At 39.7% G+C, this 57,671-nt stretch carries 62 protein-coding genes and 4 pseudogenes (1 of these 66 cut by a window edge); 48 read left to right on the forward strand and 18 right to left on the reverse strand.

Going from position 1 to position 57,671, the window contains the following annotated elements:
* The 10 genes from GXP75_RS14460 to GXP75_RS14505 all read left to right on the forward strand — a co-directional run.
* Window positions 1-598: the 3' portion of an HD domain-containing protein gene (locus GXP75_RS14460; protein WP_214918844.1), read on the forward strand. The gene continues 26 nt to the left of window position 1, outside the view; only the last 598 of its 624 coding nucleotides appear in the window; its start codon lies beyond the left edge, outside the window; the stop codon is at window positions 596-598.
* Window positions 599-657: 59 nt separating this feature from the next.
* Window positions 658-1,788 carry a conserved virulence factor C family protein gene (locus tag GXP75_RS14465; protein WP_214918846.1) on the forward strand — a complete coding sequence of 377 codons (1,131 nt, stop codon included), beginning with the start codon at window positions 658-660 and terminating at the stop codon, window positions 1,786-1,788.
* 301 nt (window positions 1,789-2,089) lie between these two features.
* Window positions 2,090-3,766 (forward strand): dihydroxy-acid dehydratase, encoded by a 1,677-nt coding sequence (gene ilvD, locus GXP75_RS14470; RefSeq protein ID WP_242557072.1) that lies wholly within the window; start codon window positions 2,090-2,092, stop codon window positions 3,764-3,766.
* 85 nt (window positions 3,767-3,851) lie between these two features.
* Window positions 3,852-4,286, forward strand: a complete 435-nt coding sequence (locus GXP75_RS14475; protein WP_061573034.1) for a BrxA/BrxB family bacilliredoxin — start codon at window positions 3,852-3,854, stop codon at window positions 4,284-4,286.
* Between the two features lie 41 nt (window positions 4,287-4,327).
* The gene (locus tag GXP75_RS14480) at window positions 4,328-5,101 is read left to right on the forward strand and encodes a class I SAM-dependent methyltransferase (RefSeq protein WP_242557073.1); all 774 of its coding nucleotides are present in this window, start codon (window positions 4,328-4,330) and stop codon (window positions 5,099-5,101) included.
* 255 nt (window positions 5,102-5,356) lie between these two features.
* Window positions 5,357-5,971, forward strand: a complete 615-nt coding sequence (locus GXP75_RS14485) for a YpjP family protein (protein ID WP_106044289.1) — start codon at window positions 5,357-5,359, stop codon at window positions 5,969-5,971.
* A gap of 18 nt (window positions 5,972-5,989) precedes the next feature.
* On the forward strand, window positions 5,990-6,526 hold the full coding sequence (locus GXP75_RS14490; RefSeq protein WP_061573037.1) for a phosphatidylglycerophosphatase A family protein: 537 nt from the start codon (window positions 5,990-5,992) through the stop codon (window positions 6,524-6,526).
* A gap of 87 nt (window positions 6,527-6,613) precedes the next feature.
* Window positions 6,614-7,408 carry a thymidylate synthase gene (locus GXP75_RS14495; protein ID WP_010788988.1) on the forward strand — a complete coding sequence of 265 codons (795 nt, stop codon included), beginning with the start codon at window positions 6,614-6,616 and terminating at the stop codon, window positions 7,406-7,408.
* Window positions 7,405-7,911, forward strand: a complete 507-nt coding sequence (locus GXP75_RS14500; protein WP_214918857.1) for a dihydrofolate reductase — start codon at window positions 7,405-7,407, stop codon at window positions 7,909-7,911. The genes GXP75_RS14495 and GXP75_RS14500 overlap by 4 nt, the downstream gene beginning before the upstream one ends.
* The gene (locus GXP75_RS14505) at window positions 7,912-8,535 is read left to right on the forward strand and encodes a lysophospholipid acyltransferase family protein (protein WP_242557074.1); all 624 of its coding nucleotides are present in this window, start codon (window positions 7,912-7,914) and stop codon (window positions 8,533-8,535) included.
* A gap of 43 nt (window positions 8,536-8,578) precedes the next feature.
* Here GXP75_RS14505 and trhA read toward each other — a convergent pair whose 3' ends face one another.
* Window positions 8,579-9,217 carry a PAQR family membrane homeostasis protein TrhA gene (gene trhA, locus GXP75_RS14510; protein WP_061573040.1) on the reverse strand — a complete coding sequence of 213 codons (639 nt, stop codon included), beginning with the start codon at window positions 9,215-9,217 and terminating at the stop codon, window positions 8,579-8,581.
* A gap of 16 nt (window positions 9,218-9,233) precedes the next feature.
* On the reverse strand, window positions 9,234-10,244 hold the full coding sequence (locus GXP75_RS14515; protein ID WP_150223363.1) for a sigma 54-interacting transcriptional regulator: 1,011 nt from the start codon (window positions 10,242-10,244) through the stop codon (window positions 9,234-9,236).
* Between the two features lie 180 nt (window positions 10,245-10,424).
* Between GXP75_RS14515 and ilvA the strand changes: the two genes are divergently transcribed.
* The 7 genes from ilvA (at window position 10,425) to GXP75_RS14550 (ending at window position 15,876) form a co-directional block, all read left to right on the forward strand.
* Window positions 10,425-11,693: a threonine ammonia-lyase IlvA gene (gene ilvA, locus GXP75_RS14520; RefSeq protein ID WP_214918865.1), complete on the forward strand. Its 1,269-nt coding sequence runs from the start codon at window positions 10,425-10,427 to the stop codon at window positions 11,691-11,693.
* Window positions 11,694-11,783: 90 nt separating this feature from the next.
* Complete coding sequence (locus GXP75_RS14525; protein ID WP_003325710.1) at window positions 11,784-12,035, forward strand: DUF2535 family protein; 252 nt, start codon at window positions 11,784-11,786, stop codon at window positions 12,033-12,035.
* Between the two features lie 189 nt (window positions 12,036-12,224).
* Window positions 12,225-12,806, forward strand: coding sequence for an SCO family protein (locus tag GXP75_RS14530; protein ID WP_242557075.1), 582 nt, complete (start codon window positions 12,225-12,227; stop codon window positions 12,804-12,806).
* Window positions 12,807-12,884: 78 nt separating this feature from the next.
* Window positions 12,885-13,655, forward strand: coding sequence for an SGNH/GDSL hydrolase family protein (locus tag GXP75_RS14535; RefSeq protein WP_214918871.1), 771 nt, complete (start codon window positions 12,885-12,887; stop codon window positions 13,653-13,655).
* A gap of 9 nt (window positions 13,656-13,664) precedes the next feature.
* Entirely contained in the window at window positions 13,665-14,228 is a 564-nt protein-coding gene (locus GXP75_RS14540; RefSeq protein ID WP_003325715.1) for a YpmS family protein, read from the forward strand.
* A 21-nt stretch (window positions 14,229-14,249) separates the two neighbouring features.
* Entirely contained in the window at window positions 14,250-14,444 is a 195-nt protein-coding gene (gene ypmT / locus GXP75_RS14545; RefSeq protein ID WP_214918875.1) for a protein YpmT, read from the forward strand.
* 79 nt (window positions 14,445-14,523) lie between these two features.
* On the forward strand, window positions 14,524-15,876 hold the full coding sequence (locus tag GXP75_RS14550) for an MATE family efflux transporter (RefSeq protein WP_242557076.1): 1,353 nt from the start codon (window positions 14,524-14,526) through the stop codon (window positions 15,874-15,876).
* A gap of 23 nt (window positions 15,877-15,899) precedes the next feature.
* On the opposite strand, the gene GXP75_RS14555 is transcribed toward GXP75_RS14550, so the two are convergent.
* Complete coding sequence (locus tag GXP75_RS14555; RefSeq protein WP_061573047.1) at window positions 15,900-16,325, reverse strand: MarR family transcriptional regulator; 426 nt, start codon at window positions 16,323-16,325, stop codon at window positions 15,900-15,902.
* Between the two features lie 133 nt (window positions 16,326-16,458).
* Here GXP75_RS14555 and msrA point away from each other — a divergent pair, with 133 nt between their 5' ends.
* The 3 genes from msrA to GXP75_RS14570 all read left to right on the forward strand — a co-directional run bounded on the left by msrA (window position 16,459) and on the right by GXP75_RS14570 (window position 17,803).
* Window positions 16,459-16,992, forward strand: coding sequence for a peptide-methionine (S)-S-oxide reductase MsrA (gene msrA, locus GXP75_RS14560; protein WP_061670145.1), 534 nt, complete (start codon window positions 16,459-16,461; stop codon window positions 16,990-16,992).
* Entirely contained in the window at window positions 16,993-17,427 is a 435-nt protein-coding gene (msrB, locus tag GXP75_RS14565; RefSeq protein ID WP_003325720.1) for a peptide-methionine (R)-S-oxide reductase MsrB, read from the forward strand.
* 112 nt (window positions 17,428-17,539) lie between these two features.
* On the forward strand, window positions 17,540-17,803 hold the full coding sequence (locus GXP75_RS14570; RefSeq protein WP_061573049.1) for a SunI/YnzG family protein: 264 nt from the start codon (window positions 17,540-17,542) through the stop codon (window positions 17,801-17,803).
* Window positions 17,804-18,067: 264 nt separating this feature from the next.
* On the opposite strand, the gene GXP75_RS14575 is transcribed toward GXP75_RS14570, so the two are convergent.
* From GXP75_RS14575 to GXP75_RS14595, 5 genes are all read right to left on the reverse strand, one after another.
* On the reverse strand, window positions 18,068-18,184 hold the full coding sequence (locus tag GXP75_RS14575; RefSeq protein ID WP_003240909.1) for a YjcZ family sporulation protein: 117 nt from the start codon (window positions 18,182-18,184) through the stop codon (window positions 18,068-18,070).
* A 743-nt stretch (window positions 18,185-18,927) separates the two neighbouring features.
* Window positions 18,928-19,800 (reverse strand): AraC family transcriptional regulator, encoded by an 873-nt coding sequence (locus GXP75_RS14580; RefSeq protein ID WP_242557077.1) that lies wholly within the window; start codon window positions 19,798-19,800, stop codon window positions 18,928-18,930.
* Between the two features lie 318 nt (window positions 19,801-20,118).
* On the reverse strand, window positions 20,119-20,931 hold the full coding sequence (locus GXP75_RS14585; RefSeq protein WP_214918883.1) for a DUF817 domain-containing protein: 813 nt from the start codon (window positions 20,929-20,931) through the stop codon (window positions 20,119-20,121).
* Window positions 20,932-21,060: 129 nt separating this feature from the next.
* Window positions 21,061-21,282: a helix-turn-helix domain-containing protein gene (locus tag GXP75_RS14590; protein ID WP_106044301.1), complete on the reverse strand. Its 222-nt coding sequence runs from the start codon at window positions 21,280-21,282 to the stop codon at window positions 21,061-21,063.
* Between the two features lie 10 nt (window positions 21,283-21,292).
* Window positions 21,293-21,775 (reverse strand): DUF2975 domain-containing protein, encoded by a 483-nt coding sequence (locus GXP75_RS14595; RefSeq protein ID WP_242557078.1) that lies wholly within the window; start codon window positions 21,773-21,775, stop codon window positions 21,293-21,295.
* Window positions 21,776-22,596: 821 nt separating this feature from the next.
* Here GXP75_RS14595 and GXP75_RS14600 point away from each other — a divergent pair.
* Window positions 22,597-23,214, forward strand: a complete 618-nt coding sequence (locus GXP75_RS14600; RefSeq protein ID WP_242557079.1) for a lytic polysaccharide monooxygenase auxiliary activity family 9 protein — start codon at window positions 22,597-22,599, stop codon at window positions 23,212-23,214.
* Between the two features lie 769 nt (window positions 23,215-23,983).
* Here GXP75_RS14600 and amyE read toward each other — a convergent pair.
* Complete coding sequence (gene amyE, locus GXP75_RS14605; RefSeq protein WP_242557080.1) at window positions 23,984-25,984, reverse strand: alpha-amylase; 2,001 nt, start codon at window positions 25,982-25,984, stop codon at window positions 23,984-23,986.
* A 721-nt stretch (window positions 25,985-26,705) separates the two neighbouring features.
* Between amyE and GXP75_RS14610 the strand changes: the two are divergent.
* A pseudogene (locus GXP75_RS14610) lies at window positions 26,706-26,794 on the forward strand (hypothetical protein); the annotation flags it as partial.
* A gap of 160 nt (window positions 26,795-26,954) precedes the next feature.
* On the opposite strand, the gene alr reads toward GXP75_RS14610, so the two are convergent.
* Window positions 26,955-28,136 carry an alanine racemase gene (alr, locus tag GXP75_RS14615; protein WP_214918893.1) on the reverse strand — a complete coding sequence of 394 codons (1,182 nt, stop codon included), beginning with the start codon at window positions 28,134-28,136 and terminating at the stop codon, window positions 26,955-26,957.
* Between the two features lie 218 nt (window positions 28,137-28,354).
* Window positions 28,355-28,627, reverse strand: a pseudogene (locus GXP75_RS14620) (tyrosine-type recombinase/integrase); the annotation flags it as partial.
* A gap of 111 nt (window positions 28,628-28,738) precedes the next feature.
* Here GXP75_RS14620 and GXP75_RS14625 point away from each other — a divergent pair.
* Complete coding sequence (locus GXP75_RS14625; protein WP_242557081.1) at window positions 28,739-29,896, forward strand: phytase; 1,158 nt, start codon at window positions 28,739-28,741, stop codon at window positions 29,894-29,896.
* Between the two features lie 85 nt (window positions 29,897-29,981).
* Here the strand turns inward: GXP75_RS14625 and GXP75_RS14630 are convergent, their stop codons facing one another.
* On the reverse strand, window positions 29,982-30,932 hold the full coding sequence (locus GXP75_RS14630) for a CgeB family protein (protein WP_242557082.1): 951 nt from the start codon (window positions 30,930-30,932) through the stop codon (window positions 29,982-29,984).
* Between the two features lie 8 nt (window positions 30,933-30,940).
* A complete protein-coding gene (locus GXP75_RS14635; RefSeq protein WP_239814740.1) occupies window positions 30,941-31,360 on the reverse strand; it encodes a hypothetical protein in 420 nt (139 codons plus the stop codon).
* Between the two features lie 209 nt (window positions 31,361-31,569).
* Between GXP75_RS14635 and cgeC the strand changes: the two genes are divergently transcribed.
* The 15 genes and pseudogenes from cgeC (at window position 31,570) to GXP75_RS14710 (ending at window position 45,880) form a co-directional block, all read left to right on the forward strand.
* The gene (gene cgeC, locus GXP75_RS14640) at window positions 31,570-31,875 is read left to right on the forward strand and encodes a spore maturation protein CgeC (protein ID WP_010788966.1); all 306 of its coding nucleotides are present in this window, start codon (window positions 31,570-31,572) and stop codon (window positions 31,873-31,875) included.
* 54 nt (window positions 31,876-31,929) lie between these two features.
* Complete coding sequence (locus GXP75_RS14645) at window positions 31,930-33,210, forward strand: glycosyltransferase family 2 protein (RefSeq protein WP_242557083.1); 1,281 nt, start codon at window positions 31,930-31,932, stop codon at window positions 33,208-33,210.
* Between the two features lie 37 nt (window positions 33,211-33,247).
* Window positions 33,248-34,027 (forward strand): GNAT family N-acetyltransferase, encoded by a 780-nt coding sequence (locus tag GXP75_RS21625; protein WP_396022470.1) that lies wholly within the window; start codon window positions 33,248-33,250, stop codon window positions 34,025-34,027.
* A gap of 78 nt (window positions 34,028-34,105) precedes the next feature.
* On the forward strand, window positions 34,106-34,234 hold the full coding sequence (locus GXP75_RS21630; protein ID WP_061573062.1) for a YjcZ family sporulation protein: 129 nt from the start codon (window positions 34,106-34,108) through the stop codon (window positions 34,232-34,234).
* 145 nt (window positions 34,235-34,379) lie between these two features.
* Entirely contained in the window at window positions 34,380-35,741 is a 1,362-nt protein-coding gene (locus tag GXP75_RS14660) for an aspartate aminotransferase family protein (RefSeq protein WP_242557084.1), read from the forward strand.
* Window positions 35,725-36,414, forward strand: a complete 690-nt coding sequence (locus GXP75_RS14665; protein WP_010788963.1) for a CoA transferase subunit A — start codon at window positions 35,725-35,727, stop codon at window positions 36,412-36,414. Before GXP75_RS14660 ends, GXP75_RS14665 begins: the two co-directional genes overlap by 17 nt.
* The gene (locus GXP75_RS14670; RefSeq protein WP_242557085.1) at window positions 36,399-37,052 is read left to right on the forward strand and encodes a 3-oxoacid CoA-transferase subunit B; all 654 of its coding nucleotides are present in this window, start codon (window positions 36,399-36,401) and stop codon (window positions 37,050-37,052) included. Before GXP75_RS14665 ends, GXP75_RS14670 begins: the two co-directional genes overlap by 16 nt.
* Before the next feature lie 7 nt (window positions 37,053-37,059).
* Complete coding sequence (locus tag GXP75_RS14675) at window positions 37,060-38,370, forward strand: peptidase (protein WP_242557165.1); 1,311 nt, start codon at window positions 37,060-37,062, stop codon at window positions 38,368-38,370.
* Complete coding sequence (gene ablB, locus GXP75_RS14680) at window positions 38,348-39,175, forward strand: putative beta-lysine N-acetyltransferase (RefSeq protein WP_242557086.1); 828 nt, start codon at window positions 38,348-38,350, stop codon at window positions 39,173-39,175. Before GXP75_RS14675 ends, ablB begins: the two co-directional genes overlap by 23 nt.
* 58 nt (window positions 39,176-39,233) lie before the next feature.
* Window positions 39,234-40,238 (forward strand): annotated as a pseudogene (gene kamA / locus GXP75_RS14685) (lysine 2,3-aminomutase); the annotation flags it as partial.
* Window positions 40,239-40,333: 95 nt separating this feature from the next.
* Window positions 40,334-41,908, forward strand: a complete 1,575-nt coding sequence (locus tag GXP75_RS14690; protein WP_242557087.1) for a recombinase family protein — start codon at window positions 40,334-40,336, stop codon at window positions 41,906-41,908.
* 509 nt (window positions 41,909-42,417) lie between these two features.
* Window positions 42,418-42,777, forward strand: a complete 360-nt coding sequence (locus tag GXP75_RS14695) for a lactococcin 972 family bacteriocin (protein WP_242557088.1) — start codon at window positions 42,418-42,420, stop codon at window positions 42,775-42,777.
* Between the two features lie 97 nt (window positions 42,778-42,874).
* Complete coding sequence (locus GXP75_RS14700; protein ID WP_242557089.1) at window positions 42,875-45,040, forward strand: DUF1430 domain-containing protein; 2,166 nt, start codon at window positions 42,875-42,877, stop codon at window positions 45,038-45,040.
* Window positions 45,037-45,657, forward strand: coding sequence for an ATP-binding cassette domain-containing protein (locus GXP75_RS14705; RefSeq protein WP_242557090.1), 621 nt, complete (start codon window positions 45,037-45,039; stop codon window positions 45,655-45,657). The genes GXP75_RS14700 and GXP75_RS14705 overlap by 4 nt, the downstream gene beginning before the upstream one ends.
* A 13-nt stretch (window positions 45,658-45,670) precedes the next feature.
* Window positions 45,671-45,880 (forward strand): bacteriocin-like WGxF protein, encoded by a 210-nt coding sequence (locus GXP75_RS14710; protein WP_242557091.1) that lies wholly within the window; start codon window positions 45,671-45,673, stop codon window positions 45,878-45,880.
* 305 nt (window positions 45,881-46,185) lie between these two features.
* Here the strand turns inward: GXP75_RS14710 and GXP75_RS21635 are convergent, their stop codons facing one another.
* Complete coding sequence (locus tag GXP75_RS21635; RefSeq protein ID WP_396022473.1) at window positions 46,186-46,479, reverse strand: excalibur calcium-binding domain-containing protein; 294 nt, start codon at window positions 46,477-46,479, stop codon at window positions 46,186-46,188.
* Window positions 46,474-46,923 (reverse strand): annotated as a pseudogene (locus tag GXP75_RS21640) (thermonuclease family protein); the annotation flags it as partial. The gene GXP75_RS21635 and the pseudogene GXP75_RS21640, both read right to left, overlap by 6 nt.
* 516 nt (window positions 46,924-47,439) lie before the next feature.
* On the opposite strand from GXP75_RS21640, the gene GXP75_RS14720 reads away from it, so the two are divergent.
* The 4 genes from GXP75_RS14720 (at window position 47,440) to GXP75_RS14730 (ending at window position 50,554) form a co-directional block, all read left to right on the forward strand.
* Entirely contained in the window at window positions 47,440-47,874 is a 435-nt protein-coding gene (locus GXP75_RS14720) for an SMI1/KNR4 family protein (protein WP_242557166.1), read from the forward strand.
* 158 nt (window positions 47,875-48,032) lie between these two features.
* Entirely contained in the window at window positions 48,033-48,164 is a 132-nt protein-coding gene (locus GXP75_RS21435; RefSeq protein ID WP_003325848.1) for a hypothetical protein, read from the forward strand.
* Window positions 48,165-48,283: 119 nt separating this feature from the next.
* The gene (locus tag GXP75_RS14725; RefSeq protein WP_242557093.1) at window positions 48,284-50,077 is read left to right on the forward strand and encodes a T7SS effector LXG polymorphic toxin; all 1,794 of its coding nucleotides are present in this window, start codon (window positions 48,284-48,286) and stop codon (window positions 50,075-50,077) included.
* A gap of 15 nt (window positions 50,078-50,092) precedes the next feature.
* Window positions 50,093-50,554: an SMI1/KNR4 family protein gene (locus GXP75_RS14730; protein ID WP_242557094.1), complete on the forward strand. Its 462-nt coding sequence runs from the start codon at window positions 50,093-50,095 to the stop codon at window positions 50,552-50,554.
* Between the two features lie 359 nt (window positions 50,555-50,913).
* Here the strand turns inward: GXP75_RS14730 and GXP75_RS14735 are convergent, their stop codons facing one another.
* Window positions 50,914-50,997 (reverse strand): putative holin-like toxin, encoded by an 84-nt coding sequence (locus tag GXP75_RS14735; RefSeq protein ID WP_082786706.1) that lies wholly within the window; start codon window positions 50,995-50,997, stop codon window positions 50,914-50,916.
* A 423-nt stretch (window positions 50,998-51,420) separates the two neighbouring features.
* Here GXP75_RS14735 and GXP75_RS14740 point away from each other — a divergent pair, with 423 nt between their 5' ends.
* From GXP75_RS14740 to GXP75_RS14760, 6 genes are all read left to right on the forward strand, one after another.
* On the forward strand, window positions 51,421-52,533 hold the full coding sequence (locus GXP75_RS14740; RefSeq protein ID WP_242557095.1) for a response regulator aspartate phosphatase: 1,113 nt from the start codon (window positions 51,421-51,423) through the stop codon (window positions 52,531-52,533).
* Window positions 52,533-52,667 carry a hypothetical protein gene (locus GXP75_RS21440; RefSeq protein WP_277814516.1) on the forward strand — a complete coding sequence of 45 codons (135 nt, stop codon included), beginning with the start codon at window positions 52,533-52,535 and terminating at the stop codon, window positions 52,665-52,667. Before GXP75_RS14740 ends, GXP75_RS21440 begins: the two co-directional genes overlap by 1 nt.
* Window positions 52,668-53,390: 723 nt before the next feature.
* On the forward strand, window positions 53,391-54,122 hold the full coding sequence (locus tag GXP75_RS14745) for a hypothetical protein (RefSeq protein ID WP_242557096.1): 732 nt from the start codon (window positions 53,391-53,393) through the stop codon (window positions 54,120-54,122).
* 76 nt (window positions 54,123-54,198) lie between these two features.
* Window positions 54,199-54,375 carry a hypothetical protein gene (locus tag GXP75_RS14750; protein WP_242557097.1) on the forward strand — a complete coding sequence of 59 codons (177 nt, stop codon included), beginning with the start codon at window positions 54,199-54,201 and terminating at the stop codon, window positions 54,373-54,375.
* Between the two features lie 250 nt (window positions 54,376-54,625).
* Window positions 54,626-54,958 (forward strand): YolD-like family protein, encoded by a 333-nt coding sequence (locus tag GXP75_RS14755; protein ID WP_242557098.1) that lies wholly within the window; start codon window positions 54,626-54,628, stop codon window positions 54,956-54,958.
* Window positions 54,951-56,201, forward strand: coding sequence for a Y-family DNA polymerase (locus tag GXP75_RS14760; RefSeq protein WP_242557099.1), 1,251 nt, complete (start codon window positions 54,951-54,953; stop codon window positions 56,199-56,201). Before GXP75_RS14755 ends, GXP75_RS14760 begins: the two co-directional genes overlap by 8 nt.
* Before the next feature lie 48 nt (window positions 56,202-56,249).
* Here the strand turns inward: GXP75_RS14760 and GXP75_RS14765 are convergent, their stop codons facing one another.
* Both GXP75_RS14765 and GXP75_RS14770 read right to left on the reverse strand, forming a co-directional pair.
* Window positions 56,250-56,432 (reverse strand): hypothetical protein, encoded by a 183-nt coding sequence (locus tag GXP75_RS14765; protein WP_242557100.1) that lies wholly within the window; start codon window positions 56,430-56,432, stop codon window positions 56,250-56,252.
* Complete coding sequence (locus GXP75_RS14770; RefSeq protein ID WP_242557101.1) at window positions 56,422-57,552, reverse strand: response regulator aspartate phosphatase; 1,131 nt, start codon at window positions 57,550-57,552, stop codon at window positions 56,422-56,424. The genes GXP75_RS14765 and GXP75_RS14770 overlap by 11 nt, the downstream gene beginning before the upstream one ends.
* Window positions 57,553-57,671: the final 119 nt, after the last annotated feature.

The raw sequence follows: 57,671 nt of genomic DNA on the forward strand, positions 1-57,671 counted from the left end.
TGAGCACATCAGACAATGGGTGAAAGAAGCGTTAACGAATGAGAGAACAGGCCATGATTGGCAGCACGTAACAAGGGTTGCCGAGCTTGCTCTGTATATAGGGAAGACAGAAAACGCCGATCTTTTTATTATAGAAGCAGCAGCGTTGGTCCATGATTTAATTGATCCGAAAATCGCTCTGGAACACAGATTGGAGATTCAAGAGGTAAAGGAACAGTTGGCGTCCTTCGGGATCTCACACGAACAGATCAGGAAAATCGCCGACATCATTACAACAATGTCTTTTCGGGACAGAGAAAGGCTTGCCGAAAAGCCCCTTTTAATAGAAGGGAAAGCAGTCCAGGATGCTGACAGACTGGATGCGATCGGCGCTGTCGGAATTGCCAGAACTTTTATGTTTGCTGGTGCAAAAGGGAACAGTCTATATGGGACTGATAACAGCGCTTATGCACATTTCTCCGATAAATTGCTGCTGCTCAAAGACATGATGAATACAGAAACAGGCATAAAACTCGCAGATGAACGGCACGAATTTTTGCTTCGATTTATCAGACAATTCCAAAGAGAGACTTCAGGGCTTGACTGTGAAACATCGTAATAGAAGGCTTGGAATGACTGTGATAGAATAGGTCACAGATATTTCATAGGAGGACAAACATGAAGATAAAATCAATTGAACCGACGCCAAGTCCGAATACAATGAAAGTGATTTTAACAGAAGAGCTTCCAGCCGGTAAAAGCAATAATTATAAACCGGATCAAACAGAGGGCGCACCGCCTGTTGTGGCGAAAATTTTAAAAATTGAAGGTGTAAAAGGCGTGTACCACGTTGCTGACTTTCTTGCCGTGGAACGGAATGCGAGATATGACTGGAAGGACATTCTGCCGCAAGTTCGTTCTGCATTCGGTATGGAGAATACAGAAAGCACAGAGAGCCGCTCTGACCAAGAATCCTTCGGAGAAGTAAAGGTATTCGTCCAAATGTTCAGCGGAATCCCGATGCAAGTGAAATTATCGGATGGAGAACGGGAAGAACGCTTCGGCTTGCCCGAGCGGTTTCAGCAGGCGATATTAAAACTCCGATCCGAAGCTTCAAATGTCGTGTTTGAGCGGACCTGGAAAGAACAAGGCGTCAGATTTGGCGACTTTACAGAAATCGGGCATGATGTGACAGAAGAGCTGCAGGCGGCATACAGTGATGAGCGGCTGCAGCGATTAACAGAAGCAGCGGGCGAAGGAAAGGGCGAAGAAAAGCAGGCCGTTCAGCGTAAGTCATACCGAGTTACACTTGAGATGCTTGATGATGAAGACTGGAAGCAGCGCTATGCCCATCTTGAACAGATGGACCCGAAAGAAGAGGACATACCGGTTTTAGCGAAGGCGCTTGATGATCCGAAAACGTCTATTAGAAGACAGGCCGTTGTTTACTTAGGCATGATTGAGTCATCTGATGTACTTCCGCTTCTATATAAAGGGCTTGAGGATAAGACGGTTACGGTCAGAAGAACAGCCGGTGATTGTCTCTCAGATATTGGCGATCCGCAGGCGATTCCGGCAATGATTAAATCGTTAAGCGATTCAAGCAAGATTGTCCGCTGGCGCGCTGCGATGTTTCTTTATGAAGTCGGTGACGAAAGTGCTGTTGAAGCATTAAAAGCGGCTGAAGATGATCCGGAATTCGAGGTGAGCCTGCAAGTAAAAATGGCGCTTGAACGTATTGAACACGGAGAAGAGGCAAAGGGCTCTGTTTGGAAGCAAATGACAGAGAGCAGAAAAAAAGATCAATAGATATAAATGAAAAAGGTGCCGAATTGGCACCTTTTTTATTGAATTGACTTTTTATAAAAATTATTGCGAATATTGTTGAAAAATGTTTCAAAAATATATATAGTAAGTAACAATATAAACAGTTGGAGGGTTCGCATCGAGAAAAAAGCTATATAAATATAAAAAAATACGTCTAACGAACCAGGCGGGGTGCGGCCTGGAAGTGTTTCTTCGACAAATTTGCAAAAACAGCCCACGAATAAACTGAAAATTGTTAAAATAAAATCCAATCAAATAATTGAAAGTATTTAGGGGGATCACCATGGCAGAATTACGCAGTAACATGATCACACAAGGAATCGACAGAGCACCACACCGCAGTTTGCTTAGAGCGGCGGGAGTAAAGGAAGAGGATTTCGGCAAACCGTTTATCGCGGTTTGTAATTCATATATTGATATCGTTCCTGGTCATGTTCACTTGCAGGAATTTGGAAAAATCGTAAAAGAAGCAATCAGAGAGGCGGGGGGCGTTCCTTTCGAATTTAATACGATCGGTGTAGATGACGGTATTGCCATGGGGCATATCGGCATGAGATATTCGCTTCCGAGCCGTGAAATCATTGCGGACTCTGTGGAGACGGTAGTCTCGGCTCACTGGTTTGACGGAATGGTCTGTATCCCGAACTGTGACAAAATCACACCGGGAATGCTAATGGGTGCTATGCGGGTCAACATTCCGACTATTTTTGTCAGCGGAGGACCAATGGCGGCGGGAAGAACAAGCGACGGCCGCAAAATTTCTCTCTCTTCTGTATTTGAAGGTGTCGGGGCATATCAGTCCGGAAAAATCGGTGAAAGCGAACTTCAGGAATTAGAACAGTTCGGCTGTCCGACGTGCGGATCTTGCTCCGGAATGTTTACAGCAAATTCAATGAACTGCTTATCAGAGGCGCTTGGCTTGGCTTTGCCGGGGAACGGAACCATTTTGGCGACATCACCTGCGCGTAAAGAGTTTGTCAAGAAATCAGCCGCGCAATTAATGGAAACCATTCGCAAGGATATCAAACCGCGTGACATTGTGACTGAAAAAGCCATTGACAATGCGTTTGCATTGGACATGGCGCTTGGCGGTTCAACCAATACAGTGCTTCATACGCTTGCCCTCGCAAACGAAGCGGGAGTTGAGTATTCTTTGGAACGCATTAATGAAGTGGCTGAGAGAGTGCCTCACCTAAGTAAACTTGCACCGGCTTCTGATGTGTATATTGAAGATTTGCATGAAGCGGGCGGTGTATCAGCTGCATTGAACGAGCTTTCTAAAAAAGAAGGGGCGCTTCATTTGGACGCGCTGACTGTTACGGGAAAAACACTGGGTGAAACCATTGCTGGACATGAAATAAAAGATTACGATGTCATTCATCCTCTTGATCAGCCTTTCACTGAAAAGGGCGGACTTGCCGTTTTATTTGGAAACCTGGCACCAGACGGCGCCATTATTAAAACGGGCGGCGTGCAGGACGGAATCACAAGACATGAGGGCCCTGCTGTTGTATTCGACTCACAGGATGCTGCGCTTGAGGGAATCATCAACCGTAAAGTCAAAGCGGGCGATGTTGTCATCATTCGTTATGAAGGACCTAAAGGCGGGCCGGGAATGCCGGAAATGCTTGCGCCGACTTCACAAATCGTCGGAATGGGGCTGGGGCCTAAAGTGGCTTTAATTACGGACGGGCGTTTTTCAGGGGCTTCACGCGGACTTTCAATCGGCCACGTTTCCCCGGAAGCTGCTGAAGGCGGACCGCTTGCGTTTGTTGAAAATGGCGATCATGTCATTGTTGACATTGAAAAGCGGGTCTTAGATGTGCAGGTCCCTGAAGAAGAATGGGAAAAACGGAAAACGAATTGGAAGGGGTTTGAACCGAAAGTAAAAACAGGTTATTTGGCCCGTTACTCGAAACTTGTGACAAGCGCCAACACCGGAGGTATCATGAAAATCTAGCCGATAGAAATTTGCATATTTGAAATCCGCTCCTCTCTATAGTATCCTTTACATCAGATAAAGGAATATAGAGGGGGCTTTTTTTATGTCAATGGCTTATGAAGAATATATGCGCCAGCTGGTTGTGCCAATGCGCCGCGAGCTGACTGGAGCCGGTTTTAAAGAATTAACGACGGCCGAAGAAGTAGAAGGTTTCATGGAAGAAGCGGAGGGCACATCACTAGTGGTCGTCAATTCTGTTTGCGGCTGTGCAGCGGGCCTTGCTCGTCCGGCAGCAACACAGGCCGTGTTACAGCATGATAAGGCGCCGGATCAGACTGTTACCGTATTTGCAGGCCAAGATAAAGAAGCAACTGCAAAAATGCGTGAGTATTTTACCGGCCAGGAACCATCCTCGCCCTCCATGGCTCTATTGAAAGGGAAAGAAGTCGTTCATTTCATCCCGCGTCATGAAATTGAGGGGCATGACATGGAAGAGATTATGAAGAACTTGACGGATGCCTTTGACAAACACTGCTAAAATGCCCGTATTTCGGGCATTTTCTTTTTAGGAGAAAGATGATGATCACAACCAGTTATAGACCTTCTGATCAAACCGTACAATTAGCCAAAGCGCTTTCCAAAGAGCTGCACACCGTTTATTGTGACCGAAATAAACAGCCAGTTGAAAAAATACTGGAAACATCGGAAAATGATTTGCTGGTTATCGGTAAAGAACGATTCGAACTTTATACAAAGAATGGCGGAAAATTCTTCTTTCATCCGAATACAGCGATGTTCAGAGCGAAAAGGTTTTTGCGCGGCGAACAAGAGCCCATGCTGAGAGCGGCGGAATTGTCGGCTGGCGATTCCTTTTTAGACTGCACACTCGGTCTTGCATCTGATTCCATTATGGCAAGCTTGGCCGTAGGTGAAACAGGCACAGTTATCGGACTTGAGAAACATAAACTCATATCGGTTCTTGTAAAAAAAGGCCTCCATACATGGGAAACAGGCGTGGAGCCGCTTCAAGCTGCAATGAAGAGAATTGAAGTCAAGCATGCTGATTGTTTCGACTACCTGAAGCAGCTTCCCGACGATTCCGTTGATGTCATTTATTTCGATCCGATGTTTCACGAGCCTGTTGAGGCATCAGACGGCATTGCCCCTTTGCGCAACTTAGCAGACGAGCTGTTTCCGGCGGAAGACTGTATAAAGCATGCAGTCCGCGCCGCCAGAAAAAGCGTCGTGCTTAAGGATCATTGGAAAAGCCCTCGGTTTGAAAAATACGGTTTCAATGTGTTTAAAAGAAAAACGGCGCTTTTCCACTTTGGCGTCATTAAAACAAGCTCATGAAGAATCGTCATGAGCTTGTTTTAATCAGTTACTTCCATGATGATAAAGTAAAGCAGTGTAATCAGTGAAGCAGCGGCGAACAAAGCGTTAATCATATGTTTTCCCCCTCCCTTTCCCCACTATTGTAAGCGTTTTATTGAAGAAAGCAAAGTAACAATTCTCCTATATTATATTTACGTATCATACATGACTGAGCCTTCATTATATGCTAGAATAAGAGAAACATTACAATAAAATAGAGAGGAATAAGCAGTCATGAAATTGTGGATGAGAAAGACCCTTGTGGTTTTATTTACCATTGTGACGTTCGGGCTCGTGTCTCCTCCGGCTGCTCTGATGACAGACAAGCCTTCCGGACAGCCGAGCAGCCTTGAGCAGAATGATTACACCGCTTTTTATGATGAGCATGATCTGTACGAAGAAAACGGGCGGGAAGGCAGGCTGGAACCTGAATTGCTTTTCCAGTCATACAAGGACCAGCTTCTTGACCGCGCGGAGGGTCAATCATTCTTGAAATTTGGAAGTAAGATTGCGCCGGTGATTGAAGATGACTACCGGAAAGAGGTCTTGCCGAAAATCGAAAGCGTCATAACTTCTTATTTAGCGACATTGCAAGACAATGAAGCTTATCAGGACGTTGTGATTTCCGATAAGCCTTCTGCGGGAAAAACGGAAAAAATCTTCCATGTTTACAATCGGACCACCGGAGAAGATCTTCTCAGATTCCATGTGCGCCGGGACCATCCGCCGCATGAAGGGTATTGGTTTAATTTTCACTATCATACAGCAGAAGACGGATTTCAATCGCATCATGAGCTTGGGAGCATCTATTGGGATCGCAATACGCCTCCCAACTGGATGAGCGCTTAAAAGGAGATGCCATTCCAAATGAAAAAATATACAATGAACGAAATGGTAGACATTACAAAAGATATGCTGAATAAAAGGGGCGTGATGATTGAGGATATTGCGAGCATTGTACAGAGGCTGCAAGAGAAGTACAATCCGAATCTGCCGCTCAGCGTATGTGTGGAAAATGTAGAAAAAGTTCTGAACAAACGGGAAATTATCCATGCGGTGCTGACAGGGCTGGCGCTTGATCAGCTTGCGGAGCAGAAGCTTTTGCCTGAACCGCTTCAGCATCTCGTTGAAACGGATGAACCTTTATATGGAATAGATGAAATCATCCCTCTTTCCATTGTTAATGTATACGGTTCGATCGGATTAACGAATTTTGGCTATTTAGATAAAGAGAAGATCGGCATTATTAAGGAACTTGATGAAAGTCCGGACGGCATTCATACGTTCCTTGATGACATTGTGGCAGCCCTGGCGGCCGCCGCGGCCAGCCGCATCGCTCATACTCATCAAGATCTTCAAGATGAAGAAAAAGAAGAACAGGGAGAAAAACCCGTAGTTCATTAATAAAAAAATCATTTCTGAGAAATTGTGCAGAAATGATTTTTTATTGTGTTACACTACTACAAGACTACTTTTTAAAGGATGAAAAAAATGAAACAATATAAAGACTTATGTCGTCATGTGTTAGAGAATGGTGAAATAAAGGGAGACCGTACCGGAACTGGAACAATCAGCACATTCGGCTATCAAATGCGCTTTAATCTCCAAGAAGGCTTCCCGATGCTTACGACAAAAAAACTTCACTTTAAATCCATCGCTCATGAATTGCTTTGGTTTTTAAAGGGCGAAACGAACGTAAAATATCTTCAGGATAACGGGGTGCGCATCTGGAATGAGTGGGCGGACGAGAATGGAGAGCTCGGACCGGTGTACGGCTCGCAATGGCGCTCATGGCGCGGGGCTGACGGGGAAACGATTGACCAGATCACACGTCTGGTTCATGATATTAAAACAAACCCGAACTCAAGGCGTTTGATTGTCAGTGCTTGGAACGTCGGAGAAATTGACAAAATGGCTCTGCCGCCGTGCCATTGTCTGTTTCAATTTTACGTGGCAGACGGCAAACTGTCCTGCCAGCTGTACCAGCGTTCGGCCGATGTATTTCTAGGCGTGCCGTTTAATATCGCGTCCTATGCACTGCTTACCATGATGATTGCTCATGTAACAGGGCTGGAACCTGGTGAATTTATTCATACTTTTGGTGATGTCCATATCTATCAAAATCATACAGAGCAGGTGAACATGCAGCTGACACGAGATGTGCGTCCATTGCCGAAGCTTCGTTTCGCAAGAGAAGTTGATTCTATTTTCGACTTTACTTTTGATGATTTTATTGTAGAGGACTATGACCCTCATCCGCATATTAAAGGAGCTGTAAGTGTATGATTTCTTTTATATTCGCGATGGACGAAAACAGGCTGATTGGAAAAAACAATGATTTGCCGTGGCGGCTTCCGAACGACCTCGCTTATTTTAAAAAGGTGACGACAGGCCATGCCATTGTGATGGGCCGGAAAACTTTTGAGTCCATTGGCCGCCCGCTCCCGAATCGGAAAAACATCGTGGTGACATCAGCAGATAAAGCTGAATTTCCGGGCTGTACAGTTGTCAGAACAATTGAAGATGTTCTGGCAACCGCCTCTGATGCAGAAGAGTGCTTTGTTATTGGGGGCGCACAGCTCTATCAGGCTTTGTTCCCTTATGCTGACAGGCTGTATATGACAAAAATTCACCATACATTTGACGGGGACCGTTTTTTCCCTGAGTTTAATGAAGACGAATGGAAGCTCATTTCTGAAGAATCGGGAATCAAAGATGAAAAAAACCCGTACAATTATGAGTTCCTAGTATACGAAAAAAAGAATTCTTCTGAAGCGGGAGGACTTTAATTGATTCGCTTTTGCTGTCTTGTGATTTACATTGTGTATATGCTCGTGAAGAATATTAAACAATTGTTTAATCTAACGACGATAGACCCTCGCCTTTCGTACGAAAAGCAAATGAAGCTGGTCTATGAACAGCCAAAAGCGTTTATGAGAGGCTGTATTGATGTATCGGGTTCTGTCATTACAATCAATCAAACTGAATCCATTCCGAACGGTCCTGTTTTATATGTCCATTCTCACTTGAGAACGGCTGACCTTGTTTTACTCGCAGGACATGTGCCGGGCCCCGTGTGTTTTATCGCAAGCCCAAAGGCTTTTCGGATTCCGTTTATGGGGAAATGGCTGGAGCGAATGAATGTGATAAGGGAAGAAGGCGATCCTGAAGTCATGCATAAATACATCACGGATCATTTGCAAAAAGGACAGAGCATGCTTCTGTCGAGAAAGGGAAGTGCTGATCCCGAGGAGATCGCCGCCCGGCTGAACTTGCCGATTGTTATGGTGGAGACAGAAGGCACTGATCATTTGCTTCGAGGGACGCTGTTTAAGCGATTAAAAACATCGGAAATTGAAATGTCATTTGGCCGGGTCTATTATCCCGCGGAACAAAAGCAGCTTCGCGCATGAAAAAGCACAGTCTCTTGAAAAAGAGACTGTGCTTTTTTGGCAATCAGAGAAACGGAACCTTTACACAGTAGAACAATACGCAGAAAAACATGGCCGCGCTGCCGCCTAATACAAAGCTGTGCCAAATCGCATGGTGGAAAGGTATCTTTCTCCAAATATAAAATATCGTTCCAAGGGAATATAATATGCCGCCAAGTAAGAGAAGGCCGAAACCGGCGCCTGTTAATGAAGCGTACAACGGTTTAACGGCGATAATCATCAGCCAGCCCATCAACAGATAAACAAGTGTTGATACAATAATAAATCGTTTAACAAAGAAAATTTTAAATACAATCCCGCCGAGTGCCAAAGACCACACAATAATCAGCATCGTGAATCCGAGTGTGCCTTTTAACGGACCAAGCAGAAACGGCGTGTAAGTTCCGGCAATCAGTACATAAATGGCGGAATGGTCAATAATCTCCAAAATATCTTTTGTTTTTTTGTGCTGAATGCTGTGGAGCAGAGTGGAGCTCAAATACAACAGCAGCATAGAGACTCCAAAGACGGAAAAACTGACAATATCCCATACCGTGCCGTAATTCGCCGCAAAGATCACTAAATACACAATGGCTGGGATTGATAAGAGAACACCTAAACCGTGTGTGACGGCATTTGCAATTTCTTCTTTTATTGTGAACATCAAATACTCCTCTCTTCTATTGAATCATTTGCTTTTGCAATGAATGTAAAAAATCTAATCCTTCCATTGTAATCTTCGTACCCGCCCGGCCGCGGCTTTTTGATACATAATCCTTTTTTTCCAGATAATCGAGGCGATTTCTTACCTGTTGGGGCGTCAAGTCTGTGTTTGTGTCTTTGCTCAATTCGGATAATATCCTTCTGCTAGCAGGTTCGCCTTTTTCATTTAATGCTTTGACCGATTCTAAAATAAAGATAAATTCTTCTTTTTCCATCAGCGTCAGCAATTTTGATTTTTTCTTTGAGGATTTTGCTAAAAGTCCGTTTTGTATATCCGGCGGAACATCATGCGGATGGATGGTGCTTCCGCTCGAGACGGCAGCCATATAATCCGCCGTATTTTTTAATTCTCTGACATTTCCTTCGAATGGGTGCTGCTCAAGTAATGGATAGACAGATGGATCGATATGCAAATGATGCCCAGTATGACTAAGAAAATACTGGATAAGCAGAGGAATATCGCTTTTTCGTTCAGAAAGCGCGGGCAGAGATAAACTCAGTATATTCAGCCTGTAGAACAAATCTTGCCTGAACTGTTTTTTCTCAATAATGTCTGTCAGCGGAATACTGGTTGCACAGATGAAGCGTGCATGTCCGTCTGCTGCAGGCTGTGAATCGACAGTTCTCAGCAGCTGGTCCTGTATCCCGCGGGGCAGGCTCCATATCTCATCGAGAAATAAAGTCCCGCGCGCTGCTTTTTGAATAGCGCCGTCTGAACCGAACAGCTCGTGTTCAAGCCGTTCTTCTGATTGTGTACTGCAATTAATGCTGATAAATAGTTCGTTCTTTCTGGCTGATTTATGGTGAATTGCCGCAGCGAAATGTTCTTTTCCCGTTCCGACTTTTCCTGTGATCAGTACAGGAAGATCAGACGAGGCGAACTGCATGGCGATCCGTTTAGCTTCGAGAAAAGCCTTATGTTCTCCTATCAAATTTTGAAAAGAGAGGTTGTGAGCGGCAGTATTCATTTATTGGCTCCTTTTGGTTCTAATTGGTTAAAGTATAACACCCCAATTCATGAGAAAACAAGTTTCCTGTTTAATCTTTCATTTTTTATTTAGTAAATATAAAAAATTCTCTTATTATTCGAATATTCATGCTATAATGGCATATTAAATAAGGATTTAAAATAAGAAAGGAATCTGTGCATGAAACCGTTGCTTAAAGAAAACTCTCTCATCCAAGTTAAAGATATTTTAAAGGCCCACCAAAATGTAAAGGATATTGTCATTCATACTCCTTTACAAAGGAATGACAGACTTTCTGAGAGATACGAGTGCAATATTTACGTAAAAAGAGAAGACCTTCAGGTGGTCAGATCATTCAAGCTACGTGGAGCTTATAATAAGATGAAGCAGCTCCCTAAAGAGCAGACTGAAAACGGAGTCGTGTGCGCAAGCGCCGGAAACCACGCCCAAGGTGTTGCGTTTTCGTGCAAACATCTGGGGATTCACGGTAAGATTTTTATGCCGTCAACCACGCCGAGGCAAAAAGTGTCTCAGGTTGAGCTGTTCGGAAAGGGATTTATTGATATTATCCTGACTGGAGATACATTTGATGACGCTTATCACAGCGCCGTCGAATGCTGTGATAAAGAAAACCGCGCATTTATTCATCCTTTCGATGATCCGGATGTCATGGCCGGACAAGGAACAGCAGCTGTCGAAATCTTAAATGATATTGAAGTGGAGCCGCATTTTCTGTTTGCGAGTGTCGGAGGCGGCGGCCTGCTTTCCGGCGTCGGAACATACATGAAAAACATCTCTCCTGAAACAAAAGTGATTGCAGTCGAGCCGAAGGGCGCCGCATCTTATTTTGAATCAAATAAAGCAGGGCATGTCGTAACGCTTGATAAAATTGACAAATTCGTTGATGGGGCCGCTGTGAAAAAAATTGGCGATCAAACGTTTAAAACGCTTGAATCGGTAGTGGATGATATTCTGCTCGTTCCTGAAGGAAAAGTGTGTACATCAATCTTGGAATTGTACAATCAATGCGCAATTGTTGCAGAACCGGCGGGGGCACTTTCTATTGCCGCTTTGGATTTATACAAAGAAGAAATAAAAGGAAAAAATGTGGTGTGCCTCATCAGCGGAGGAAACAACGATATTGGCAGAATGCAGGAAATGAAGGAGCGGTCTATGATTTATGAAGGGCTTCAGCATTATTTTATCGTCAATTTTCCGCAGAGAGCGGGCGCGCTTCGTGAATTCCTAGATGAAGTGCTGGGACCTAATGACGACATTACTCGTTTTGAGTATACGAAAAAGAACAATAAAAGCAACGGACCGGCTCTTGTCGGCATCGAGCTTCAGTACAAAGAGGACTATGAACCGCTTATTGCGCGAATGGATAAAAAATCATTCCATTACTTAGAAGTGAACAAGGACCAGGACTTGTTCCATTTACTGATCTAATTTTTTCTGAAAAAACCGCATAAAATGACAGACAACTATTCCTCCGTTTTTATATAATAAAAGAAAACAATCAAAAAGAGGATTGATAGCTTGTTACTCAAAAGCCTAGAGTTCAAACGCCGGGACGGGATTCAGGTAAAAGTGACAGAAATACCCGTATTGAAGGAAGATGAGAACCATTTTTTTATGATGAATCAAAACCTTCAGCTCTATTTGAAGGAAGTGTTTTCATCAGACAGCAGGGCACAAGTGTATTCTTTCCGACAGTATATGAAACGCCGTATGAAATGGAAGGATTATCAGGCTATTTTTCACCAAGAGTCATTAAAACATAATGCGTAAAAACGGATCTATTCCTAAGCACACACCCTTATGATGACCGCGGTAACCACTGGCGGCACATAGGGGATGCTGTGTAGGGATTTTTTTATGCCGCATCTTATTCAACACCCATGGCCCCTTAAGATAAATCAGGCGTATGATGGCGGTTATTTATGAAAGCGTTTTTAGCTGATAGGGAGGATGAAGCAAATGCGATATGTGAAATATGTGGCAGCGGCTGTTTTTTTGCTGATGCTCTGCGCTTGCGGTGGGCAGCAAATAAAAGATCCGCTTAATTATGAAATAGAGCCATTTTCTTTTGAAAATCAAGATGGGAAAACTGTATCATTGGATCGTTTAAAAGGAGAGGTTTGGCTGGCTGACTTTATTTTCACAAATTGTGAAACAGTTTGTCCGCCTATGACGGCTCATATGACCGATCTTCAAAAAAAATTGAAGGCAGAAGATGCGGATGTCCGGATCGTTTCCTTCAGCGTGGACCCGGAGAACGATACGCCGAAAGAGCTGAAGAAATTTGCCGCTAATTATCCGATGTCATTTGATAATTGGGACTTTCTTACGGGATACAGTCAAAGTGAAATCGAAGCATTTGCACTTAATAGTTTTAAATCGATTGTGAAAAAGCCGGAGGGAGAAGATCAGGTGATTCACCAAACCTCCTTTTATTTAGTCGGTCCGGACGGCAAGGTGCTTAAAGACTATAATGGTGTTGAAAATACCCCCTATGAAGATATTATTGCTGATGTGAAAGCTGCCGAAAAGCTCAAGTAAACTCGTAGAACAGCCATTTTCAAAATCTGAAAAACATGATACACTTTCCTCTAGTAGATTGGGGAAGGAGCAACAAGATTGAAGCTGCGCATTTTGGTACTCATTGCCAGTATGATTTTGCTTCTTACAGCCTGTACAAGTGTTCGGCAAACTGCAATAGAGAGAGAGCAAAAAGCCGAGGAACAGAAAACCAAAGAGCATATTGTGATCGCCGCTATAGGGGATTCGCTGACAAAAGGAGTCGGAGATCCTGAAGGCAAGGGTTATGTCGGCAAGGTGGCGGAAGCATTAAAATCAGACGGGCAAGTAAAAACAGTAGATGTGAAAAATTATGCTGTCCAAGGGCATCGCTCGGATGACCTTTTGAAAAAGCTTGACGATAAAAGCGTTCAAAATGGTTTAAAAGATGCTGATTATATCTTTTTTACAATTGGCGGCAATGACCTTATGAAAATTCTGCGCCAAAATTTCTTGCAATTAACGCTCGAACCCTTTCAAAATGAAGAAAAGCCTTTTGAAAAGCGGTTCAAACAAATCATCAGTAAAATAAGAGAGCAGAATGATGAGGCAGAGCTCATATATGTCGGCATGTATAATCCGTTTGCGTTTACTTTGTCTGAATTAAACGAAATAGACGGGGTTGTAACGGATTGGAATAAAATCGCGAAAAAAGAGCTGAAAGCGGACAAGAACGCAGCGATGACGAATGTCGAAGATTTATTTGCCAAAAAAAGTGACAGTAAACGTATTTCTGAAGAAGATGATTTCCATCCTAATGGGACAGGATATTCATTAATAGCAAAACGGGTCTATCAAACCATTGTAAAAGAAGGGTTACCAGCAGAATAGGGTGAATGTATGAAGAAGTGGAAACGTTTGTTTTTTATCCTTTTGGCTTTAAATATCATTGTTGCCGGCGGAATCGCGGTATTGATGATTTTACCGGGGGAAAAAACAGACATGCAGCAAACGAAAACGAATGAATATGGTTTTAATGTGACAAGCACAAAAGAATCACTTGCCGCATTTGTCAATTCGTACTTAAAAGAAAAGGCATCAAACCAGCTTGATTATAAAGTCGAAATTGATGACGATGTACAAGTGGTAGGGAAGATCAAGGCTTTTTCATCAACGATTGATGCATTTGTCGCCTTTCAGCCGATCGTTCAAGAAAACGGTGATGTTGAGCTGGAAGTCACGAAATTTTCATTAGGGAAATTGAGTATTCCGATTAGTTTTGTTTTAAATTATATGGACAGCTTTTATGAACTTCCTTCTTTTGTCCATGTGCATCCAAGCGACAAAAGCATTGAAGTGCGTCTGTCAGAGATGCCATTATCCAATGGAATGTATGTAAAAGCGGATAAGATTAATTTAGAAGAAGATGAAATTGAATTCTCTTATTATCATCCTAAACAATAGCGTGTAACAGGAGTGACCGAATTGAAGCGAATTTATCAGTATTGCAGTTTATTGGCTTGCGTGTTTTCCTTCTATTTCGGCTGGCTTGCGTATCTTCATCTGGCCAGAGAAGATATAGACCAAATGTATTTAAACATCGCATATTGCGCTTTGTTTCTGAGTGTGACGGTGTTTACATTTGAAGTAAAAGATCGACAAAAAACCGATAAATCATAGAGGTACAACAAGAGACATGCCAGATCGTCTCTTTTTTTATGCGATTGAACCGCAATAAATTAGAAGATGAGGAGAAAATATGAAGTCTTATGATTTTACAAAAGGCCATGTACTGAAACAGTTAGTCTTGTTCTCAACACCTATTTTGCTTGGAAACATGCTGCAGGTGTCTTTTCAGTTTATAGACAGCTTATGGGTCGGCAACTTATTGGGGGCAAAGGCGCTTGGCGCTTCCGCGGTTTCCGGCACAATTGTATTTACGGTGCTGTCATTTATTTTGGGGCTGAATAATGCCACTTTGACGATTTTATCTCAGCAAAAAGGAAAAGATGACGAAAAGGGAATGGCATCTTATATTAATGCATTCGTCATTTTGATGACATTGTTAAGCGTCGTATGCGGTGCGGCGGGATTTTTCTTATCTGATTTCTTGTTGCGCCTGCTGCATACACCGGAAAATATGATTCCGCTTGCTGACATCTATTTAAAAATTCATTTTATCGGGATTCTTTTTTTATTCGGTTATAACTTTATCAGCACAGTGCTCAGGGCGATCGGGGACAGTAAAACGCCATTGCGGTTTATCGCTTTTGCGGTGATTTTAAACACCGTATTGGCCCCGGTGTTTATTTCTGTTTTTCATTGGGGAATTGCAGGAGCCGCCTATGCGACGCTTTTGTCACAGGGTATTGCGTTTCTTTACGGTCTTTTTTATGTCATAAAAAATAAGCTTGTTCCGTTTTCTGTGCCAAGAAAGCCGAAGTGGAAGGAATTTGGATTGATTCTGAGGCTTGGCATTCCTGCGGGATTACAAATGATGGTCATTTCAGGAGGAATGATGGCGATCATGAGCGTCGTTAATTCGTATGGTGAGCATGTCGTTTCAGGATTCGGCGCTGCCCAGCGGCTTGATAGTATTATTACTCTTCCGGCGATGGCGGCGGGTACGGCAGTCAATAGCATGGCTGGCCAAAATATCGGAATTGGAAATTATAAGAGGACGGGAGAAATTGCTAAGCATGGTGTAATGTATGTGTTTGCCTGTATGCTGCTGATTGCGGTCTGTATCAGCCTATTCGGTAAATACGCGATTGGTTTATTTATTAAGGAACCAGAGGCGGTTCGTTTCGGAGAGGAATATTTGCGGTGGATCGCATTCTTTTATCCTTTTATCGGAATTAATTTTGTGCTGAATGGAATCGTCAGGGCAGCAGGCGCCATGATGCAGGTGCTGCTTCTCAATATTATATCGTTTTGGGTGCTGAGATACCCGTTTACTGCCATCTTTTCAGCTTGGCTTGGAGAAAAAGGAATAGGGCTCGGTATAGGTATGAGCTTATTGTTTAGCAGCTGTGCCGCTTTTTTATATTACCGATACGGCCGCTGGAAAATGATGAAGCTGTTTGAAAAGGAAAAAGCACAATCCGGCTGAGAGCGGAATGTGCTTTTTGTTTTTTACCGTTTTTTATCGAGCTTGCTGAACAGCTCGATTAAGGTTGCGAGCTCTGCATCATTATAGCAATCGAAACGTTTAAAGAAATATTCTGTTTTTTTCTGATTGAAATGTTCAACGATTTTCTCACCGGCTTCGGTGATGTGAATTCTGATAATGCGTCTGTCTTCTTTTGAACGGATTCTCGTAATCCATTCCTTTTCCACCAAGGCGTCAGTAACAGCGGTGATATGGCTTGCCGACACTTCTAATATCGGGGCGAATTCTGTAACCTTTTTAGGTCCTTGCTCACTGAGCAGACGCAGAATCGTAAATTCATTTCGCGATAGCTCTTTATCTAAGATTTCATTAACTTCATTGCGTATTTGTTTAAATACTTTACGGAGTAAAGCTTCCATATCGTACATCATTTGAGTTCTTACTTTCAAATTGTGAACCTCCATTACATAATCAGCGTGGTTTCAACTTATAAGCTTTTTTACCGAAAAGCAGAATCATTTTCATTCTATTTTTACATGCTATAATATAATAATACCACGTATTAACAAAGGAGGCACCAGTATGTCTGAAAAAAAAGAAATCGCCACATTTGCAGGGGGCTGTTTTTGGTGTATGGTCAAGCCATTCGATGAACAGCCGGGAATCGAAAAAGTGGTATCCGGGTATACAGGGGGCCATACTGAAAACCCTACGTACGAAGAAGTGTGCAGTGAGACAACGGGCCACCGGGAAGCGGTTCAAATTACTTTTCAACCTGATGTGTTTCCCTATGAAAAGCTGCTTGAACTGTTTTGGCAGCAAATAGATCCGACAGATGCCGGCGGGCAGTTTGCTGATCGGGGCAGCTCTTATCGCGCGGCCATCTTCTATCATAATGAAAAACAAAAAGAGCTGGCGGAGGAGTCGAAAAAAAGGCTTGAGGAAAGCGGAATTTTCAAAGCTCCAATTGTCACTGATATTTTGAAAGCAGAGCCTTTCTACGAAGCAGAGGATTATCATCAAGGTTTTTACAAGAAAAATACGGCCCATTATCAGCGTTACAGGATAGGTTCAGGGCGAGAAGGTTTTATTAATCAGCACTGGGGGGCCAAATAAATGGCAGGTAATAAAGAAGAAAAAATAAAATCATTAAACCGAATGCAGTATGAGGTCACGCAAAATAACGGGACAGAGCCGCCGTTTCAAAATGAATATTGGGATCATAAAGAGGAAGGCCTCTATGTAGATATTGTCTCGGGGAAGCCCCTTTTCACTTCAATGGATAAATTCGATTCCCATTGCGGCTGGCCAAGCTTTACAAAGCCGATTGAAGATAAAGAAGTGGAAGAAAAAGTAGACACGACCCACGGAATGATTCGTACGGAAGTGAGAAGCCGGACGGCGGACTCACATCTCGGTCATGTATTTAACGACGGTCCGGGACCAAGCGGACTGCGCTATTGCATTAATTCTGCCGCTTTGCGGTTTATACCAAAAGATAAGCTGAAGGAAGAAGGATATGAAGCCTACCAGCATCTATTTGACAAGTAAAACAAAAACAGGCCTGCCCAGTAAATGATCAGGCCTGTTTTTTTTGCTTTTTTCTGTCAGACTAGTTATGCTAAAATTTTACTGAAGTCATTGTCAAAAGGGGAATATGATCATGCTTGGCATAAAAGTTGATAAATTCAATGAAAGTCTTAAAATCAGTTGGCAACTATCCCAAATTGAAATTCCAATCAAAGAAATAAAAGATGTCTCTCTTGATCTGACTTATGGGGGAGAGGAGAAAAATGCAATAAGAATAGGAACTCCTTATGGCACTACAGATAGGGTAGTGATTAAAACAACAAATAACACTTACATCTTGTTCACAACTAATGTGAATTCCACTATGAACAAGATTCATTCCCTCTTAAGTAATTGAAGTCCTTTGCTCTTGTAATCATGAAGCATAGTAAAATCTAGATAATTGTTAGGGGATAGGGACATGGAAGAAGGCAAACTTATTCACTTGACGTTTGCTGGTATTAACGAAGCTATTTCAAAGTATGGTCCTTTTCCATTGATTTAACCAGGTGGCTATGTTTTAAATGAAAATTAAACATTTATACAATCACAATTGCGTAAAAACGCCATAAGAAATCTTATGGCGCCTTACAGAGTAATGGAGATACTCCTAACATATCGGTTAAATGGGAACGCCTTCTGGATAGCCTCCGAAGAAAGATGCTCCAACAATGATTAATAAGATGAATAGCACCACGATTAATGCGAAGGAGCTACCATAACCATTTGAGTATCCCATATGGTCACCTCCTTTAAAAGAGGATAGTACATGATATGCCGAGTAAACTAGTTCGATAGGGGTGCTAGTTTAATTGATATTAAAATGATTGCTTAGTCTAAGTAAAATATTCCTTACCATTCTACTTAAAGAGTTAGAGGGAAATTATAATCAACGGAAATATTCATGATTTCCCGGGCAAGCGCAGTATATGACAAATTAGAACAAAAGGAGATGGATTAAGTTAAAAGAACTGTAGCGGAAAACATGCCCACAAGCTAGTCAAGAAATACATCGATCTAAGCGACATTAATAAGCCGGACTGTGGCTGGAAAAATGAATGAAACATCTGTCAACAGCTTAAAATACCTGGTTGAAAACTGATTACAACGAAGAAGAGTTCCTAAGTAAGTACATTTTTAATCAGATGAAATCAATTTTTAAAAGCATACAGTTACAAATTTAGATCCCCATCTTTCATGAGTGCATTTAATATTGACAACAATAATTCACAAAAATTTTATGACGCAGCAAACTGGTCAAAGCATGAAGATGATTTTACTCGAATTTTACAACCGAAACGCGCATGTACCAAGAAGTACAAGGCGTTCCAGAAGGCGATACTTTCGTCTTTTGCTTCGCTCATTAATATATACGAGCAAATCATGTAGCTTTGAAATAAAGTTTGGTTTTATAAAAAAGTTTGATCATTTTCTAATTATGTTGTTCCACAATCACCAGTTTGTTGAATCTCACGGTTACTATTATTTTTTCAAAATCGGCACCCATATTTCACTTTTGAAAGTTGGCGAGGTTACATCTTTATCCTCATTCCACAGGATTTCGGGACCTTCTATTTGTTCATAGTTTGAGGATGGAAACCATTCGGAATAAATGCGTCCCCACACATCTTGCAATGTATCAGGGAATGGTCCGATTGCTTCAAAAACCGCCCATGTAGAGGCAGGAACTTCAAGCTGTGTTAAGTTATCTGGACACTCCTTAGTTGTTGCTGCTCCAATATAGTGATCAAGCTCCCCTTCTTCCTCCATCCTGCTTTCAGAAAAGTTTGTGGATGCACTAAGCAGCCCCATAGGTTCGACATTAGAAAGTTTTTTAAGTTTATTGATCGTTTCACCATCTAAACTTTCCCACATAGAGGAGATCTCTGGATTAACCCCGTTGAAAATTATAGGAACTCTTTTCTTAATACCAACAATGCGAAATGCTTCTTTTTCTTGAATTCGATAGTTCATTGCACTTCCTCCTTTAATTGATAACTGGAAGGTCATTCGTGAATAAGCTTTAAGTGAATGGCTATTATTTCTGGCTTCTGACGGTGTTATGCCATGCAAATTTTGAAAAGCTCTTGCAAAAGAATCTGGCGAGTTATAACCGTATTTCATCGCAATGTCAATGACCTTTACGTCGGTTTCTTTAATATCAAATGCTGCAAGAGTTAGTCGTCTGCGGCGAATGTATTCCGACAGCGTAATACCTGCAAGGAAGGAAAACATCCTTTTAAAATGATATTCGGAGCAGTAAGCCACCCTTGCTACTTCTTTAAAGTCAATATCATTAGTAAGGTTTTCTTCAATATACTTTATTGCTTCGTTCATATTTTTAAGCAAATCCATTTTTATGACCTCCTTTATCAATAGCATAGCAGGAGTTGAATGTATCCATCCGACATTTCGTGCACCATTATGTAGGATCAATTTATTATAAATAATCAGGCTTGTTTATAAATGATCAAAATTTATTATATATCTCTACAAATTACGCATAACGTAATATTCAAAAAGGACCGTTATGTCCTTTTATTTTTATGCTTATTCAATAAAAGTCTCCTATAGTGTAAGCGGAAATTTTCACAAGACCTTAATAAATGTACTCCGGCAGTATGATCTGCTTTTTATAAAGAAAAAAGCAACAATGCTAAGGATCTGACTTTTTTAAAAGAAGGTTCTTAACAGGTTATAAAATTGACTGGTATCTATCCTAGAGGAACTTTTCCCCTTAACCTGTTTTAACGTCGCTACTATAAGAAAGCTGACAATCACTAATAAGAGCCATGAACTCACTTTTCCCAGATGAACGAGACTCCATGCATCGGTTTGGTTTGGATATTCCCAAGCTCCAAAGAATGTTGCGATATTTTCGGCTATCCATATAAAAAATCCGATGAGCACAAAAGAAAGTGCGAGTGGCATACGGTAACGAGTTCCATTAACCTCGTATGTGACCCAGGATTGCCAAAAGACGATCATGACAAGTCCAGATAACCAAAAGCGGATGTCAATCCAATAATGGTGGGTGAAAAAATTCAAATAGATCGCAGCGGCAAGAGGTACAACTACCAAAAACGGCGGCCACTTAACCAGTTTAACCTTAAGCCTCCTCCACGCCTGGCAAAGATAACTGGCTACACTTGCGTACATGAAGCCGCTATACAAAGGCACTCCAAAAATTTTGAAATAACCTTCCTCTGGATAAGACCAAGAGCCCTTATGTACCTTGTAAAGTTCAAGAGCAAGTCCAATAAGGTGGAACAATGTAATAACCTTTAGTTCATCCCGTGTTTCAAGCCCAGAACGTACCATCCGCCACTGCATGAGAAGGCAGATGATGAGCAGCCAGTCATACCGTGGCAGGAAGGGAAGAGGCACGATTTGTGTTATAGCCAAAGAGGCAAAAATAACGACGGGAAACAAACATGATAGGGCCTGCTCCCAACCAAAACGAACGAGTTGTTTTAGTGGTCTCATGATTTGTGCCTCCAAAGGTTTGTTCTGAATATATGTAAGGCCTGATTAGCATAGTAGCTAAAAAGACGCAGGGTTATATGCATAGGATCACCGCCGAATAACTTTATTTTCCTTTTAATTCCTGCTGTTTTAATTCTGGGTGTCTTCATCACTTCGGTATTCCAAAATATCTCCGGGTTGACATTCTAAAGCCTTACAAATTGCCTCTAAAGTTGATAATCGAATGGCCTTTGCCTTTCCATTTTTCAATATAGAAAGATTAGCCATTGTTATTCCAACCCTCTCCGAAAGTTCTGTTACGCTCATTTTCCTTTTAGCCAGCATCACATCAATATTGATAATAATTGCCATGTTAATCACCTCAGACCGTTAAGGCATTTTCTGATTTTATATCAATCGCTTCTTTTAACAGTTTTTGAAGAACAGCAGCAAAGACTGCAATCACCATTGAAGCAAAAATAACGACCAATCCGATTAATATGATACCTGGGGCGTCGTCCTTCTCCGCCATGAGATAAAAGAGTGGCATGCCTGCGACAAACAAGATACTGATTGTGATTGCACAGTATTTTATATTTTTTAAAGCTCTTACAGATAACTCCGAGAAAGCTTTGTTCTTGTCAATATAGCTTAAAAGTTTAAAAGCTTGATACAGAGCAAAGTAAAAAGGAATCGCCGATGCATACAAATTGATTAAAACGAGATATTTTATATAGGCAATATCCGGGTACAATTCTGCTGCAAAATTCGCTATCTCAGGCACCAAAAATATGCACAAAGCTAGAACTGGAATTCCAATAAGAAACACAGCTATCTTTAAAAAGAGTGTTGTTCCTCGTTTCATAAAAAGCACCTCACTTATTTGTTTTCAATTTGAATTTAGCACATTATTTATCGTTTTACAATAAAAAAATATTGATACAGATCATTTTGTTATTGTTGTAGGATTATCCTTTTAATTTTAGACAAGATAAAAAGCATTCTCGGGGAATGCTCCATAACTTCAATTAAAAATTGTGCAACTACAAAGGGTAAAAAATCATCAGATGGAAGAAAGATGTTTTAGAATTAGCGGATGAATTTGAAAGGAAAGGAATAGATAAATGCTTTAGCAATTAGATATTGATGAAATCCTTTGGGGAATAAAAGAAAATCCTAGATCCAAATATGTAAAAATACATCCTTTTAACATTTAGATAAAACATGTCTTTTAATCAAAGATGAAAGGCATAAATGATCCTAAAAAACATATTTAGGCTTTACGGATTCTTTGACTCTGTTTATAAGAGCTAAAAATGGAAAAGCATCTTGATCGATTCAAATTCAGCAATATCGAGAATGCTAAAAATATGGCAATGAGCTGTATCATTGATGGATAATCATGAGAAAACGCCTATACATAGAAGCAGTAACGAAGCAACATTTATAATCATAAAGACAGAGTTTGTATGTCTTTTCGATAGTTTAGAAGAGTTGTTGCATAGAGAGTCTGCAGACTATGTGCATTGGTGTTCAACTCCTAGGTATTCACGGGACCTAAGAGAGATTATTTATGTTCAGGTGGAATGCAAAATTACACACCTTTAGTTACGTTGACAGTCCACACGTAATGAATTGTATAATAGAATAGAGAAAAATTTTACAATAAAGGGAGGAATGTTGACAATGAAGGGTTTTATCAGAGGCGTTGTTCTAACTGCTGTTCTAGGTGTTGGCGGTGCTTTATTTGCAGGTGATGTATCTGCACACGGGTATATAAAAGAACCTGCTAGCAGAGCGTACATGGGATCATTAGAAAAACAAATAATTGGTTGGACGGCAGCTGCACAAAAATATGGTTCCGTAATTGATAGTCCTCAATCGGTAGAAGGACCAAAAGGGTTTCCATCTGCGGGTCCACCAGATGGGAAAATTGCATCAGCAAATGGAGGCTCGGGTCAAATTGACTTTGGATTAGACAGGCAGACTGCAGATTATTGGGTAAAACAAAACATACATGGGGGCCTAAACACCTTTACTTGGCACTATACTGCTCCTCACGCAACATCAAAGTGGCACTATTATATAACCAAGAAAGGCTGGAATCCAAATAAACCTTTAACAAGAGATGAGTTTGAATTAATTGGAACTGTAGATCACGATGGTTCAAAGGCTGATAATAATCTTTCTCATAAGATTTATGTACCAACTGATCGCAGTGGTTATCATGTTATTCTAGGTGTGTGGGATGTTGCGGATACTTCTAATGCCTTTTATAACGTAATTGATGTAAACATAAAATGATTATATGATAACATTTGATAATTAAAGGGGGGGGAGAGACATGAAAAAGCAGGATCGAATTATTGTATTAAGTGAAATTGAAAATGATAGTGAAGGAAGAATTATAGTGGAGTGCAGAATATAATTTTCACATTCTCTCAGCTTATATAGAAACATATTAAGCTTGAATAAATAGAGTAAGACGTCCTTCTTTTAAGGGCGCCTTTTTTATGCTGCTTTTAAGAACTCGAATGTATTAGCTATGGAAAGTTCATCCTTTGTTTAAAGTGGGGGATGGGAGGATGGAGCACTTAGCTGCTGTCTTAACATTGTTTTGTTCGAGCACAGAGTCCCACCTCCAAAAGATCAGAGCAAATGAGATGCTGAATATATATTAATAACCTCGAGTAGGCTTATATAACAGGTTAATCTCAATTGTATATGCCTTCACTGACGAAGCCATAGCTGTCTGGCATTTTAGGCTGAAGTTGATGATTCATCAGTGAAGGTATTTATTTCCTCCTAGTTTGGTCATCTGTGTTTACCTTATTGTAAATGCAAAACATACGTTGCTGCCCAACTGATAGGCTTTTCAAAGGTAATAGCTGCATATCGCCTCTGCCGGCATCTGTAAATTGTCGCTGTCCCCGCTTTAACTCCTTTATCATTTACGACAGCACAGATTTATCTAACTCACCCATATTTCCTCTTTATTGCCGGTAGTCTCGTTTTTCTTGATGATTATCGCCAACAGACAAAGTAAGCGATCCTTCACTTAGGCTGATTGATGTTAACGGAACATCCGGACTAAATGAGGCAGAGAACCATTTAAGCCAGAGTCATTATATAAACCATTTTGTACATAATCAAAGCCAGGTTGATTCTGTCCCGGTACTTGGGTGTTGCCATTATTAAAAATCACTTTGGTGTTTTTTGTATCGGTATCCGCGGGTAACGTCAGAGTGTAAATTCCATCTGAATTCTTAGCCATTGCTTTTCCTGGCCAAAATCCGGTTAATTCTATTGCCTGACCACCATTCTCCATGTATACATATGCATTAACTTGACTCCAATTATTTGGGTTTTGATAACCAATTATTTTCGCCGAAGATGGGTCAGTTTTTATAAAAATGTATTCTTTTGTCCTGGTTACTCCCTCACTGTTCGTTCCTGTTAAAGTGATTTTGTATGTTGTGTTGAATGGATCTCCTTTTCCGATCGTTAATTGAGCTCCATCCTTAAACTCTGTCTCATGACCATTATTTATTTGATAAGCAGCGTTTGTTGTTTTAGCATCTGCACGCAAAGTTACCGTCAGTTGATCATTATAGAATGAATGTGTTACACCTGTTTTATAGTTCTCGAGGAAGACATTAGGTGCATTTGCAGTATCGTCATGATAAAGAACAACCACAGATCTGCCGCTGATCATACCTGTCAGTTTGCCATCCGCTACTTTAAACGAACCATCCCCGGCTTTATTATCATAGTTGCCATCAGGTAAATCCGTTGAAGTATGAATGGTAACTGATGATGAAGATGCATTTGCCAAAACTACGCCATCAGAGCCGCGCTGATTCATGAATATCTGATTGTTTCCATCCGGGTTAGAGAGTTTCTCAGGCTGTCCACTCATTACATTATGAAATGTATTGACCGCTTCGATGGCTTTATCTTTAAATAGAGCACTGCCGCGATCACCTATTTGACTTTTTCCAGGGAATCTTACTCCATTTCCGCCGCCCTCAGGTCTGGAGAAAAAAAGAGGTGTACTCCCTGAACGAGAAGCAATAACCGCCCAGCCTAAACGAATATCATCATCGCTCATCCATGTTGATTCTTCATCATCATTGGCATACGTATCATGCGATTCCACCCATGTGACCAAATCGTCCGCATACACATCAGATGCATAATTGGAGATATTCGCTGCGCTAAAATTGCGATTCTTTAAAGCAGATCTTATGGAATGCCCATAGTTTGATGCTGTGACATTCATATAATTCGCATATGCAGCATCTCTGGAGGTACTGTCTTGTAATATTTCTCCATATTGGAATTCTGCAGATGTATCTGTGATATTCGGCCAAAAATGACTGCCAAAATCACTGTCATCCGGAAGCTCTATATGTTTGGCCGCATCATACCTAAATCCGTCGGCACCGTCATCCAATACTCTTTCCAGGAAATTTTTTAGATATGACTGTACTTGTGTATTCTGCGTATTCCAATCATAAAGCCCCAGCAATGAATTCTGTGTGACATCCCTTCGATCAGACCAATTTTTAATTTGTGTGTTGCCATGCGTCCAATTTGAAATGCTTTTAATTTCATTTGAAATCGCAGCATAGTCACTGGTTGTGTGATTGATGACGGCATCGACAATAACCTTCACACCATATTCTTCAGCCGTCGCACACATTTCTTTAAACTCTTCCTCGGAACCCAAGTAACTGTTGCCAATCTGGTAAGAGGTCGGCTGGTAAAGCCAGTACCAGTTCCCCATGCTTTTATCTCCATTATTTCCTTCCTTTACTTGATTAATAGGAGACGTCTGAATGGCAGTATATCCTGCATCATGGATATCCTTCATATTATTTTTTAAAGTGTTGAACGACCAATTCCAAGCATGAAGAATGGTCCCGCTCTTTATTGATGGCGTTGTATGCTCATTTGATTGGTTCGCGGTCTCTGCATTTACAGCCACCGGACCTGCCAGAATCAAATGAAACAGCAATAATAATCCAGCGAATAACGGCAGTAAAGAGGTATTTAATAGTTTTTTAATCATTCTGGACACTCCTTATTTCATTTTTCATTTCTGAAGACTTACTGCGGAGTCAGAAATCCCTCTTACTCAATCCTTCCACTTCCTCCTTTCAAACGAATGTGAAGACTGGATAATTTTGTTAATCACTTACATATCAAGTTATCATATTATTTCTATCAAAACAATTTGATAGAGTGTTTTAAACAATGTTCCTTTTATCTTCATTTCTATTTTTGGGAGGTTTATAAGTCCAAGGCTTGGTCACTGTCATTTACTTCTTAAGTTCTTGGATCAGTGATTAGTTCTAAAAAAAGACAGAAAATTTAAACAGATCTGCAGTTCCGAAGCCATTTTCAATGATGCAACCATTTGATCTAAATCCATATGGACAACATTCAAACACGGAACAATATCGGTGATTCTAAAACAAATAAAAAAAGCCACTCATTATTGAGCGACTTTACTTGCTTTACGTATTGCTATTTCCATGTTCCTTTGCCAAACTTCAACATTCGTTAAAGCTTCTTTAACTTTTTGATCACCTTGTTCAAATCCTTTTACATTTTCTAATCAAACTTTAGTTTTACTGGGGAGAAAATCAAATCTTAAAATAGGAGCAGAGAAGTATTCGAGCTTTAATTTTACATCAATTTTCTTAAAGTGTTTAGTTTCAGTTTTATTAGATAACAATCTCCCGACTAGGGCACCGATTCCACCTGCTGCGAAGCTTCCAACAACAGTCATTGAATTTTTTGAAGATAAAGCTCATAAAAAGAAAATGGGTAAGCTTGGACGAGCACACCTGCAAAAGTAGACTTGCCTAATAGCTAGTAATAATAAAATCACTTTGTTTCTTTATTTAGAACAAAGTGATTTTTGTGTTAAATACGTAAGCAAAGTCCCTCAGTTGAGGAATCCTGATTCTGCATAAAAGAGGGATCTAAAATGTACATCTGCAAAAATAACTCCGCATAACAATGCAAATAAAAATCTACACGTACATGACTGGAGTTGATACCTTAAAAATCTCGCCATCTCTTATATAAAAACGAGGGATGCGGCGGCTTAATGTAGACACCACTTCATAGTTAATCGTATTAAGCATTTCAGCAACTTCATCAACGGGAATCTCAGCTCCCTTTTGGTGGCCGTAGATCACAACTTCCTCTCCTTGTTTGCCTTCACTCTCTCCTAAACTAACCATGATCATATCCATTGTCACTCTTCCCACCACCGGCACTCGTCTTCCGCGATGAAGAACAAATCCGCGATTGGAAAGTGCACGGGAATAACCGTCAGCATAGCCGATCGGGAGTGTAGCAATGACTTCGTCGGGTTCTGCGATATATGTAGCACCATAGCTAATGGTTCGGGGTTCTGTCACCATGGTTTTCACATAAGCTATACGCGCCTTTAAACTTAATACAGGTGTAAGCTTAACGAGGTTTAGTTGTTTTATATATGCTGAAGGATATAAACCATATAACCCTATACCTAAACGAATCATATCAGCACTAAATTCAGGAAAAGCGATAGCCGCAGCGGTGTTGCTCATATGCACGGTGGGCAGCTCAATGTCTTGATTTTTTAAAAAGCGGAGAAAACTGATAAATTTATCGTGCTGCAGCTTAGTTAGTGTGGTGTCTTCTTCATCCGCTGTTGAAAAATGTGTAAAGATACCTTCCCATGACAGGTATTTACTCGACCTGACCGCTTTCACTACTGCTAAAAGGTCTTCTTCTGTGCGTACACCTAACCGACCCATTCCGGTATCCACAATAATATGAATTGCCAGCCGTTCAGAGCCTGCTTCTTTTTCCAATATCCGATTCGCTTTTTTGATCCAACTGACTTGAAACGCTGATAATGTTATATTCCAAACTGCTGACTTTTTTACACAGCTAAGAGCGGTAAAACCAAGTACAAGAATAGGTGCTGTAATCCCCGCTTTTCGTAAAACGATTCCTTCCTCCACGCTGGCAACAGCGAGCTCACTCGCCCCGTGTTCCAGTGCATGGCGCGCCACTTCTACAGATCCATGACCATAAGCATTCGCTTTTACGACAGCCATAATTTTGCTTTTTTTTGGTATATGATGGCGTATTGCCCGCAAATTTTTTTTTATGGCATCAAGATTGACTTCGATCCAAACTTCTCGGCAAAGCTTTGTCATCAACGCTTCCTTCCTTCTTATGGAATAGTACAAACAGCATATAGCCGTTAAATAAATTCTGTAACATTAATGGTTGGATACCTTCAATCTAATTTTATTCAACTTTAACTGAATTCATTCAACAACAAACTTTTGATCTAACGAGAAGATGCTAACCCACGGCCGAAGTTAACAGTACTTTCGTTTTTAATTCATTTTTTGCATACTAGCTGATTAGGTTCAATTTTGATTTTCTTTACTTCGAGCAAATAAGTGATACATGAGGCTTTATAGAGGTGAGGATTGATACGGAGGCTGAGGATATCAGGTAGTACATCTGAACAAAAATAGTCTGCCCATGATTTTGACATTTGTTTTGCTTGTCCGCCATGTTGAGTAGTGAAGAGGTACTCATGATCATAACCGCGTTTTTTATGCCAAAGCTACAGATCTTCAAGAGCCTCCATATTGATCATATATCCCAAAGACTTTCCTTCGCCTTTTCCTTTCCCGTCGTGTACATGCTGCCAAAAGATATTTTACAGAAAAATTACATTTATCTCACAAAAAAAGGTTACTAGTATTGTAAAATTAGCTATAAATTATCATAGGAGGAGTTATCATTGAAACAGCCAAAAGCATACCTTATGACTGCTGCTGCCGGTTTATTACTCACGTCATTATCATTCTCGGCACCTTTGGCGGCGAAACAGGTTCCTTCCCATAACAACCATTTTACAGTCAAGGCAAGTGCAGAGACGGAGCCTGTTGCTTCCGGTGATGACGCAGCAGATGATCCGGCCATTTGGGTAAATGAGAAGCGTCCGGAGAAAAGCAAGCTGATCACGACAAATAAGAAAGCAGGCTTAGTTGTCTATGATTTAGATGGCAAAGAAATCAATTCCTATCAATTTGGCAAACTAAATAATGTGGATTTGCGCTATGATTTTCCATTGAACGGTAAAAAAGCAGACATTGCAGCCGCCTCCAATCGAACAGACGGAAAAAATTCAATCGAAATATATTCATTTGACGGCGAAAAGGGTGAATTGAAAAGTATCACCGATCCAAAAAACCCCATTACTGCTGGCATTGCCGAGGTATATGGATTTAGTTTGTATCACAGTCAAAAAACAGGGAAATTTTACGCATTGGTAACGGGAAAACAGGGAGAATTTGAACAATATGAAATCGCTGATAATGGAAAGGGCTATGTGACAGGCAAAAAAGTTCGCCAATTCAAATTGAATTCGCAAACTGAAGGGGTCGCGGCTGATGATGAATACGGCCATATATACATAGCGGAGGAAGACGCTGCCATTTGGAAATTTAGCGCAGAGCCTAACGGCGGAACTCAGGGCAGCATAATTGATCAGGCCGATGGAAGGCACTTAACGTCTGATATTGAGGGCCTGACCATTTATTATGCTCCGGACGGAAAAGGATACCTCATGGCGTCAAGTCAGGGAAACAATAGTTATGCGATCTATGAGCGCCAGGGCAGCAATAAATATATCGCGAATTTTGAAATTGCGGATGGAGAAAAGATTGACGGTACAAGTGATACGGATGGGATTGATGTTATCGGCTTCGGTTTGGGCGCTAAATATCCATACGGAATTTTTATCGCTCAGGACGGAAAAAATATTGAAAACGGACAGGCGGTGAATCAAAATTTCAAAATTGTACCGTGGGAAAGGATTGCTAAACCGATTGGTGCTGCACTGGATGTGAAAAAACAGGCTGATCCAAGAAGGCTGAAGGACAGGTCTGGAACATAAGGCGGCAAAAAGCAGTGACAAGCCAAGCTGTTTTTCTATAAAACATACAAAGGAAAAAATCGTTCATTGAATAATGAACGATTTTTTAACAATTTAAATGAATGTGTGAGAGTTTAGCCGGAAGCTCATCAAACGTATTGGCGGGAATTGTCTCTTTATAATTCAGTGCCGCAGCTTTTTTTCGTTCTTCAGGGTGCTCCAGATAATATGCTGCTTTACGCTTAAAATCGTTTATTCCATGATAAGAAACAAAGGATGAAAAGGGACTTGCCGCAGGAAGATCTACGAGCTGAAACGCTTCACAAGCTGCAATGTCAAAGCTTCGGTTATTTAAGCTGATATTTTGAATGCGCTTCTGGTTTTTATTGAGCGCAAAATGGTACGGCCTGTGCGGATTAATGACAATGTCCGAGCTGTTATAATAATGAACCGCCTTTTCAGGGCTGATCCATTGGTCGATAATATCCACATTTGACTGTTTGATTGTTTTTTTATGAAGATATTTTCGCCACTCCTTGCCGATCAACCGTATGGTGACCGGAAGATTCGCTGTCTCCTTGATAAGCTGAACCCGGTTAGGATAAGGATAGCCGATAAGCAGCAGGTTAGAATGGCAGGAAGTATCCGTATTGAGTTTTTTGAAAAGCCGCTGGTTTGTGGGAATGGGCATATAATAAACGTGGGGGCAGCCTAATTCCCGGTAAACATCGGCTGAATTTTGGTCAATGGTCAATATCACATCTGCATGCGGTATGACTTGCAGGCTGATATCTGTATAAAAAGGGTCTTCTGTAAGCCAGACATACATGGGAATACCCTCAATCTTTAACCAGGTCAGCCATTCAGAAGGGACTCTATCTCCGACCATAATGACAGCAAAATCCGGCTGGAATGATTTGATGCTGCGGGCTGATTGCGCATCAAGATCAAGTGAAGAAAGGAGCCTCATGGGAGAATGTAGAAAACCTTCTTCAATCCAGCGGTCAAAATAGCTGTATATCCCCTTATATCCTGAACGGATATATAAGACGTTCATAAAAGGGATTACGTAGTGAACGTAACGCTTTCTACTTTATCTACATCAAGCAATGTAGTGGCTGAACCAGTCGGAGTGACGGAAGCTTCTTGCGTGACATATACAATGCCGTGGATTTGGTCAAATGCAACAAATTGAACAGGTCCGATCATGTCTCCTGAATCCATCACAATGCTGATTACAGTTCCCGGTGTAATTCTAGCAAAAATCCATCTGGCCGGTAAGGACGTATCCAAAGCTGATACATCGCTTGCGGCTTCTGCTTCAGCAGCCGCATCTACTTTATTGTCTACCGCTGCTTCTAATAATTCTTTAATTTTGTTTTCCACGTTATCTCCTCCACTTTCAGTTGTCGTTCCATTATTAAAAAAGGGGATCAATAAACTTTTAATGAGATCCTTTTTCAACTGCAGAAATTCATTGCTCATTTACACATACACCTCCTTTTATCTTTTTAGAACTCACGCTTATTCATATTCCGCTGCCTGTGAATTGGCATGAGACGAACGCCGTTATCAAGCGTATTTTTCATATTTAATCAAATCGCTGATTTTTAAAAGAGGCTGTTATAGCCTATGCGTATGTTCGCTTTTTCCATATGCTGATAAAGATTACAAGCATGAAGGAGAGAGATTTTTTGGATTCGGAAGCAATTGTGAACGGTGAGGAATTTGAAAAGGAATTATATGTTGTCCTGCTTTTACTGATTTTGTTATTACGTCAGACAGATCCGTCTGAACCGGTTTCAGACCTTCGGAAGCAGCTTGTTCTAGCGAAAGAACTCGGAATCCCGGTTTCAAGAGTGAATCTTATCAATGGAGACACTCTGCAAAACGTTATTGTGAAAGAAGTGCTGAGCGATTTGGCAGTGTTTCAAAATCCACTGAATAACACCAGATCAAACGTGGCACTCTCAAGTATTGTAAGCTGGGGTGCATTTTAACATTGAGGCCAAGGCTCCGTTTTTACGGAGCTGTTTTTGATAGGAGGATGGGAGATGGGGGAGAAAGTTTCAATCATTTTAACAAGTTATAACAAACCCTCTTATTTACAAAAAGCAATTGAAAGTGTGGTCAATCAAACTCACGCTGATTGGGAGCTTTTTATAATGGATGATCATTCAAATGAAGAAACCTCTGCTGTCATTCAAACGTACTTACATGATACGCGCATTCAGTATTATAACAGTTTTATTCAGCACTCCGAGCGGATGAAAACAGCCAGATATGCCACATTAATTAATCATGCGCTTTCTTTCATTACCGGGGATTATGTATCCTATCTGACCGATGATACGATCTATCATCAAGAAAGGCTCAGCCGTATGCTGCAGGTGTTCCGGCATGACCCGGTAGCGCAAGCGGTTTATTCAATGCAACAGGTCGTTCATATAAACGAGCGTGGAGAGGAAGCTTTTCATTTTTACAGGCAGGCGCCGGGGGTGCTGGATAATGCCGCGTTTCAAGTGGACCATTGCTCTGTAATGCACAGGAGAGAATTGCTTGAAAAAGTCAAACTTCAATATGGGAGCTATTGGGACGATCATGTCATGCATTGGAATCACGGAGATTCAATTTTTTGGAGCAGATTGAACACATTTGTTCCTTTTATGCCGATAAATGAAGTATTGGACACAACCTATAAAACACCTGATTCTTTTCAAAATGCGAACCAGTGTCTTCCCGATGTTTTAATTGACGGGTCTTTTGTGAAGGGAACTGACCAAAAGGTGTACGTGCTTGATCAAGATACCCGGCATCCCGTCGGGGAAAGATGGCAATCCGTTTATTCGGGGAGGACTGTCATTATTCCCGACCCGTATTTGTTTCAATACCAAATAGGAAAAAGCGTTCATATTCCGAATTATTTGCTCGTCAAAGCGCCGGATCAGCCTGATGTATTTTATATAGAAGGAGGAAGAAAAAGACGTATAGAGAACCAGTTTGCATTTCACTTCTACCAATTCAAAAGAAAAGATATTTTGGCTGTTCACCAAGACGAGCTGGAGTCGGTGCCCGACGGTCAACCGATCAGCCAAAGGAGATCAGGCTTGATGATTAATCCTCCTGGACGCAGGCTGTTTCTGATCGGCCGCGAGCTGTTCTTATTTTTAAACGGCAAGTTCCATCCAATAGACACTAAAGTCGCAAAAAGATTCTTCTTACATCAGAAGCCAATCGCCATTTCTTTCTGTAAAATCAAACAATTTCCAATTGGAAAGCCGTTTCGTCCGTTGTACGATGAGATTATAAAGAAATTAAGGATCAAAATTGACTAAATCAGTCAGCCGTATGTTGAGGATGAAGGAGACATTCATGACAGAACATTATTCGAAAACAGAAAAACAATATTTATCATTAGCTTCTGTATTCAAACCATTTGAGCAATACAGTGTTTATAGTGACCCTGATCTTCCGCAAATTTTTTCGCATAATTTTGTACAGCTGCACGCTTCGTTTCCGTTAAACAGCTTGCTTTCATTTCTGCCTTCAGTATCCGGCTTGTTAAATACCAATTATATTCATCTGAAGGCTTCGCCGCAGCATACCTTTCCGCTTGTTTTGAAGCAATCACTTGTAAAAAGCGGTTTTGTGGTTGAAGATGAATTATTCTACAGCATTCAGCTTAATCATTGGGGCAAACGGGCCGGGCATCCGCTGACAGGCTGGGGGACGAAAAAAAGCCTTGCGGACGGCTCTTCTATTATGAAAATTTATGACTCTCTCTATATAAGCGAAGCAATTGCAGAAAAAAAATTACAGCGGAAATATCCTTTTTACCAATCAGGGAAGATTTTGCTCGTTGTTTGTTACAGCGATTCAACACAAAAAATACCGATTGGCTGCGGAGAGCTGTTTATCAATCCAAAAGAAAAAACGGCAAAAATTGAAGAGGTCGCCATTTTGGATCAGTTTCAAAGAAAAGGGTACGGCACCATTTTGATTGGGGAGATGCTTTCCGCTGCAAAAGCCTTTGGCATGCATTCTGCCTATCTTGTTACATCAAGTCTTGACGGGGCCGGCCATTTTTATGAAAAGCTCCGATTTGAAAAATATCAGCGGATGCATACTGTATTTCATTATTTCCTTACATAACTGGGCAAATGCACAAACCATTTGGGACTTGGCCCGCATAGAATGCCGTATATCGTGATAAGAAAGGATTGATACTTGATGCACAGTTACGGCTGTTATGATCATGGTTACAGTTATGGCGGGTTCGGCTGCGGGAAAAATACGTTTGTATTGATTGTCGTTTTATTTATTTTATTAATCATCGTTGGTGCCGCGTTTATTTGCTAGGAGCATATATCGTGACAAAGGGTCTTCCTGACAGGGGAGGCCTTTTTTTGTATGGGCGAAAAAAGTTTTTACGCGGTAAGAATGCCTTCATTCTTACACTCATACAATGGAGTAAAAGGGGGCTCCGAGGTGAGGGGGAGAAGTTATGAAGAGCTATCTGATTAAGCCTGAGCTTGAGGCAGATTATCCGGTTGTCAGCCGTGCAGCAGGTTCATACCTATATGATCAATCCGGAAAAAAATACCTCGATGGCTCATCCGGCGCGGTGACATGCAATATCGGTCACGGCGTAAAGGATATCACTGATTTGTTGAAGGAACAGCTTGATACCGTTTCATTTGTTTACCGATCACAATTCACAAGTGAGCCTGCTGAAGACTTGGCGAGGTTATTGGCGAACCAGCTTCCGGGTCATTTGAATTGGTCTTTTTTTGTAAACAGCGGGTCTGAAGCGATCGAAACAGCAATGAAAATTGCCATTCAGTATTGGCAGGAAAAACAGCAATGGCAAAAATCCATCTTTTTGTCGAGATGGAGCAGTTACCACGGAATAACTTTGGGAGCGCTTTCATTATCGGGGTTTTATGAAAGAAGATACCGGTTTACTCAAATGATTGAGCGTTACCCGGCGATATCGGCACCTAATCTGTATCGCTCCAGCCCGGATATGAAGGAGGAGGATTTCGTCCAGGCTGCCGCTCAAGAACTGGACACAGCCATTAAACGAGTTGGCAGCCGGTTTATTGCCGGGTTTGTGGCGGAGCCAATTATCGGCGCCGCGGGAGCCGCCATTACACCTCCCGCAGGGTATTATGAAGCGCTTCAAAGCGTGTGCCTGAAAAATGGTTTGCTGTTTATAGCGGACGAGGTGATGACGGGGCTTGGCAGAACAGGCAAAATGCTAGCCGCCGAGCATTGGAATACCGTTCCTGATATTGCGGTTTTGGGGAAGGGGATGAGTGCCGGTTACGCACCGATTGCAGCGGCTGTTGTTTCTGATCCGGTTATGGATACCATTAAAAAAGGCTCCGGCGTGATTATGAGCGGGCATACGTATAGCGCCAATCCCTATTCAGCCAGAGCGGCGCTTGAAGTATTAAAGTATGTGGAAAAACATGATCTCTTAAAAAAATCAGAGAAAAAAGGCGAAGTACTGAAGAAAAAGCTGACCGATCTCATGAACCAAAGTGACATGATCGGCGATGTACGCGGAAAAGGGTTGCTATTGGGGGTTGAATTTGTCGCAAACAAAAAGACAAAGCAGACATTCCCGCCAGAGCTGTCAGTGGGGCAGCACATCATTAGCGCGGCAAAAAAACGCGGGCTGATTATATATCCCGCCAAGCCGGGCATCGACAGCGGTGAAGGAGACGCCGTGATCATCGCTCCGCCATTTACGATTTCTTCCGCTGAGATGGCAGAGCTTACGGATCTCTTTTCAGACGCCGTCTTAGAAGTAGAAAAAAAACTTAAAAGGGATTGGAAAACAAATGGCTTCATTAGATAAAAAGATGGATATTGAAACGGCACTTGCAGACGTACAGGATGAATCCGTGCTGATGTTCGGCGGATTTGGCGGCGTCGGGTCACCGCCGTCACTTATTGAAGGAATACTAGAGAAAGGTGTGAAGGATTTAACGGTTATTTGTAATGACGCCGGATTTCCGCAAATAGGAATCGGCCCTCTCATTGTAAACAAAAGAGTAAAAACCTTAATTGCGTCACATATCGGATCAAATCCGATAGCGGGACAGCAGATGACCGACGGAACATTAGAGGTGAAGTTTTCTCCGCAAGGCACGCTGGCAGAACGGATTCGAGCGGGAGGCTCCGGTCTTGGCGGCATTTTGACTGACATCGGAATAGATAATCAAATGATTTGTGCGCAAAAAGAAACCGTGTCTCTCAATGGAAAGCCGTATTTAATCGAAGAAGCGTTAACGGCTGATTTTGCTTTTATCTGCGCGCATACTGCAGACGAATTCGGCAATTTGACCTATGACAAAACAGCCCGCAATATGAATCCGCTTATGGCGATGGCTGCCGAGAGAACATTTGCCGAAGCGGACCGCATTGTGCCGGCAGGAGAGCTTGCCGAAGAGATGATAATCACACCGGGGATTTTCGTGGAGGGCGTCGTGAAAAGCGGAGGGGTGAACTGGAGATGGGCTTGGGAATAAAAGAGAGAGAGCTGATAGCAAGGCGTGCTGCTTGTGAAATCACATCAGGGATGACGGTGAACCTGGGCATCGGCATTCCGTCATTAGTGCCGAATTTTTTGCCGTCTGACACGAAGGTGATGCTTCAGGCCGAAAATGGAGTCCTCGGCATTGGCGGAAGTCCGGAGAAGGGGCAGGAAGACAAAAACCTTTGCAACGCCGCAGGCTACCCTGTCAGCGCTGTAAAAGGAGCGTCTTATTTCGATACTTGCCTGTCCTTTGCCATGATCAGAAAAGGCGCCATAGATATTACCATTTTAGGGTCTTTGCAAGTCAGCCGGCATGGTGATCTGGCTAATTGGCTCGTTCCGGGGAAAAAAGTACCCGGCATGGGAGGTGCCATGGAGCTTGCGCAAAAAGCGAAAAAAGTAGTGGTCGTCATGAGCCATACAGATCATCAAGGGAAACCGAAATTAGTGGAAAAGTGCACATTGCCGCTGACCGCTGCGGGCTGTGTCGATCTCATTATTACCGATAAGGCGGTAATTGCTGTAGAACAACGCCAATTTGTATTAAAAGAGCTTATGAATGGCGTGACAGCAGAAGAAGTCATTGAGCTGACCGCTGCCGAACTCAAGATAGACGTACCTTTTTCTTAAAGGAGGACTGCGCATGCAGCAAATTGAAAAACAGGTTGTTGACTGGCTGGATGATCATCTGACCAAAGCCATCCGTCTTCTTAAAAGACTGATCGGCGAAAAAAGTACGTTTGGAGCGGAATTCAACGCCCAGGCCATTGTCCTTGAGAAGCTGCGGCAATTCAAGATGGATATTGATGTATGGGAACCGAGCCTGAAGCAATTAAAACAGCATCCGTATTTCAAATCAGGCCGGACTGGTTTTAGCGAAAGCCCAAACATTGTCGCTAAAAAAGCAGGAGAAAGCAACGGAAGGTCCCTGATTTTGAATGGGCATATCGATGTTGTGCCCGCAGGAGACATAAAAGCATGGAAGTCTGAGCCTTTTCAGGCCGCGGAGGAAAACGGGAGAATTTACGGCCGCGGTTCTACTGATATGAAGGGAGGCAATACAGCCCTTCTTTTTGCATTAGAAGCGCTGCACGCCTGCGGTGTCAAATTGAAGGGAGATTTATTTTTTCAAAGTGTTGTAGACGAAGAGTGCGGCGGCGCAGGAACGCTGTCGGCTATTATGAGAGGCTACCGGGCTGACGGGGCGCTTATTCCGGAACCTACTAATATGAAGCTATTCATCAAACAGCAAGGCTCACTATGGTTCCGTATAACTGTTAATGGCTTATCGGCGCATGGCGGCACACGCTATGAAGGGGTGAGCGCCATCGAAAAAAGCATGCATGTCATCTCAGCCCTTCAAGAGCTGGAAAAAGTCCGAAATGCCAGAATTTCTGATCCGCTTTATGAAGGCATCCCGATTCCGGTTCCTATAAATGTAGGCTCTATCGCGGGCGGCGAGTGGCCTTCTTCAGTATGCGACCGGGCAGTCATCCAAGGAAGATGCGGAATCGCTCCCCACGAAAAACCCGAAGCGGTGAAAGAAGAAATGACAAACTGGCTGAAGGATTTAGAGTATCGTGATGAATGGTTTAAACGCCACCCTGTCAAGCTCGAATGGTACGGCGCCCAGTGGCTGCCGAATGACTTGCCGAAAGATCATGATTTAGTGTCGGTGCTGCAAACATCCTATGAAAAAATCAGACACACTGAACCGGTAATAGAGGCGTCACCGTGGGGAACGGATGGAGGCTTATTACATCATGCGGCTCAGACCCCCGTCATTGTTTTTGGTCCCGGTGAAACAAAAACGGCCCATCAGGCGAACGAATATATCGAAATTGAGGCTCTGTTGGAATCTGCTAAAATCATTTCTCTTTTTATAATGGATTGGTGCGGCATCCATGAGCAAGGGAGTGAAGCGAATGAACAGAGTGATGAAGCGTGAGGGCGTCTCGGCTTACCTAGACATTGACCGTTTCAATGAACGAATCAGAGTCGTCCGTTATGAAGGTAAAATCGAAAACGCTTTGCCAGAGATCCTAGCTGAAGCAAAAAAGGAGCTCGCTGAAAAGGTGATTGTATATGCCAAGCAACAGGACGAAGCAGAGCTTGCGAAGCATTTATTTGTGACAGAAGGGCTTCTGGATGGCTATTACTTAGGCCATCGCGCGGCTGTGATGGTTCGTTACCTCTCTGAGAACAGAAGACTGACAAATTCCTATTTAGCAGAGCTGGAGATTGTCGAGACATTGTATAAAAAGTCCCCTTCAATACGTTTAACAGCCACGCCGCCTTTTTTGATGAGCAGGTGTGAACCAAGGGACATTCACCAGCTGTCTATGCTGTACAAGAAAGTGTTCCGCACTTATCCAACCCCGATTTTTGACCCGGTATATATTGAAAAAACGATGAATGATAACACTGTCTATTATGCTATGTTTGATGACGGCCGGCTGATAGGGGCCGCCAGTGCGGAAGCCAATCCTGCTTTGGGGCATGCGGAAATAACTGACTGTGCCGTGCTCAAGGAATACAGGGGGCATTCACTGATGAATCATTTAATCGCCGCATTGGAAAAAGAAATGGCCGACCGAGAGATTTTTCATGTGTTTTCACTCGCGCGCGCAGCCTCTTATGGAATGAACGCCGTGCTTCATCAATCAGGCTACAGCTATCGGGGAAGATTGATAAACAATTGCTATATATATGAAAGTCTTGAAAATATGAATGTATGGTGCAAGACATTATAAGTTGAGAAATATTCACCATTCCGCCGTAAGGCAAAATGGTGATAAGGAGGAATTCCGTTTGGCAAATCAATGGTTTAAACCGAAGAGGCACTGGAAGGAGATTGAATTATGGAAGGATGTACCCGAAGAAAAGTGGAATGACTGGGTGTGGCAGCTGACGCATACCGTCCGGACACTTGATGAATTAAAAAAAGTCATTCATTTAACTGAAGAGGAAGAAGAAGGAGTCAGAATCTCTACCAAAACCATCCCTTTAAATATTACGCCATATTACGCTTCCTTAATGAATCCTGATAATCCCAGATGCCCGATTCGAATGCAGTCTGTTCCGTTATCTGAAGAAATGCACAAAACCAAGTATGACCTTGAGGATCCGCTTCATGAAGATGAGGACTCTCCTGTTCCGGGGCTGACGCACCGCTATCCGGACCGTGTTCTCTTTCTTGTCACAAATCAATGCTCAATGTACTGCCGGTATTGCACACGCAGACGGTTTTCAGGGCAAATCGGAATGGGAGTGCCTAAGAAACAGCTTGATGCCGCGATTGCTTATATACGTGAGACACCCGAAATCCGTGACTGCCTGATTTCAGGAGGAGACGGTTTACTGATCAACGACCAAATATTGGAGTATATTTTAAAGAATCTCCGTGCCATTCCGCATTTAGAAATCATCAGAATCGGAACAAGGGCACCGGTCGTCTTTCCGCAGCGAATTACCGATAACCTGTGCGAAATATTAAAAAAATATCACCCTGTCTGGCTGAATACTCATTTTAATACAAGCATTGAGATGACGGAGGAATCAGTCGAGGCTTGTGAAAAGTTAGTCAACGCAGGTGTTCCCGTCGGAAATCAGGCGGTTATATTAGCGGGTATTAATGATTCAGTTCCGATCATGAAAAAGCTCATGCACGATTTAGTGAAAATCAGAGTACGCCCTTATTATATTTATCAATGCGATTTGTCAGAAGGCATCGGCCATTTCAGAGCGCCTGTTTCAAAAGGACTTGAAATCATTGAGGGGCTCCGCGGACATACATCCGGGTATGCGGTTCCTACTGCGTTTTTTAAGATAAGTATGGAAACTTCCGAAAAAAAGTGGTATTCTCTAGTTAGTTAAATATAGCACCATGTACAGAGAAAGGGAATACGCCGATGATTAAGAATCTTGAAAACATACATCATGTAGCTATATACCTTAGGATTAGTCAGGAAAAGAAAGACGAAAACGTAGAGACTCTTGAGAACCACAGGCAAATCCTTATAGAGTTTTGCGAAGAACATGGCTTTACATATGAAGAATTCGGGGAAGTCATTAGTGGGGGAAAATCTGAAATTGCTCAAAGGGTTGCTCTAAAACGACTGCTGGACAATATTGAAAAATATGATGCAATTGCATGTTTTGAATTAACCAGGATTTCTAGGAATGGTCTTATAAGTCAGACTGTTAAGCAGTGTTGTGTTGATTATGACAAACCGATACTAACACCTTATCAATCTTATGATTTAGCTAACTCGGAGACTGATCGTCTCTTATTTGACGTTGGTAGCATGATTTCAAGTCACGAACATAGTACTATTGGTAAACGAAGTAAAGCCAACAAAATGCAAATGTCTAAAGCAGGATTACATGTTAGTGGGAATGTTCCTTTTGGATACAAAAGAAATAACGAAACAAAGAGGCTTGAAATTGATGAAACCGCAGCGCCTACAATTCGATACATCTTTCAACTCCATTCAGAAGGCTATGGTAGCTTTAAAATTAGAGACATACTGAACAATGAAGGTTATAAGTCTGCTACAGGAAAGGCCTTTAATCTTCCATCAGTTAAGAGGATAGTCAGAAATCCTGCTTATAAGGGGACTTTGGTTTTTAATAACAGGAAAAAGATTAAGAGAAACGGAAAATTTGAGTATGACAATGTTGAGACAATCACTGTCGAAAATGCTCATCCAGCTATAATTCCTCCAGATGTGTGGGAAAAAGCTAATCAGGATCGTAAATCAAGAGCACTAAAATCGATTAGTATCAGAGAAAAACCAGCGACTAAATCTGGTGTCACTCTATTAAAAGATTTAATCTTTTGTGGGGTTTGCAGCAGAAAGATGACCATTAGGAAAGATACAAAAGGTACTATCGGTTATACTCTTAAAAAATGTGAATACCTGTTACCTAATGGTGAAAAGTGTCCAAACTGTGGGAAGAAGTTGGATGCTATAATAGCTAAAGTTCTTGACGGATTGAGAATATATACTAAAAATTTATCGCAAATAGAAGAACAATTGAAGAGTGAGAGTTTGAAGGATATAAATAAAAAGAATGAGTTGAAACTTGAACAAATTGAAAAAGCAATTAAAGAAAATGAGGTAAAACAGAAAAATTTAATTGATTTGGCGATGGAGGGCTTATTCACTCACGAGGAGATTCGTGATAAAAAACAAGAGCTTGTTACAATATTGGACGAGCTAAGAACCAAAAAAGAAGAGTTAATTAAAAGCATTAATTCAATATCGATTGAAGAAGAACTAGAGACAATTAAAGAAAGAAAAGAAATACTAGAGGAATTAAAAGACATTACTGACCAGGAATATGGTAACCAACTACTTAAACAATTTATAAAGAAAATCCATTTTACACGGGTAATACCAGAAGATATCCTTAAAAAATCAACACGTAATAAAGAGAGAAAAGAATATCCTTTTGAAATTGAATTCGAGTTCTTTGATTGATCTATATGTAGATATATTTATGCTGAATCTTTCTGTATATAGTATTTAATTCAAAATAAAATTCCCATTTTATTTAATGAGACATTTTTTAATATAGGCAACAAAGTTTTAAAAGTCGCTCTCGATTTAATAAAATATTAAACAGAGCGGCTTTTTCTTTGTCCCTCTAAGTCCGATGATGCATGTCTATACCTAATCAGTACAAAACGTTGTTTTAATTCTCAACTTTCCTCACTTTATTTAACAATTTTCACTTTCTGATGTCATAGGAAATTTGAACTTGAAAAAATATATTCGGCATCGTATGATCAAATTAACCCATTTATTGAAAATAATGGGCGATTAACAAAAGGGGGGTAAAACAAGTTTTTAATCGTGGGTAGTCTTGTTGGTATTAGGTGCTTTTTACAACACGAATAGACAAAAGATTTGATATTTCATGTTACATTCATTCCTTACGAGACTGTATATTACATACTTTCTTGTAAAAACAAAAAGGAGAGATTACATTGAAAAAGAAGGTTCTTGCTCCAATCGTGTTGGGAATAGCTTTACTAGGGGGCCAAGCTGCTTTTGCTAGTCCATCTGATGATGTTAATCACGGGGAAATTAACTTGGATGAATCAAGAGACTTAATGCATGCTATGAAATTGACAAAAACGAAAGCTGGTGGTGGAACTTGGTATCATGGTTTCGAAGGTGGATTTGTTAAATCCAATTACAATCATACTAAAAAGACTCACAAATCAAGTGCTGCGGCTGGACAAAGATTCTTTGAGTCTAAATGGAAGAAAAAAAATGAAGGGTATACCTACGCTTCAGTGGCAGAGACTTTTTTCGGAAACAAGGCTTTTTGGAATACAAAATAAAGAAAACAATAGCAAAGTAATTTTTTAATTTTTCTTCCGGTGTCTGCCTTATATTCAAGTTTGACGGCACCGGATTTCTTTTTATGGAGGCTGTCCAATGAAGAAAACGATCTATATATTGTTCATTCTGTTTTTGCTCTCAATGAATATATCCAGCTATCACTACACTCTTAATAAGCAAGTTTTTTATACTTTATTCTCTAATAAAGAAGCCGTGATAATCGACTATACATCAGCCATTAAGAGTCAAGATTTTATAAAGAGATTAGTTGCCTTCTCCCAAAAAGAAAAAGTGAACATTTCACAATACAGTTTTCTAGATGAGAAGACTTTAAATATCTATACTACAAGCTTTGAGGATGAACCTTCAATACATACTGGTGATAGACACATTTCGAATTTTAAAGAGTCCCATTCAAATCAAAATATGATTGGCACCATTAATTTCCCTTTATCAACATGGAAAATCAGATATTATGATTTTGATCAAATAAAAAACATTGGAATAGGAAACAGGTTTTATATCTCATCTGCGGACGATGAATTATTGAAAAGGGCAAGAAACCTATTTTCTGAATATGGTAAGGTAAGTGTTGAAGACAGCAGTTTGAATACCTCTTTTATGTTTAGTACCACTTTACTCATGTTAGCATTGCTTTCCATGCTGATTTTGTTTATAGGAATCCTATATTTTGTAATTAAAAACCGCAAGTTGCTTCTTTTACAGAAACTGTGGGGATATTCAAAAATCAAAACACTGTTATCTTTTCCAAAAATGTTTTTGAAACCACTTGTGATAATCACACTCTGCGGTGCCCTTCTCGTTGGAATCATGGCTCTAGTCTTTGACTTAAATGACTGGCTAACGGTATACATTAAGATTTACATGCGAAATGTTCTCATTGCAGCATCCATAATGATGGTATACACCATCGTTGTTACATTAATTTTATACAACAACAGCGACATAAGCGGTGCTGTCAAAGGGAGCACCCCAATTAAGAAATTTCAATGGTTATCTCTAGGATTTAAGATAGTCGTCACAATATTGCTTTTCAATATCATCGCTGCATCGCTTTCTAATTTATTCGAATTAAAACAACAACTGGACAATCAATCGTATTGGAAAAAAACACAGACTATTTATAAAACCAGCTTTGCAAATACCGGCGTGAACTATAATGATTTAAAATTGGATAGAGAAAAAAACGTTAAAGTTCGGGAGCTGTATCATCAACTAGAGAGACATAAAAACGCGTTTATTATGGATGCTCAAAACTATGCCGTCATGAAGAAAGATGGGAAAAAACCGGTTTATTTTTATACCCTGAATACCACAAAGGAAAATGAAATCTATTCTCCCTCTGGAAGAAGCGTCACAATTAGTCCCAATTATTTAAAAGTAAATCCAATAATCGGAGTTAACGGCAAACCCATCAATAAAAAAGAATTAGCATCTGATCCAAATACACTGAATTTGCTCGTACCACAAAAATACGCCAAGTATAAAGAAAACATCATGAAAGCTTATAGGGATCACTTTTTCTTTGAAAAAGTAGAATTAGACAATATGTATAACAAAGAAATTCAGAAACCTTTAAATACGCTTAAAGAAGATCAATTGAAGATCAATATCATATATACTAAAAATAGACAAGAATACTTCACCTTTAATAGTCAGATGGGTGATATCAGTAATAAAAATAACGTCATTGACCCAATTGCAGCTGTTTTCACTGATAATGTGGATTCATCCGTTATCGGAGCATACTCAACATCATGCTTATTCTTTCCTGATTCATCAAAGGGTATGGCGTATGATCACATAGTTCCTTATTTAGAAAAAACAGATACGAGAAACCTGATTGACTCTTCTATATCGGTCTATCAAGAACTAAGTGACCGGATAGCAGCGATTCAGAATCAGTTTATACAGAATCTTATTGGCTTAGCAATAACACTCATTTTATCAGTAGCCTTCCTTGTTTCTTATATATGGTCGTACTACAGTGCAAATTCATATCGCCTTTATCTTAAAGAGATATTTGGATATTCATATTGGGCTAGAAATAAGCGCTTAATCATTTTATCGGTTGTATCTAATCTTCTGATCGGAATGGGGTATAGTGTTTATTACAAAATCTATGAATTGATGGGCTTGATCGTATTGATTATTGGAATAGAGATGATTATTCTGTATTTCCTAAGTATTTATTTAAACAGGAAGAACATGAATAAGATTTTAAAAGGAGATAAATTATGATCAAACTTAAAAACATATCCAAAAGTTTTGATGGAAAATCAGTTCTTTCTAATTTTTCAATTCAGATAGAGGAAAATGAATTCTTTTCTATTGTTGGAAAGAGCGGTTCAGGTAAAACCACTCTTTTAAATATAGTCAGCCTCTTGGATACTCCAGACGAAGGAAAAGTTGAGATTTTAGGTTGCCAAAATCCTAAACAGAAAGAGGTGATGAAGTTAAGGAGAGAGAATTTAGGGTATATCTTTCAAAACTATGTGCTCATGGACAATGAAACTGTATTAACAAATTTATTACTTTCCACCGCATACGCAAAAGACTTCGACAAAAATAAGCTATCGGAAACCTTAGAGATGGTCGGCTTAGATAAAAGCTTTTTAAAGAAAAAGGTATATCAGTTAAGCGGCGGAGAGCAACAGCGTGTAGCGATAGCTAGGATTATTCTAAAACCCTGCGATATCATTCTGGCCGATGAACCAACAGGAAACTTAGATGAGTACAACAAGAACATAATTCTTTCTCTTTTTCATCAGCTGAAAGACATGGGAAAAACAATCATATGTGTAACACATGATCAAGAAATCGCTAGTTGTTCTGATAGGGTCATTAATCTTTCATAAGGAGAGGTTCTAAATGAAACATATTGCTTTTGCGCTTTCTACAAGTATCCTGATTATTATTACAGGGGTCGTTCACAGAATAATCTTTAGATTGTTTGGATTTCCGTTTGATGAGGCGCTTATTTTCTGGGGCGGATTCGTTGTTGTTTATTTTGTGTTAGCTCTGATCTCTTCCTTACTCTTTAGAAATTTGGGTTCTGACAGCAGGAGATATGAGGCGTAATTCAATTTGCTTATTAAGCCCTAAGGAAATATTCTATCTTGAATACATCCCGAATATAAAGTATCCTATACAAGTATCATAGGGGTTTAACAGCCGCTATAGGCCACGAAGCTCCCTCACATTGCTTCGTGGTTTTTATTAGGGGAAATAATCTTAGAGTGTAATTCGGTCTATTTTGTTTTCATGTTGAGCTTTTTCTTTTTTGCTAAATATCCATGCTTAAATAATTCCAAAAAAGATTCTTTTATTTACCTGAAAATTTCTTATCCTAATAAAAAAGAAAGCCCACATTGAGGCTTTCAGGATTATCGTTCACATGCGAAATTGTCATGATCTCTATCCATTTTTGATTGGTAAGCTGGATGTGTGCTCGGTACACCGTTAGGATATTTCTTTCTTAACTCTGTACAATTTGCAAAGCTCTCCGTGCCTTCTGTAGAAGTAGAAGGGGATGTTTGAGCAGTATTTGAACTACTTGAAGCAGAGCTACTTGATGAACTAGAGCTTGATTTATTTGTATCTGAATTCTGAGTTGAATTTGATTGTTTATTTGATTCATTTGAAGTTGTTTTCTTTTTAGCTGCACTTGCTTTTTTCACGCAACCGTTAAATCCTTTATCAGTCACGTAACTGTTCTTACTCCAAATAGAGAGCTTTTCTGATTTTGCTTCTTGTTCATCTTTTTTAAATTGGTCTATGTATTTCGTGTTTGGTTCATATACATATGCAACCCTGGCCAATCCTTCTTTTAATAGTGTTTCTTGAACAGATTTGCCATCGACATATACATAAGCCAGCATTCTGCCATACTTATCTGTACGATCACCTTCATCAAATTCCAGCTGTAACTTTCCGCTGTTGACTAACTCTTTATTTCTCTCTGAAGCATCCTCACCATAAGGCTGTACGCAAGAGTTTGGTTTTTTAGTCTCAGGAGTATCAACGAGCAAATAACGAACAGTTTCAACTTCGTCTTTATAGTTGACCTTAATTGTATCCCCGTCAACTGTCTTGTTTAGTATAACATCGACCAACTTTTTCTTGTCAGATGCTTTTTTATCTGACGAATTTTTCTTTGAAGTGTTTTTGGACTCTTCTTTGTTGTCATTAACACTTTTGTCATTTGATTGACTTTCTGTTTTTGACTTTTGATCAGTCTTTGTTTCTTTTGTAGCCTTTTCTTCTTGCTGAGTTGTCTTGCTACCATCTGAGTCTGTTTTGTCTGTGGAAGCAGAATCAGACCCACACGCAGCTAAAGAAAAGCTTAAAGACAAAACTCCAATACCTAACAACAATTTCTTCAATGTAATTCCCCCAAATTTATCTGTTCTGTCTCTATATCGGACAAATCTTCCTAATTATAAGTATAAAACCAATGATTGTAAAATTGGTTTTGTTTAAAAGTTCTCATCTTTTGTATGGTAAAATTTAGTGGGCGTGTTTGTGGAGGAGGAGATTTTATGAAAGAAGGTAAGTTAGTTCACATGACTCTTGATGGTATTAAGAAAGCAGTTTCTAAATATGGTACATTTCCTATGTTTCATCATGGGGGACATGTCATGGAAGATGCTACTTTTCATTTCAGAGATTCAGCAAACCCTCAAGAAGTAACTAATCTAGAAAAGAAGTTAGGAGTTTCTTTCCCTAATGATTACAAAGAGTTTTTGTGTAAACACAATGGAATGGAAATGTTTAATGGTGTTGAATTACTTAGCACAGAAGGAATTATTGAATATAATGAAGTTCAAGATTTCCCCGAGGGATACGTCCTAATTGGATATCATTATGATGGAAGATACGTAATAGACACAAACAAATCAAGAAACGGATTAGGTTATATGCTATATCTAGATTCAATTGATGATATTGAAGATGCAGTTAACTTAGATTCTAATTTTGAGATATGGTTTGATATGTTAGTGTCTTCTAACGGGACGAAATATTGGGAAGTGAGTCCGAATATACAAGAGTATTATAAACTGGTTCCAGAATAGGAAGACTCCTATTTGGAGTCTTCATCTAATAGGTGAAGGATAAGCAAAACTATCAGATTGTCCTATTTCCAACTCCATATAAGATAAGTAAAAGGTCTTAACAATAGGAGTTACTCTACTTTTAGGACTTTAATAGAGCCGTAAGGGGGAGTTTCATATTGGGATGGATTATTACAGTATTGATCATTATTTTAATCGGTTTCACTGGAAACATTGTTTCTTTATTAAGAGAGCAAAACAGATCTAGCAAAAGAATTATTGAGCTATTAGAAGAGAAAAAGAACCAATAGAGTCCCTCATTTTAGGGACTTTTTTATTTCAAACACCTTAGTTATCATTAAAGGAGCTATACCATGAACACTCTAAGGTGGTAAAATTTACATAGATTCTAAATGGAAAGGAGACAGATATGAAGGTTTATGAAGCAAAGTCATTAATCTCTGCTGCAGATAAACGAACCAAGGAATATAAACAACTCAGAGAACAATTTGTTAATCTAAGAAATGCTTTGAAAGGTGTCGCTGATCTCGATGACAGTGAATTCTCTGGTAAAGGTGCTGACAATATTAAAGCATTTTACCATGACCATGTAGGTGTCACTGATCAATGGCTGGATATCATCGACATGAAAATTGCTTTCCTCACGAGTATTTCAGGAAAAGCAGCAGACGCAGAGTTGTCGGATGCTTACGTGGAAGAATCCTTTTTAGAGCATGAACTATCCAATGCTTATAGCAAATCAAAGTCAATCATGGAGGAACAACAAAAGGAAATAAAGAGTATCCTTAACGAAATTGATGATTTGGTCTCACTTGATGTATTTTCAACAGACGCGGTTGATGACGACCTAGAGTCGTCAGATAAGAAACGAAAAGACACTGTACATAAGGTAAATGAACTGGACGAAGCTTTAAAAACAGAATACGCTCAAACAGAACCAAACGAACAATTTATCCAGGCAGACTTCAACAAGCTACAAGATGCCACAGGAAAAGGAAAAAATGCAACACCAATTCATTACAATGCAAAGGCCTATCGAGAAAGTGACATACATAAGAAAAAGGGGGATATAGAGAGGCATTCTGAATCTTATTTGAGCATTAAAAAAGAAGAAGCAAAAGAACGGAAACTCAAAGATTTAAAGAAACAGCTTGTGAATATATCTGATCCAGACGAGTATTTGAAAATTGCTAAGAAGATTGGCTATGAAAACCTTGAGCCTGCCCAGCAGCAGTATGTCATGCAACTTGAACAAGCGAGACAAATTGAAGAGGCTGGAGAGACTATATGGGAAGTAATTAAAGGTGCTGGTGTTGGGGTTTATGATGTCGGTAAAGATACTGTAACTGGTTTGTGGGATCTCGTTACTAAGCCTGATGAGGTCATTGAAGGGATTGTAGGAGCAGTTTTTCATCCAGTTGACACGTATAATGCTATATCGACTGCAATTGAGGAGTCTTATCAAAAAGATATGGTTAATGGAGATGCATACTCCAGAGCAAGATGGGTTACATATGCATTAGGCACAACTGTCACTGCCGTTGTTGGGACAAAAGGTGCAGGTGCCATCACAAAAGCAGATGTAGCTGGAAAAGTGACAACACAAGTCAGCAAAGCAGGGCAAAAACTTAAAAATGTATCACTCCCAGATTTATTACCTTATAATCCTCGGTATGATGTTGTTCCGGCTGGAGGAGTTCCTTATAATGTAGTTAACGGAGTTAAGGCGAAAGACGACTTGTTGAATCTTGCAAAAAGGTTGCCCGATGAGAGCAGAAAGCCATTTACTGGCCAGAAAATAAATGTTCCTTGGTTAAATAAAGAAAAGTATGAGGCATATGAGGTTAAGGGCAAGGTAAAAGCAAAAGGAAATATCAAAGATGTGAGCCGAAGAGTCTATACAATGAAAGATATTGATATTAATCAAAAAGATCGTAAAGGTCGAACAAATCTTGAGTTAATGAAGGATGGGAAGGCACCTTTAGCTAAAGACGGTACAAAAATAAACTTACATCATTTAATTCAAGAAGAACCTGGTCCAATGCTTGAAATCCCAAACAGTCTACACACAAAATATAGTGAGGTCATACATAAACTTAAAACCAATGGAGAGAGTTTTAGAAATGATCCAGAATTGAATGTTCAATATGAATATTTTAGAGCGAGATATTGGAAATGGAGAGCCACTCAATATACAGAGTAAGAGAGGTTGGTAAAAATGGAACTATACAATCAAGTGAAACAGTTCTTAGATGAGAATGCAAAGGATAAAGATTTCACAGGAGGTATTGAAGAGGACAAAATTTCTAAAATAGAACAAGATCTTCAAGTCAGACTCCCAGAGAGCTATAAATGGTTTTTGCGAAAATATGGTTCAGGTGGAGTTTATGGTATTGATATTCTAGGCTATGATTTTGGTGGCCCTTCAGTTGTTGAATTTACCAATGAGTATCAAGAACACTACAAGTTAACCGAAGGACTTGTAGTGATAGAAGATGTTGATTACTTTGCATATTGTCTAGATACCAATAAGATGAAAAATGGGGAATGTCCTGTATTTACGTGGGATAGAGTAATCGGATATCAAGAAGTTGTTGCTGATAATTTTATTGAGTTTTTCTTTGATAAACTCCAACGAATGAAAGACAACTGGGAAGAGGATGAAGACTGGGACGATTAAGCAAAAGTATTCTATTGAAATATTGCAGAATTAAGCGTGCCCAAAGCAATTAAAATATGATTTCATAAGTATCTGAGAGTTCTTGAATTTCAGTGTAATGCATTACATGGAAAATGTGTACACTGTTCATTTATATGGTATAATATCTGTAAATAATGCTAGACGTTGAGTCTAGCATACGCTTAACTCTTCAATGAAATATGATTTCAAATGTATTTCTTTAAAAGAAAATGCATAAAATAAAAAAGGCCAGGGTGCTACCAACACCCTGGCATGTACAAAAGGCTGCCCTCAAGGGGCTTGCTCGATGTGGTTTCTAGGTAGACCTAACCCTTCAGGTTCTGAGGCTCAAGGGAGGTCTATTTTTTATTTATATACGTCAACAGGGCGATTATAAACGACCCAAAAGCAAGCATCAGCATTAATGCTTGAAATGTTGACATAAGCCTCACCCCCTTTCGTAGGGGATGAGCAAGGCTCCCTTGAGTGAGCAAACTTAATGTACAGGAATAATTATACAACAGACAAACTTACCTGTCGTTACAAAAACGAAATAAATTGCCAACGTGAAAAGAACTTGTTCAAATGCAGGTTCTTTTTTATTTCAAATCCTAAACAATTTATTTGGAATATTTCCAAAGCGGATTCCCCATTCGGAGTCCGTTTTATTTATATCATAACAATAAAGCTATTAGTAGGCGGACTGATTAAAAGAAATAGGGACTTTTCTAGCATGCCATTTCCAAAAAGGCTATTGCGGCATGACGAAAATTTACCGAAAAACACTTTTTATATTATTCCAAATATTTCAAATGTCTGTTATATTGTTTAATAATTCGAAACATTTTAGAAAAGAGGGGATATAAATGGGTACGATCGCACACGAGGTAGTCGCTAATACTTTGAATGAACTTCATGTAGCAATTAAGAAATGTGAGATAGATTTAGCAGAGCAACTTCTTAAGAAAGCCAAGGATTCCTTAAAGCACATGGAGGAAGACGATAAGGTTATCATATATTATCAGCTTTTAGAATCTAGATACCAAATGATGCTTTTTAAAAACAAAGGTAAGGGTCTACCTCCAAATGACTGGAAGGTGAAGAAGCGTGAGATACAAGGTTATAACATAGATTACTTGATTGATTACTATTTTTATCTCTACGAAGCCGAGTATATGTCTTATATGAAGAACTATGAGCGAGCTATCAGTTTACTTAAGATTGCTGAGAAGAAGCTTTCTAAAATTGATAGCGATATTGAAGCAGCAGAGTTTTACATGAAAACTGCTTCGCTGTATGTGACTCTTCATCAAAGTGCAGTCTCGCTTGGTTATATCAATGAGGCAATCAATATATACAGTCGGCATGAAGATTACAAACGACACCTTGCAACCTCTTATGTCATTAAAGCTACGAATTATATGCATTTAGGAAAATTCAAAGAATCAGAGGAATACTTTCTTACCACTATTAAGACTGCCAAGGAACTTAAAGATGAGTTTTATGAAGCAATGCAATATCACAACATCAGTATTCTTTATTCTAATTTTGATAAATCTCAAGAATGTATAAATGCAATTAAGAAAGCTGTTAGATGCAATGAATGGCGTGAATCAGCTTACTACATTAACTCCATATATATGATCGTACGAGAAAGGTTTAAAATAGGCGACAAGGATAACGCCATGTATTATCTTAAAAAAGGGCAAGAAGAACTTAAGTTTAGATCGAATAAAATTTACGAAACCAAGATAAATATTATTTATGAACTATATAGCAAAGGGGTAGATGAAAGCATTGACAAATGCAGGGAAAAAGTACAATACTTAGAAGAGAAAGGCGACTTAGATGGAGTAAACGACCTTTCCTTGATCATCTCAAGGCATTATGAGAAGGGTGAGCATTACAGAGAGGCTTTGGAATTTGCTTATAAAGCAATCGAAGTCAAAGAGAAAATGAGGAAACTGGAGGGAATTTGATGAAGAAGTTTATCCTTGGCTCAGTCTTAGCGGTAACATTCTTTGGATTATCTTTAAGTCTTGGTACACACGCTAACAGCAGTACAGCAGCATCTGGCGATATGCAGGTCGCAGAGCTTCCGGTAGGGATCTAAGTATAAAAGTGGAGTTTGTAAAAAATGGTTCATGCTGTTGAGTAAATCTCGACAGCCTTTATTTATTTTGAAAAATAATTTGATACAATTAGTCTTAAGAATTAAACAACAGTTATAGGAATACATGTTAAAGGTAAAGCTGGACAAGAAAGCTATTCCTAAGCGAATGAATATAGAATGAGAACACAAAATGAGGCTTGGATGGCTTCATTTTTTTTGTCTAGGAAAAAAATTTTTAAAAAAACAAACGATTTTCCGCGATCTTGAGTAGAATTCAGGACTTTAGCCGATGTTTGCAGACAGATTCTTATTACATGGTTATGGCGAATAATCAGGAGTATAAAAAGCTGTTTATCCAAAAAACATGACATTTGGTCAATTTTTGCGATACAGAAGGTTCCGTAAATCATCACGTTTTTTCTGTTTTTTTGTAAATTAGTCATAAACTATCATTTGGAAATTAAGGGATTTAATGAAAGATAAGAGTGTGGTAGGGTTGCGTTAGGAGGTGGTATGTTCTTAAGAGTCTTCTAACTCAGAATGGTGCAATGGCTTTTGGTCTAATTGCTATTGAGAGAGGAGGTCAATTATTAATTTCTTTGAAGAATAGGATAAATTAATCACTAGGTTGCTTTGTTGTCTTAAACATTTAGGAAAAAATTTAAAACAGAATGAAAAGGGTTTTACAACAAAAAATAGAAGATATATAAGGAGTGTGTCTATATGAAAAAGCTGATTCTATCATTAGTGTTAGCGATTGTATCTCTTGCAGGTTTTAATATGACAACTGCGCATGCAGCATCGTTAAATTCAGCTAAAGAACTCACTAAGCAATTCGTTGCTCAACCTGATTCATGGGATACATTTAACGATGACGAGAAACAAAAGATAATAGAGTTTACTAAGGAACCATCGAAAAAAATCGAACAAAATATCCAGAATAAACTTAAAACAAAGAAAATTAAAATGGAGTCAAAAGAAGCAAGCAGTATTGTTGAAAGTTATGTTAAGACACTAAATGAAGACGATCAGTTAGCATACGTTTCTTCCTTGATTCCTGTTACATTTGAGGAAAATAAAAGCGATGCGGATTTTCAACCTCAAAAAACTGGTAGTAACTGGTTTAGATATGCCATGGTGGGGAAAAATGTTTATGGCAAAAAGCAATTTGAATTTTGGACATACAACGATTGGACTTACAATTGGGTTAAAATTTTATCAATAGCACCTAAAGAAGGACATAAGATTTACTCTGGCGGGTGGTCTTATGTAAACAAATCCGTAGAGGCACATTACGAAACCAATAAGTATGATTATTTTAGAAATATTGAAGGGCACTTCGAATTAAGAGTGGTTAACAGGTGGCAAAAAGCAACTGTACACTTAGATACAAAGATTCGTGCAAATGGAACTAAAAAGCATAGTGGAGACATTCAATGGAGTTGGACAAACTAATTTAAGGAATAATTTAAAAAGGTGTTCATAAAGTTTTATGGGCATCTTTTTTTAAAAAGGGAGGTTACAGAATAACATGTTAAGCGTTTTAATTCCTAATTTGCTCATATTAGCTGCTATAGTTCTATTTTTATATTATATGTTTAGCTTGATAAAGGAGAATAAAATTAATCGTAAACAAAACGAAGAATCTCAGCATTTGCTTAGAGAAATATTAAAAGAAATAAAAAATAAAGATTCAAAACATCAATGATAAACTAACAGATTTTAATAAGTATCATAACTATGCAATTATTAAAGATTATCGCGTTAAGATATGTAAAAAGAACTTGATTAAATCAGGTTCTTTTTTTGATAATAACTTCCACACACTTGTTTAATCACTTGTAAATTTAGTCTTTGATTGTTACTTTCCAACATTTACATCGAACGATTGTTCTGATTTATATTGAATAAAGAACGTTTGTTCTGTTAATATTAGATCAATAAAGGAGTGATTCAAATTGCTTAGAGATCGAGGGACAATCAAATGGACATCAATGATGCTCCCAGAACATTTAACACAGCTTAAACAAGACTTACTTGATGTATCAAAAATTGAAAAGCCATCATTAGATAATCAACAAATTGAGGAGATGGATATTCTCGTCTCTGAAGCAATGTCACTGAACAAAGAGTTAAAATTTCAACTGTATGAAGATGGGTATGTTAAGGAATTAATCGGAATAGTTCAGTACCTAAACTACGAACAAAAAAAGCTGCATGTGAAAGATCAGAACGACCTTAAAATTTACATCACCATGAATGACATCATAGGAGTTGCGTACAATGATTGATTACTCACAATTTCCACGTAAAAATATACTTTGTGTCGATATGAAATCCTTTTATGCTTCTGTATCGGCTGTAACAATGGGGCTTAATCCTTTAACATGTTATCTTGCTGTTGTAGGAAATACGGAGAGACAGGGAAGTGTAGTGTTAGCTGCATCTCCTGCACTTAAAAAAGATTTTGGAATCAAAACAGGGTCGAGACTATTTGAGATACCTGATGATCGAAGAATACACATTGTAAATCCACAAATGAAGCTTTTCATCAGAGTTTCGACTGAGATTACAAAACTGTTTTACAGATTTGTACCTGAGAAATGTGTTCATACGTATTCAATTGATGAATCTTTTTTAGATGCAGGAAAAGAAAATCCTGAAGAAATGGCGAAAGCAATACAAAGCAGCATGTGGAGAGAGTTCGGTCTTATGTGCACAGTAGGTATTGGTGACAACATGCTGCTAAGTAAGCTTGCTCTTGATCTTGAGAGTAAGAAAACGAAGAGTGGAATTGCTCGTTGGAAATATGAAGATGTACCAAATAAACTTTGGAAGGTTCACCCGTTGTCTAAAATGTGGGGGATAGGCGGGAGGATGGAAAGAAATCTGAACCGGATGGGGATATCAACTGTTGGGCAATTGGCTAAGTTTCCCTTAGAACTACTTGAGAAGAAGTTCGGAATAATGGGAAACCAGTTGTACTATCATGCACATGGAATCGATTTATCGGAAATAGGCGCTCCGTTGATGCAAGGTCAGATTAGTTTTGGCAAGAGCCAGATTTTACTTAGGGACTATACAAAAAGAGAAGAAATCAAAGCTGTGCTTTTGGAGATATGTGAAGAGGTTGCACGAAGAGCACGTACTCATAATAAAGTGGGGCGAACTATCAGTTTAGGAATCGGATACAGCAAAAACGAGTTTGGCGGAGGATTCCACAGATCAAAAACCATTGATAGCTCTACAAGTGTCACCATGGATATTTATAAATATTGTTTGATACTCTTTGATAAGTTTTATGAAGGGAAAACGGTGAGGAGCATCTCAGTTACTTTATCTAATATTGAAGACGATGTGAATCAGCAGTTGAGCTTATTTGAAGTGGATAACGAGAAAAGAAGGAAATTAGGCTTTGTGATGGATGGAATAAGAAGCAAATATGGATCTAAAGCAATTCTCAGAGCAGTGTCCTACACAACGGCGGGCACTGCATTACACCGAGCAGGACTTACAGGCGGTCACAAAACGTGAAACCCCTTCTTTAAAAGAAGGGGGAAGAACTTGATTCTTATTCAATGATTAAGCTGTGTGTCCTCGCCGTTCTACATGGACATCACTCTGGTGATCAGCTGCCAATTCAACACTAGCTGTTTGTCCTCTTCGAGCCTCATGCATTTCCGAGAAACTTGAAGTGATATAACTTCCTAAAAGACCAAGCAACAAAATTATTAAAATAAAAGCAGAAGTAAATTTAATACTCATAAAGACAATCCCCTCTCTGAATTTGTTTTTGGGCATAAAGCACTTTCTCATAAAAGACATTAGCCACTTTATGGTCTTCATTTTCTTTATAATACTTCGCTGCGTCAGTTGCTAAATCCTCCATATCAGGAAGCATCTCTTTATCTTCTAGATATCTTAGGATATCTTCTAATTCTTTAACCGAGTCTTCAGTAAATAATGTCTTTAAAAACCTAAACTCATTAAACAAAATTTCATCATTTAACTGTCTAGCTAATTTTAATCCACGCTCGCATAATGTTATTGCTTCCTTATCCTTCAACTTGAATTTTGTCTTTGTTAACATGAGTAAAGGGTCTAATAATCTGTTAGAATTTTCGTACCCATCTTCATAGATTTTTAATGACAGGGCAAATAAATCTACAGCTTTTTCAAAGTCATCTTTTGTATAAAAACTAAGACCTAGATTGTAAAGAGACACACCCTGTAAACGGTCAATATCAACTTTTTTTGCTTTTTCTAAAGCCCTTTTAAAATGAGGGATCGCTTTTTCAGGACATTCCATGTCCAAGTAGTTCAGACCAATTACAAATGAGCACTGAATGACTCTAACAAAGTAAGTTTCATATGCTTTATAGCTTTCGATTGCTTGAACAATGTGATGCATTGACATATGTGTCTGTTTCATATGGTAGTAAACTTCAGCGACTTTGTAGTGAAACTCTGCTCTCTCAATTTCATCAGCGACAAGCGACAGTTTCTTTTCTGCTTGCTTATAGAAGCTTATGGCTTTAATGTATTCATATTGCTCAAATTCATACATCCCACGAAAAAAGTTAAAATAATATTCAAGAATTCCTTTTAGTTTAGATTGAGTATTTTCTATTTTTTCTAATAAATCTGAAATCTTAGGACGTTCTTCATTCATTGTTTTTGGTTCAAGATAGTCCAACATTAATTGATGGCGAAAGCACATAAGGGAATAATACAATAATACATCTTGATTTTGTTCCATGTTCTCAATTTCCTTCTCGACCTCTGATTTTAAGATTTCTGAATCGGGAACACTAAACATTCTAATATACTTGTACCATTCATTAATTTTGACTCCCACTTTAGATGATGAAATCACCTGTTTCAATATTAAGTCCTCCATCCCAAAACACTAATTTCTATATATGTAATATTTTATCATATTATCGGTGTTTATGAAGATTAACGTTTCTTAAAATCGAAAAAAAAATCCCCAACTCAATTAAG

It is taken from the genome of Bacillus sp. HU-1818, assembly GCF_022695965.1.
GTDB lineage: Bacteria > Bacillota > Bacilli > Bacillales > Bacillaceae > Bacillus > Bacillus atrophaeus.

Coding starts and splice junctions, on each gene's coding strand:
- GXP75_RS14530 (WP_242557075.1), top strand. CDS start 12,225: ATGCGATATGTGAAATATGTGGCAGCGGCTGTTTTTTTGCTGATGCTC.
- GXP75_RS14740 (WP_242557095.1), top strand. CDS start 51,421: ATGGGTACGATCGCACACGAGGTAGTCGCTAATACTTTGAATGAACTT.
- GXP75_RS21625 (WP_396022470.1), top strand. CDS start 33,248: ATGACAGAACATTATTCGAAAACAGAAAAACAATATTTATCATTAGCT.
- GXP75_RS14595 (WP_242557078.1), bottom strand. CDS start 21,775: ATGAAACGAGGAACAACACTCTTTTTAAAGATAGCTGTGTTTCTTATT.
- GXP75_RS14575 (WP_003240909.1), bottom strand. CDS start 18,184: ATGGGATACTCAAATGGTTATGGTAGCTCCTTCGCATTAATCGTGGTG.
- GXP75_RS14730 (WP_242557094.1), top strand. CDS start 50,093: ATGGAACTATACAATCAAGTGAAACAGTTCTTAGATGAGAATGCAAAG.
- GXP75_RS14465 (WP_214918846.1), top strand. CDS start 658: ATGAAGATAAAATCAATTGAACCGACGCCAAGTCCGAATACAATGAAA.
- GXP75_RS14645 (WP_242557083.1), top strand. CDS start 31,930: ATGGGGGAGAAAGTTTCAATCATTTTAACAAGTTATAACAAACCCTCT.
- GXP75_RS14495 (WP_010788988.1), top strand. CDS start 6,614: ATGAAACAATATAAAGACTTATGTCGTCATGTGTTAGAGAATGGTGAA.
- GXP75_RS14745 (WP_242557096.1), top strand. CDS start 53,391: ATGAAAAAGCTGATTCTATCATTAGTGTTAGCGATTGTATCTCTTGCA.
- GXP75_RS14585 (WP_214918883.1), bottom strand. CDS start 20,931: ATGAGACCACTAAAACAACTCGTTCGTTTTGGTTGGGAGCAGGCCCTA.
- GXP75_RS14750 (WP_242557097.1), top strand. CDS start 54,199: ATGTTAAGCGTTTTAATTCCTAATTTGCTCATATTAGCTGCTATAGTT.
- ilvA (WP_214918865.1), top strand. CDS start 10,425: ATGAAACCGTTGCTTAAAGAAAACTCTCTCATCCAAGTTAAAGATATT.
- GXP75_RS14590 (WP_106044301.1), bottom strand. CDS start 21,282: ATGGCAATTATTATCAATATTGATGTGATGCTGGCTAAAAGGAAAATG.
- alr (WP_214918893.1), bottom strand. CDS start 28,136: ATGACAAAGCTTTGCCGAGAAGTTTGGATCGAAGTCAATCTTGATGCC.
- GXP75_RS14720 (WP_242557166.1), top strand. CDS start 47,440: ATGGAAGATGCTACTTTTCATTTCAGAGATTCAGCAAACCCTCAAGAA.
- msrB (WP_003325720.1), top strand. CDS start 16,993: ATGGCAGGTAATAAAGAAGAAAAAATAAAATCATTAAACCGAATGCAG.
- GXP75_RS14700 (WP_242557089.1), top strand. CDS start 42,875: ATGAAGAAAACGATCTATATATTGTTCATTCTGTTTTTGCTCTCAATG.
- trhA (WP_061573040.1), bottom strand. CDS start 9,217: ATGTTCACAATAAAAGAAGAAATTGCAAATGCCGTCACACACGGTTTA.
- GXP75_RS14475 (WP_061573034.1), top strand. CDS start 3,852: ATGTCAATGGCTTATGAAGAATATATGCGCCAGCTGGTTGTGCCAATG.
- msrA (WP_061670145.1), top strand. CDS start 16,459: ATGTCTGAAAAAAAAGAAATCGCCACATTTGCAGGGGGCTGTTTTTGG.
- ilvD (WP_242557072.1), top strand. CDS start 2,090: ATGGCAGAATTACGCAGTAACATGATCACACAAGGAATCGACAGAGCA.
- GXP75_RS14660 (WP_242557084.1), top strand. CDS start 34,380: ATGAAGAGCTATCTGATTAAGCCTGAGCTTGAGGCAGATTATCCGGTT.
- amyE (WP_242557080.1), bottom strand. CDS start 25,984: ATGATTAAAAAACTATTAAATACCTCTTTACTGCCGTTATTCGCTGGA.
- GXP75_RS14540 (WP_003325715.1), top strand. CDS start 13,665: ATGAAGAAGTGGAAACGTTTGTTTTTTATCCTTTTGGCTTTAAATATC.
- GXP75_RS14550 (WP_242557076.1), top strand. CDS start 14,524: ATGAAGTCTTATGATTTTACAAAAGGCCATGTACTGAAACAGTTAGTC.
- GXP75_RS14600 (WP_242557079.1), top strand. CDS start 22,597: ATGAAGGGTTTTATCAGAGGCGTTGTTCTAACTGCTGTTCTAGGTGTT.
- ablB (WP_242557086.1), top strand. CDS start 38,348: ATGAACAGAGTGATGAAGCGTGAGGGCGTCTCGGCTTACCTAGACATT.
- GXP75_RS14480 (WP_242557073.1), top strand. CDS start 4,328: ATGATCACAACCAGTTATAGACCTTCTGATCAAACCGTACAATTAGCC.
- GXP75_RS14765 (WP_242557100.1), bottom strand. CDS start 56,432: ATGAGTATTAAATTTACTTCTGCTTTTATTTTAATAATTTTGTTGCTT.
- GXP75_RS14485 (WP_106044289.1), top strand. CDS start 5,357: ATGAAATTGTGGATGAGAAAGACCCTTGTGGTTTTATTTACCATTGTG.
- GXP75_RS14760 (WP_242557099.1), top strand. CDS start 54,951: ATGATTGATTACTCACAATTTCCACGTAAAAATATACTTTGTGTCGAT.
- GXP75_RS21630 (WP_061573062.1), top strand. CDS start 34,106: ATGCACAGTTACGGCTGTTATGATCATGGTTACAGTTATGGCGGGTTC.
- GXP75_RS14635 (WP_239814740.1), bottom strand. CDS start 31,360: ATGAGCAATGAATTTCTGCAGTTGAAAAAGGATCTCATTAAAAGTTTA.
- GXP75_RS14670 (WP_242557085.1), top strand. CDS start 36,399: ATGGGCTTGGGAATAAAAGAGAGAGAGCTGATAGCAAGGCGTGCTGCT.
- GXP75_RS21440 (WP_277814516.1), top strand. CDS start 52,533: ATGAAGAAGTTTATCCTTGGCTCAGTCTTAGCGGTAACATTCTTTGGA.
- GXP75_RS14580 (WP_242557077.1), bottom strand. CDS start 19,800: ATGGATTTGCTTAAAAATATGAACGAAGCAATAAAGTATATTGAAGAA.
- GXP75_RS14735 (WP_082786706.1), bottom strand. CDS start 50,997: ATGTCAACATTTCAAGCATTAATGCTGATGCTTGCTTTTGGGTCGTTT.
- GXP75_RS14515 (WP_150223363.1), bottom strand. CDS start 10,244: ATGAATACTGCCGCTCACAACCTCTCTTTTCAAAATTTGATAGGAGAA.
- GXP75_RS14630 (WP_242557082.1), bottom strand. CDS start 30,932: ATGAACGTCTTATATATCCGTTCAGGATATAAGGGGATATACAGCTAT.
- GXP75_RS14725 (WP_242557093.1), top strand. CDS start 48,284: ATGAAGGTTTATGAAGCAAAGTCATTAATCTCTGCTGCAGATAAACGA.
- GXP75_RS14490 (WP_061573037.1), top strand. CDS start 5,990: ATGAAAAAATATACAATGAACGAAATGGTAGACATTACAAAAGATATG.
- GXP75_RS14690 (WP_242557087.1), top strand. CDS start 40,334: ATGATTAAGAATCTTGAAAACATACATCATGTAGCTATATACCTTAGG.
- GXP75_RS14665 (WP_010788963.1), top strand. CDS start 35,725: ATGGCTTCATTAGATAAAAAGATGGATATTGAAACGGCACTTGCAGAC.
- GXP75_RS14570 (WP_061573049.1), top strand. CDS start 17,540: ATGCTTGGCATAAAAGTTGATAAATTCAATGAAAGTCTTAAAATCAGT.
- GXP75_RS14710 (WP_242557091.1), top strand. CDS start 45,671: ATGAAACATATTGCTTTTGCGCTTTCTACAAGTATCCTGATTATTATT.
- GXP75_RS14500 (WP_214918857.1), top strand. CDS start 7,405: ATGATTTCTTTTATATTCGCGATGGACGAAAACAGGCTGATTGGAAAA.
- GXP75_RS14705 (WP_242557090.1), top strand. CDS start 45,037: ATGATCAAACTTAAAAACATATCCAAAAGTTTTGATGGAAAATCAGTT.